43 protein-coding genes (1 of these 43 running past the window's edge) are annotated in these 57,671 nt (G+C 75.7%); 28 read left to right on the top strand and 15 right to left on the bottom strand.

Features of this window, described 5'->3' with window-relative positions; all coding sequences use genetic code 11:
• Positions 1 to 186: the start of an SDR family NAD(P)-dependent oxidoreductase gene (locus tag ABEA77_RS16265; RefSeq protein ID WP_345647365.1), read on the bottom strand. It extends 579 nt beyond the left edge of the window; 186 of the gene's 765 nt are visible here — the first part of the coding sequence; its start codon is at positions 184 to 186; the stop codon falls past the left edge of the window.
• A 63-nt stretch (positions 187 to 249) separates the two neighbouring features.
• Positions 250 to 951 (bottom strand): TetR/AcrR family transcriptional regulator, encoded by a 702-nt coding sequence (locus ABEA77_RS16260; RefSeq protein WP_345647362.1) that lies wholly within the window; start codon positions 949 to 951, stop codon positions 250 to 252.
• Between the two features lie 251 nt (positions 952 to 1,202).
• Here ABEA77_RS16260 and ABEA77_RS16255 point away from each other — a divergent pair, with 251 nt between their 5' ends.
• Complete coding sequence (locus tag ABEA77_RS16255) at positions 1,203 to 1,967, top strand: SDR family oxidoreductase (RefSeq protein WP_345647359.1); 765 nt, start codon at positions 1,203 to 1,205, stop codon at positions 1,965 to 1,967.
• Positions 1,968 to 1,974: 7 nt separating this feature from the next.
• On the opposite strand, the gene ABEA77_RS16250 is transcribed toward ABEA77_RS16255, so the two are convergent.
• The 3 genes from ABEA77_RS16250 to ABEA77_RS16240 all read right to left on the bottom strand — a co-directional run bounded on the left by ABEA77_RS16250 (position 1,975) and on the right by ABEA77_RS16240 (position 6,120).
• Complete coding sequence (locus ABEA77_RS16250; protein WP_345647356.1) at positions 1,975 to 3,279, bottom strand: MFS transporter; 1,305 nt, start codon at positions 3,277 to 3,279, stop codon at positions 1,975 to 1,977.
• Between the two features lie 703 nt (positions 3,280 to 3,982).
• Positions 3,983 to 5,053 carry a FecCD family ABC transporter permease gene (locus ABEA77_RS16245; protein ID WP_345647354.1) on the bottom strand — a complete coding sequence of 357 codons (1,071 nt, stop codon included), beginning with the start codon at positions 5,051 to 5,053 and terminating at the stop codon, positions 3,983 to 3,985.
• A complete protein-coding gene (locus ABEA77_RS16240) occupies positions 5,050 to 6,120 on the bottom strand; it encodes a FecCD family ABC transporter permease (protein ID WP_345647351.1) in 1,071 nt (356 codons plus the stop codon). Before ABEA77_RS16240 ends, ABEA77_RS16245 begins: the two co-directional genes overlap by 4 nt.
• A gap of 55 nt (positions 6,121 to 6,175) precedes the next feature.
• Between ABEA77_RS16240 and ABEA77_RS16235 the strand changes: the two genes are divergently transcribed.
• The gene (locus tag ABEA77_RS16235; RefSeq protein ID WP_345647348.1) at positions 6,176 to 7,237 is read left to right on the top strand and encodes an ABC transporter substrate-binding protein; all 1,062 of its coding nucleotides are present in this window, start codon (positions 6,176 to 6,178) and stop codon (positions 7,235 to 7,237) included.
• Between the two features lie 194 nt (positions 7,238 to 7,431).
• Complete coding sequence (locus tag ABEA77_RS16230) at positions 7,432 to 9,618, top strand: MMPL family transporter (protein WP_345647346.1); 2,187 nt, start codon at positions 7,432 to 7,434, stop codon at positions 9,616 to 9,618.
• Here the strand turns inward: ABEA77_RS16230 and ABEA77_RS16225 are convergent.
• A complete protein-coding gene (locus tag ABEA77_RS16225) occupies positions 9,595 to 10,188 on the bottom strand; it encodes a hypothetical protein (RefSeq protein ID WP_345647343.1) in 594 nt (197 codons plus the stop codon). The genes ABEA77_RS16230 and ABEA77_RS16225 overlap by 24 nt on opposite strands.
• Positions 10,189 to 10,627: 439 nt before the next feature.
• Here ABEA77_RS16225 and ABEA77_RS16220 point away from each other — a divergent pair, with 439 nt between their 5' ends.
• Positions 10,628 to 11,845 (top strand): WS/DGAT domain-containing protein, encoded by a 1,218-nt coding sequence (locus ABEA77_RS16220; protein ID WP_345647340.1) that lies wholly within the window; start codon positions 10,628 to 10,630, stop codon positions 11,843 to 11,845.
• Here ABEA77_RS16220 and ABEA77_RS16215 read toward each other — a convergent pair.
• The gene (locus ABEA77_RS16215) at positions 11,794 to 12,966 is read right to left on the bottom strand and encodes an SDR family oxidoreductase (protein WP_345647337.1); all 1,173 of its coding nucleotides are present in this window, start codon (positions 12,964 to 12,966) and stop codon (positions 11,794 to 11,796) included. The genes ABEA77_RS16220 and ABEA77_RS16215 overlap by 52 nt on opposite strands.
• Positions 12,967 to 13,311: 345 nt before the next feature.
• On the opposite strand from ABEA77_RS16215, the gene ABEA77_RS16210 reads away from it, so the two are divergent.
• A complete protein-coding gene (locus ABEA77_RS16210) occupies positions 13,312 to 21,063 on the top strand; it encodes an SDR family NAD(P)-dependent oxidoreductase (protein ID WP_345647334.1) in 7,752 nt (2,583 codons plus the stop codon).
• Positions 21,064 to 21,091: 28 nt separating this feature from the next.
• On the opposite strand, the gene ABEA77_RS16205 is transcribed toward ABEA77_RS16210, so the two are convergent.
• A complete protein-coding gene (locus ABEA77_RS16205) occupies positions 21,092 to 21,793 on the bottom strand; it encodes a TetR/AcrR family transcriptional regulator (RefSeq protein ID WP_345647332.1) in 702 nt (233 codons plus the stop codon).
• Between the two features lie 129 nt (positions 21,794 to 21,922).
• Between ABEA77_RS16205 and ABEA77_RS16200 the strand changes: the two genes are divergently transcribed.
• From ABEA77_RS16200 to ABEA77_RS16190, 3 genes are all read left to right on the top strand, one after another.
• Positions 21,923 to 23,131, top strand: a complete 1,209-nt coding sequence (locus ABEA77_RS16200) for an alpha/beta hydrolase family protein (protein ID WP_345647330.1) — start codon at positions 21,923 to 21,925, stop codon at positions 23,129 to 23,131.
• A gap of 114 nt (positions 23,132 to 23,245) precedes the next feature.
• Complete coding sequence (locus ABEA77_RS16195; RefSeq protein WP_345647328.1) at positions 23,246 to 25,174, top strand: Xaa-Pro dipeptidyl-peptidase; 1,929 nt, start codon at positions 23,246 to 23,248, stop codon at positions 25,172 to 25,174.
• A gap of 136 nt (positions 25,175 to 25,310) precedes the next feature.
• Positions 25,311 to 26,126, top strand: a complete 816-nt coding sequence (locus tag ABEA77_RS16190; protein WP_345647325.1) for an aminotransferase class IV — start codon at positions 25,311 to 25,313, stop codon at positions 26,124 to 26,126.
• 632 nt (positions 26,127 to 26,758) lie between these two features.
• Here ABEA77_RS16190 and ABEA77_RS16185 read toward each other — a convergent pair.
• A complete protein-coding gene (locus ABEA77_RS16185) occupies positions 26,759 to 28,162 on the bottom strand; it encodes an APC family permease (RefSeq protein ID WP_345647322.1) in 1,404 nt (467 codons plus the stop codon).
• A 410-nt stretch (positions 28,163 to 28,572) separates the two neighbouring features.
• On the opposite strand from ABEA77_RS16185, the gene ABEA77_RS16180 reads away from it, so the two are divergent.
• Positions 28,573 to 29,022 carry an OsmC family protein gene (locus tag ABEA77_RS16180; protein WP_345647319.1) on the top strand — a complete coding sequence of 150 codons (450 nt, stop codon included), beginning with the start codon at positions 28,573 to 28,575 and terminating at the stop codon, positions 29,020 to 29,022.
• Between the two features lie 260 nt (positions 29,023 to 29,282).
• On the opposite strand, the gene ABEA77_RS16175 is transcribed toward ABEA77_RS16180, so the two are convergent.
• Positions 29,283 to 30,725 (bottom strand): APC family permease, encoded by a 1,443-nt coding sequence (locus ABEA77_RS16175; protein ID WP_345647316.1) that lies wholly within the window; start codon positions 30,723 to 30,725, stop codon positions 29,283 to 29,285.
• Positions 30,726 to 30,933: 208 nt separating this feature from the next.
• On the bottom strand, positions 30,934 to 31,863 hold the full coding sequence (locus ABEA77_RS16170; RefSeq protein WP_345647313.1) for a LysR family transcriptional regulator: 930 nt from the start codon (positions 31,861 to 31,863) through the stop codon (positions 30,934 to 30,936).
• A gap of 133 nt (positions 31,864 to 31,996) precedes the next feature.
• Between ABEA77_RS16170 and ABEA77_RS16165 the strand changes: the two genes are divergently transcribed.
• The 13 genes from ABEA77_RS16165 (at position 31,997) to ABEA77_RS16105 (ending at position 47,011) form a co-directional block, all read left to right on the top strand.
• Positions 31,997 to 33,355 (top strand): YeiH family protein, encoded by a 1,359-nt coding sequence (locus ABEA77_RS16165; protein WP_345647311.1) that lies wholly within the window; start codon positions 31,997 to 31,999, stop codon positions 33,353 to 33,355.
• Between the two features lie 62 nt (positions 33,356 to 33,417).
• Positions 33,418 to 34,101: a GntR family transcriptional regulator gene (locus ABEA77_RS16160; RefSeq protein WP_345647309.1), complete on the top strand. Its 684-nt coding sequence runs from the start codon at positions 33,418 to 33,420 to the stop codon at positions 34,099 to 34,101.
• Positions 34,102 to 34,455: 354 nt separating this feature from the next.
• On the top strand, positions 34,456 to 35,682 hold the full coding sequence (locus ABEA77_RS16155; RefSeq protein ID WP_345647307.1) for a threonine synthase: 1,227 nt from the start codon (positions 34,456 to 34,458) through the stop codon (positions 35,680 to 35,682).
• A gap of 131 nt (positions 35,683 to 35,813) precedes the next feature.
• Positions 35,814 to 37,322: an ABC transporter substrate-binding protein gene (locus ABEA77_RS16150; RefSeq protein WP_345647305.1), complete on the top strand. Its 1,509-nt coding sequence runs from the start codon at positions 35,814 to 35,816 to the stop codon at positions 37,320 to 37,322.
• Entirely contained in the window at positions 37,319 to 38,278 is a 960-nt protein-coding gene (locus tag ABEA77_RS16145; RefSeq protein WP_345647303.1) for an ABC transporter permease, read from the top strand. The genes ABEA77_RS16150 and ABEA77_RS16145 overlap by 4 nt, the downstream gene beginning before the upstream one ends.
• Complete coding sequence (locus ABEA77_RS16140; RefSeq protein ID WP_345647301.1) at positions 38,275 to 39,387, top strand: ABC transporter permease; 1,113 nt, start codon at positions 38,275 to 38,277, stop codon at positions 39,385 to 39,387. Before ABEA77_RS16145 ends, ABEA77_RS16140 begins: the two co-directional genes overlap by 4 nt.
• A 2-nt stretch (positions 39,388 to 39,389) precedes the next feature.
• Positions 39,390 to 40,175 carry an SDR family NAD(P)-dependent oxidoreductase gene (locus tag ABEA77_RS16135; protein WP_345647299.1) on the top strand — a complete coding sequence of 262 codons (786 nt, stop codon included), beginning with the start codon at positions 39,390 to 39,392 and terminating at the stop codon, positions 40,173 to 40,175.
• On the top strand, positions 40,172 to 41,032 hold the full coding sequence (locus tag ABEA77_RS16130) for a polysaccharide deacetylase family protein (protein WP_345647297.1): 861 nt from the start codon (positions 40,172 to 40,174) through the stop codon (positions 41,030 to 41,032). Before ABEA77_RS16135 ends, ABEA77_RS16130 begins: the two co-directional genes overlap by 4 nt.
• Positions 41,020 to 42,183 (top strand): ABC transporter ATP-binding protein, encoded by a 1,164-nt coding sequence (locus tag ABEA77_RS16125; protein ID WP_425588284.1) that lies wholly within the window; start codon positions 41,020 to 41,022, stop codon positions 42,181 to 42,183. The genes ABEA77_RS16130 and ABEA77_RS16125 overlap by 13 nt, the downstream gene beginning before the upstream one ends.
• Positions 42,180 to 43,196 (top strand): ABC transporter ATP-binding protein, encoded by a 1,017-nt coding sequence (locus ABEA77_RS16120; protein WP_345647291.1) that lies wholly within the window; start codon positions 42,180 to 42,182, stop codon positions 43,194 to 43,196. The genes ABEA77_RS16125 and ABEA77_RS16120 overlap by 4 nt, the downstream gene beginning before the upstream one ends.
• The gene (locus ABEA77_RS16115; protein ID WP_345647288.1) at positions 43,193 to 44,416 is read left to right on the top strand and encodes a M20 family metallopeptidase; all 1,224 of its coding nucleotides are present in this window, start codon (positions 43,193 to 43,195) and stop codon (positions 44,414 to 44,416) included. Before ABEA77_RS16120 ends, ABEA77_RS16115 begins: the two co-directional genes overlap by 4 nt.
• Positions 44,413 to 46,371, top strand: coding sequence for a S9 family peptidase (locus tag ABEA77_RS16110; protein ID WP_345647285.1), 1,959 nt, complete (start codon positions 44,413 to 44,415; stop codon positions 46,369 to 46,371). Before ABEA77_RS16115 ends, ABEA77_RS16110 begins: the two co-directional genes overlap by 4 nt.
• Before the next feature lie 166 nt (positions 46,372 to 46,537).
• Complete coding sequence (locus ABEA77_RS16105; RefSeq protein WP_345647458.1) at positions 46,538 to 47,011, top strand: putative immunity protein; 474 nt, start codon at positions 46,538 to 46,540, stop codon at positions 47,009 to 47,011.
• A 284-nt stretch (positions 47,012 to 47,295) separates the two neighbouring features.
• Here the strand turns inward: ABEA77_RS16105 and ABEA77_RS16100 are convergent, their stop codons facing one another.
• Complete coding sequence (locus tag ABEA77_RS16100; RefSeq protein ID WP_345647282.1) at positions 47,296 to 48,963, bottom strand: MDR family MFS transporter; 1,668 nt, start codon at positions 48,961 to 48,963, stop codon at positions 47,296 to 47,298.
• The gene (locus ABEA77_RS16095) at positions 48,960 to 49,523 is read right to left on the bottom strand and encodes a MarR family winged helix-turn-helix transcriptional regulator (protein ID WP_345647279.1); all 564 of its coding nucleotides are present in this window, start codon (positions 49,521 to 49,523) and stop codon (positions 48,960 to 48,962) included. Before ABEA77_RS16095 ends, ABEA77_RS16100 begins: the two co-directional genes overlap by 4 nt.
• A 327-nt stretch (positions 49,524 to 49,850) precedes the next feature.
• Here ABEA77_RS16095 and ABEA77_RS16090 point away from each other — a divergent pair, with 327 nt between their 5' ends.
• A complete protein-coding gene (locus tag ABEA77_RS16090) occupies positions 49,851 to 50,411 on the top strand; it encodes a molybdopterin-dependent oxidoreductase (protein ID WP_345647276.1) in 561 nt (186 codons plus the stop codon).
• On the opposite strand, the gene ABEA77_RS16085 is transcribed toward ABEA77_RS16090, so the two are convergent.
• Positions 50,394 to 50,813, bottom strand: a complete 420-nt coding sequence (locus ABEA77_RS16085; protein ID WP_345647273.1) for a TOBE domain-containing protein — start codon at positions 50,811 to 50,813, stop codon at positions 50,394 to 50,396. The two genes, ABEA77_RS16090 and ABEA77_RS16085, sit on opposite strands and share 18 nt — an antisense overlap.
• A 309-nt stretch (positions 50,814 to 51,122) precedes the next feature.
• Here ABEA77_RS16085 and ABEA77_RS16080 point away from each other — a divergent pair, with 309 nt between their 5' ends.
• Positions 51,123 to 52,055 (top strand): polysaccharide deacetylase family protein, encoded by a 933-nt coding sequence (locus ABEA77_RS16080; RefSeq protein WP_345647270.1) that lies wholly within the window; start codon positions 51,123 to 51,125, stop codon positions 52,053 to 52,055.
• 181 nt (positions 52,056 to 52,236) lie between these two features.
• Positions 52,237 to 52,797 (top strand): RNA polymerase sigma factor, encoded by a 561-nt coding sequence (locus tag ABEA77_RS16075; RefSeq protein ID WP_345647267.1) that lies wholly within the window; start codon positions 52,237 to 52,239, stop codon positions 52,795 to 52,797.
• Positions 52,798 to 52,896: 99 nt separating this feature from the next.
• On the opposite strand, the gene ABEA77_RS16070 is transcribed toward ABEA77_RS16075, so the two are convergent.
• Positions 52,897 to 53,700 carry a VOC family protein gene (locus ABEA77_RS16070; protein ID WP_345647264.1) on the bottom strand — a complete coding sequence of 268 codons (804 nt, stop codon included), beginning with the start codon at positions 53,698 to 53,700 and terminating at the stop codon, positions 52,897 to 52,899.
• Positions 53,701 to 54,034: 334 nt separating this feature from the next.
• Here ABEA77_RS16070 and ABEA77_RS16065 point away from each other — a divergent pair, with 334 nt between their 5' ends.
• From ABEA77_RS16065 to ABEA77_RS16055, 3 genes are all read left to right on the top strand, one after another.
• Entirely contained in the window at positions 54,035 to 55,282 is a 1,248-nt protein-coding gene (locus ABEA77_RS16065; protein WP_345647261.1) for an ROK family protein, read from the top strand.
• A gap of 181 nt (positions 55,283 to 55,463) precedes the next feature.
• Positions 55,464 to 56,000 carry a flavin reductase family protein gene (locus ABEA77_RS16060; RefSeq protein ID WP_345647258.1) on the top strand — a complete coding sequence of 179 codons (537 nt, stop codon included), beginning with the start codon at positions 55,464 to 55,466 and terminating at the stop codon, positions 55,998 to 56,000.
• Positions 56,001 to 56,269: 269 nt separating this feature from the next.
• Positions 56,270 to 57,304 (top strand): ABC transporter substrate-binding protein, encoded by a 1,035-nt coding sequence (locus ABEA77_RS16055; protein ID WP_345647255.1) that lies wholly within the window; start codon positions 56,270 to 56,272, stop codon positions 57,302 to 57,304.
• The last annotated feature ends 367 nt before the right edge of the window (positions 57,305 to 57,671 follow it).

Below are 57,671 nucleotides of genomic sequence, written 5' to 3'. Positions count from 1 at the left end.
GACGATCGCGCTCGCCGTGCCGCCCTCGGCCTCGACGGCGCGTGCCACCTCGGCGAGGCGGTCACCCCTGCGGGCGACGAGGGCCACCGAGGCCCCCTCGCGGGCCAGCCGCCGCGCGGTGGCGGCGCCGATGCCGCTGCTCGCGCCGGTGACCAGCGCGACGGTTCCGTCCAGTGCCTCGCTCATGGCTGCGCCCTTCTTCTCGATCGAGGTCGCCCCGCCCGATTAGCGGAGCCGACTCCGATTACGTTACCACGAATCGGAGCCCACTCCGTTTTCCGTTGTCCCGGCGGTCCCGGCGGTCCCGGCGGCCGTGCCGGGCGCGCCCGCCGTGCCTCCTGTACCCGCCATGTCGGGCGCGTCGGGTGCCCCGGGTGCCTGCGAGGCCGCCGCGGCGGCGGGGGTCAGGCCGTCGAGCAGCAGGGCGATCAGCCGGGACGCGAGGTCGCGCCGGTCCTCGTGGCCGCTGATGAGGGTGATGCCGCCGAGCGCCATCAGGACGTCGTGGGGGACGGCGTCCCGGCGCAGCCGACCGGCCGCGGCCCCGGCGTCGATGAGCGCCGTGACCGCCTCGCCCAGGGCCGCGCGGCTCTGCAGGCGCAGCCCCTCGCGGGCCGCGAGGATCGACGGCAGGGCGTCCGCCATGCCCCGCTTGGTGAGCATGTAGTCCACGAACGCCTCCATCCACAGGCGCAGCGCGGCCATCGGCCCGTGCTCCGCGAGCAGCCGCGGCGCCGACGCGCAGAGCCGGGCCGTCTCGCTGCGGTACGTGGCCTCGATGAGGTCGTCCCGGGTCGGGAACCTGCGGTACAGGGTCCCGATGCCCACCCCCGCCTCCGCGGCGATCGCCTTCAGTGACGTGTCGGCGCCGTCCTGGGCGAACGCGCGCGCGGCCACCTCCAGCAGTCGCTCGTGGTTCGCCTGCGCGTCGGCGCGAAGTGGGCGGGGCATCCTGTTCCTCCTGGTGCGCGGGGCCTGGGGCGCGGAACGGTCGCCGGGTTAACCGGACTCTGCTCCACTTCTTGCAGTGTAGGGAGCGGGCCGCGCGCCCGCCTCCCGCGTGTCCGGACCCGCTCCCGCACGCGGCCCCGCCGGCCGGGGGTTTGCGCCCCGCGCCCCGGTGGCAGCCGGTCCTGGCGGCAGGAGCGTCCCGGTCGGCGGGCGCGCGCCGCCCGACCCGTAGCGAAAGAGGGGACCCGAGCGTGCTGAAGGACACCACGGCCGTCGTCACGGGCGCGTCGAGCGGCATCGGCGCCGCCGTCGCGGAGGCGCTCGCCGCCGAGGGCGCGTCGGTCGCCCTGCTGGCCAGGCGCCGTGACCGGCTCAACGGCCTCGCCGAGGCGATCAACGCGCGCGACGGCGGTCGCGCCGAGGTGTACGAGGCCGACGTCACCGACCCGGACGCGGTGCGCGCCGCGGTCGACGCGGCGGCCGGGCGCGGCGGCGACAGCAACGGCATCGACATTCTCGTCAACAACGCGGGCAGCGGAACCTGGGGGCCCGCGCTCGGCGCCGAACTGGACGACTGGCACGCCACGGTCGACGTCAACGTCGGCGGCGTACTGAACGCCACCCACGCGGCGCTGCCCCACCTGGCGCGTGCCGCGGACGCCGCGCCGCGCGGCGTCGCCGACCTGGTGACGGTCAGCTCCCTCGCCGGCCGCCGGGTGCCGGGGCCCGACAGCAACGTGTACGCGGCCACCAAGCACGCCGTCGGCGCCTTCTCCGAGGCGCTGCGGCAGGAACTCGCCGAGCGGCACGTCCGGGTGGGCGTGGTGGAGCCCGGCATCGTCGTCACGGAGCTGACCACGGCCGGCCGCCCCCACGCCCCGGACGCGACCCGCCCCACCGGCTACGGCCTGCTGCAGCCCGAGGACGTCGCCGCCGCGGTCGTCTTCATGGTGACGAGGCCCCGCCATGTCGCCCTCAACGAGATGCTCGTGCGGCCCACGGAGCAGACGTGCTGACCCGGCGTCACTCCGCCCCGGCCGCCGTGCCGCGCGCGCCCGCCGGGGGAGTGGCGGGCGCGGGGCCCGGCGGGGTGCCGGCGCGGGTCTCCGGCACGTAGCGGATCAGCAGGAACGCCACCACCGCCGCCGAGGCCGCGGTGAAGAGGAACGACGAGGTGTAGCCGGCCTGGGCGGCCAGCAGGGCGAAGAGAACCGGGCTCAGCGTCTGGCCGCCCTGCCCGGTGAAGCGCCACAGGCCGAGGAACATCCCGCGGCCCTCAGCGGGCGCCACGTCCGCGCCGACCGTCTGGATGGACCCGCCGGTCAGCGCCTGCGCCGCCACCCCGGCCAGGAAGAGGACCACGTACCAGAGCAGCGACAGGTGGAAGAAGGCGGACGCGGCGAGCGCGCCCATGGCGAGTGCGACCCCGGTGAAGCCGGGGACCATGGTGCGCTTGCGGCCGTAGCGGTCCATCAGCCAGCCGCTGACGAAGCCGATGGGCAGGGTGATGGCGGCGGCCGCCGTCGACAGGTAGCCGATCTGGGCAGGTCCGAGACGGTAGGCGAACGCCGCGTACAGGTGGAGCAGGTCGGCCTGCACGGGCCCGCGGGTGAGCCCCGCGAACAGGGCGACCCCGAAGTACACGAGCCGGGGCAGCACGATCCGGCGCAGCGCCGCGAGCCGCCCGCCCTCGCGCCGCCCGCCGGACTGCCGTGCCGCCGGGGTCCGTTCGCGGCGCGGGGTGTCCTCGGCGAAGAGGTACGCCGGGACGAGGGCGGCGAGCGCCAGCACGCCGTAGACGACGAACGGGGCGCGCGGACCGCCGCCGCTCGCGAGGAAGCCGCCGACCAGGGGGCCCGCCAGCTTGCCCGAGTTGTTCATCCCGAACAGCCAGCTGACCTCGCGGCCGCGGCGGTTGGCCGCCGCGCCGTGCGAGATGGCGGCAAGGCGGGCCATCAGCCACATCTGCGCGGCCACGCCGTCGAAGAACCGCAGCGCGAGCAGGACGGGGAACGAGTGGGTGAACACCACGGCGAACGCCATCAGCGCGGTGAGCACGGGACCGCCGAGCAGGACGGCCCGCCGCCCGAAGCGGTCGATGAGCCAGCCGGAGGGCACGGTGCCCGCGAGGTTGCCGAGGACGAAGGCGGTGACCACGCCGCTCGCGGAACCGAAGCCGACATGAAAGGACTTGGCGAGCGTCGGCACCGCGGGCACCGCGATGCCCGTGCCGAGCGAGAGCACGAACGCGGGCAGATAGGTGGAGAACACCGCCTCGCGGGAGAGGGGGCCGCCGCCCCGGGCCGGAGCCGTCTCGGACCGTGGCATGCCATCCCCTCCCCGGCGCCGGTGCCTTCGGGACCCCTCTTGCGACTCCTCCGCAAGAGCGACCGCCTCGCGGACAATAGTCATACCATTGGGCCGCTCGCAAGGGTGCGGTGGGGACGCGTTCCCCGAGGTCGGAGTGGCACCGCGACCGGCTCAGCGCGCCGGGAGCGGCCGGGCATGTACGGCTGGCCGGGGGCTCGCCGGGAGCGGCCGGGCGTGTACGGCTGGCCGGCTGCGCGCCGATCGGGCCCTTCCCGGAGCGGCCGGGCGCGGGGGCGCGCGCCTCCGGCCCCACCCGCCTGCGGCGCGCGGCAGGGGGCCCGGGAGGCGGTGAGCCTGTGCCCGAGCGGCGCCCTTTCGCTGGTGGAGGACCGGTTCGGCGGCGGCCGTCAGCCGCGGAACCGCGCCGGACGTCCCGGGCTCGGAACCACGCCCGCCGGCCTGGCCTCCGGCCGCGACGGGCGACACGGAGCCCGGGCCACCGGTGACGCACCCGCCCACGCCGGCCACCGCAAGGGCCGTAACCGCCACGGCGGGCGGCCGTTCGCCCCCGACCGCGAGGCGTGCCGGCAGCGCGACACCGTGGAGCGCTGCATCGAGAAGACCAAGCAGTGCCGCGCCCGCTCACCCGCTGCGACCAGACCGCCCCCGCCACCTCGCCGCCGCCTTCGTCCGGTCCGCGCGACGCGCCGAAAGGGACCGCCTAGCGTTCGCGGGAGAGCAGCCAGAGCAGGTACAGGCCGCCGAGCGCGCCGGTGACCAGGCCCACCGGGATCTGGAACGGCGCGAGCACGCGCTGCGCCAGGAAGTCGGCCGCGACCAGCAGTACGGCGCCGGTCAGCATGGCCGTGCCGATCGGCGCGCCGGGGGAGCGGGTGAGGCGGCGGGCGAGCTGGGGCGCGGCCAGCGCGAGGAACCCGATCGGGCCCGCCACCGCGACGGCCGTGCCCGCGAGCGCCACGCCGAGCAGCAGGGCGAGTGCGCGCACCCGTCCCACCGGCACCCCGAGGGCGCTCGCCGTGTCCTCGCCCATCTCCAGCAGTCGCAGCGGGCGGCCCACGCCCAGCGTCAGCGCGGCCAGCGGCGGCAGGCAGACGGTGAGCGGCAGCACCTGCGGCCAGGACACGGCGTTGAGGCTGCCGAACGTCCACGCCTTCGCCGCCTCGGCCGACTCCAGGTCGGCCCGGGTGATCAGTAAGTCGTTGACGGACGACAGCATCGCGCCGACCGCGATCCCCGCGAGGACCAGCCGGTTGCCGAAGACGCCCCGGGACGCGGTGATCCCGTACACCGCGGCGGCCGTGGCGAAGCCGCCGAGCACGGAGCCCGTGCCGACACCGACGCCCGTGCCGCCGCCGCCCGCGAGCAGCACGACCAGGGCGCCGCTGGTCGATCCCGTGGTGAAGCCGATGACGTCCGGGCTGCCGAGCGGGTTGCGCGACAGGCTCTGGAACAGCGACCCGGAGAGGCCGAGCGCCGCGCCGACGAGCAACGCCGCGCAGACGCGCGGCAGCCGCTGGTCGACGACGATGAAGTGGTCGGTGCCCGAACCGCCGCCCGCGAGCACGCCGAGGGCCCGGGACGCGCTGATCGCGTACGTACCGGTGAGGACGGAGGCGGCGCCGAGGGCGAGGCAGCAGGCGAGCAGCACCGCGCCGACGGCCACCGCGCGGCCCGAGTACCGCAGGGCGCGCCCCGCGGGCAGCCGCAGGACCCGGCCGGGCATGCCGGCCGCGGGGCGCGCCGCGTCCGCGACCCGTGCGCCGCCGCTCATCCGCGCACCCCCGCGTGCCGTACGACGAGCCACAGCAGCGCGGGCGCCCCGGCGAACGCGGTGACGATGCCGACTTCCAGTTCGCCGGGACGGGCCACCACCCGGCCCACGACATCGCTCACCAGCAGCAGCGCCGCGCCGCCCGGCACGGAGTACGCGAGCAGGCGGCGCAGGTCGGGGCCGAGGAGCAGCCGCAGCACATGCGGCACGACGAGGCCCACGAAGGCGATGGGGCCCGCGGCGGCGGTCGACGCCCCGCACAGCAGCATGATCGACGCGAACCCCGCGGCCCGCACCCATGGCACCCTGAGGCCGAGCGCGGCGCCGGTCTCCTCGCCGAGCGCGAGCGCGTTGAGCGAGGGCCCGAGCGCCAGGGCGATCAGCGCGCCGGCGGCGGCGAACGGCACCACCGCCGTGAGCACCTGGGTGCCCCGGTCCTGGAGCGCCCCCACCACCCAGAAGCGGTACGAGTCGAAGGTGTCCGTGTCGAACATGGTGAGGATGCCGGTGCAGGCCCCCAGGCTCGCGGAGAGCGCGGTGCCCGCGAGCACAAGCCGGGTGTGCTGACCGCGCGCGCTCGCCCGCGCGGTCAGGGAGTAGACGGCGAGCGCCGCGAGCACGGCGCCCGCGAAGGCGAACCAGATGTAGCCGGACACGTCGGTGACATGGAACGCGGCGATCGCCACCACCACGGCGAACGACGCACCGGAGTTGACGCCCACCACCCCTGGCTCGGCCAGCGGGTTGCGGGTGATCGCCTGCATCACCACCCCGGCGAGTGCCAGCGCGGCGCCCACCACGACCGCCAACGCGGTCCTGGGCACCCGCAGTTGCCAGACGATGATCGCGTCGGGGCTGCCGTCGTCGTGCCACACCACCTGCCACACCCGGGCGAGGGGGACGGTCTGCGCGCCGACCGCGAGGCTCGTCAGGACCAGCACCGCCACGAGGGCGCAGCACACCGCGACGGCGGTGAGGCGGCGGGCCGGTGAGGGCCGGCCCGCCGGGCGGCGCTCCGCCGTGGCGGCCGGCAGTGTCGCGACGGCCGGCCCTGGAGTGTGATTCATCGCATGTCTGTCATATCTACGCATCGGAACTTAGCGAAGCCTAAGCTAACCCGCTGTGAAGCGCTACCGTAACAACCTGCTCACCCGCCTCCTCAGCACCACCGCCGTGGCCGGTCTTGTCCTCGTCGGCGGCTGCTCGGCGAGCACGGACGCCGCGTCCCCCGCGGCCGTTTCCGGCACCGGCGGCCCCGCGAGCCCGCCGGCCACGACCGTCCACACGGCGCCCCGCACGGTGCCCGCCGGGATGGGCAGCGACACCCCGGACGGGGCATTCCCGCGCACGGTCCGCCACTTCGAGGGCTCGACCACCGTGCCCGAGGCGCCGAAGCGGGTGGTGGCCATCTCCACGGGACAGGCCGACGCCCTGCTGACGCTCGGCGTCGTCCCCGTGGGCTCGACCCGTGGCGACGGGGCGGACCTCGTACCGCAGTACCTCAAGGACGACTTCCCGCAGGACGCCGCACGGGTGGCGAAGACGGCCGACCTCGGCTCGCGGCTCGCGCCCAGCATCGAGGCGGTCGCCAACGCCAAGCCCGACCTGATCCTGATGAACACCGCGGGCAAGAACGCCAAGGCGCTCTACACCTCCCTCAGCGCCATCGCGCCCACCGTCGCCACCGAGGGCACGGGCCTGTACTGGAAGCAGGACTTCCTGCTGGTCGCCGCCGCCCTCGGCAAGACCGGGCAGGCCCAGAAGTTCCTCGACACCTACCACGCCGACGCCGCCAAGCTCGGCACGTCCCTGAACAAGCCGGTCACCGTCTCCTTCCTGCGGCAGAACGGCGACCGGCTGCGCGTCTTCGGCGTGCCGTCCTTCACCGGCAGCGTCGCCGAGGACGCGGGGCTCGGCAGGCCGAAGACCCAGCAGTTCGCGAAGACCTCCCAGGACATCAGTGAGGAACAGCTCAGCCGCGCGGACGCCGACTGGATCTTCTACGGGGTCCAGGGCGGCACCGCCAAGGCGTCCGCCCTCACCAAGGCGCCGCTGTGGCCCACGCTCTCCGCGGTGGCCGCCAAGCGCGCCGTCCCCGTCGACGACGACGTCTTCTACCTCAACACGGGCCCGACGGCGGCCCGCGACGTCCTCGCCACCCTCAAGCAGCACCTCCAGCCGTAACCCGGCAGGCACACCGCCCTCCCTTCCCTTCCCGGCCCGCGCCGGGTGCCGCGCCGCGTCAACACGCCGCCGTGGCGCCCGGCCCTGCCCGTACGCCGTGCTGACGCACCGGTGACGTAGCGGCCCGGCCTTCGTTGGGCGTTCCGCGGTCCGCCCCGCCACGGGGCCGGGCGCACGGAGCGGAGGAGAGCGGCGTGTTCCACCGGCTTGGACGTTTCGACGCGGCGCGCAGGGGCTGGGTGCTCGCGGGCGCGCTCGCCGTACTCCTCGTCTCCTGCTGGGCCTGCGCGGGCCTGCCCGCGCGGCTCAGCTACGGCGGCTTCATGGCGCCGGCGGCCGAGGCGAGCCACGCGGCCGACGCGATCAGGACCGAGGTGGGGGAGGGCGGCGCCGATGTGCTCGCCACCTTCCGCAGCCCCCGGCTGACCGCCGCCGACCCGCGCTTCCGCGCCGCGGTCGAGGGCGCCCTGCGCCACGCGCCGGCCGGCACCGTCCAGCGGGCCACCACCGCCTGGGCCACCTCGGACCCGCTGCTCGTCTCCCTCGACCAGCACGCCACCGTCGTGCCGGTCCTGCTGCGCGGCGACGGCGAGACCGGCCGCACCCGCAACTACCTCGCCCTGCGCGACGCGTTGCACCCGCGCGGCCTGACGGTCTCCTGGACCGGGCCGAGCGCCGTCATCTCGGAGATCGTCCAGCGCTCCCAGCGTGACCTGGTGCGCACCGAGGTGCTCGCCCTGCCGCTGATGATCCTGCTGATGGTCTTCGTCTTCCGCGGGGTCGTCGCCGCGCTGCTGCCCGTGGTGGCCGGCGTCCTGGCGACCGGCGCGGCCCTCGCGGCACTGCGCGCGGTCGCCGGCTTCGTCGAAGTGCCCCATGTGACGGTGAACCTGGTCGTCGCCATCGGGCTCGCCGCGGGCGTCGACGCGGGGCTGCTCATCGTCAGCAGGTTCCGCGAGGAGCTGCGCGCCGGGCGCGCCCCCGCGGAGGCGGTCGCCGTCACCGTCGACACGGCCGGGCGCACGGTCGCGCTCTCCGGCGTCGTCATGACCTTCATCGCCGTGGGCCTCGCCTTCTTCCCGCTGGGCTTCGTGCGCGCCCTCGGCATCGGCGCCGCGGTCGGGCTGCTGGTGGGCGCCCTGGTCACGGTGACCGTGCTGCCCGCCCTGCTCTCGCTGCTCGGCACCCGGGTCGACGCGCTCTCCCCGGCGTGGCTGCGGCGCAGGAACACCGGCCGCGACGGGGTCCTCTGGGGGCGGGTGGCGCGCACCGTCATGGAGCGGCCCGTCGCCTACGTCCTCGCGGTCTCCGCGCTGCTGCTCGCGCTCGCCGTGCCGTTCCTGCACACCGTCATCGGCTTCCCCGACCAGCGGATGCTGCCCCCGGGCGCGCCCGCGCGGGTCGCGGCCGACGACATGCGGCGCGACTTCGCCGTCTCCGGGCTCGGCACCCTCCAGGCCATCGCCACCTTCGACCGCCCCGTCGACGCGGGAACCGGCCGCGCCGACCTGCTGGCGTGGACCCGCGAGCTGTCCGAACTGCCCGGCGCCCGCGGCGTCATGGTCGCCGGCACCGAGGGCACGAGGGCCGTCGTCTACGTCGGGCAGAGCGAGGGCGTGGAGAGCGACTCGGCCAAGCGGCTCGTACGGTCGGTGCGCGCGCTGCCCGTACCCGGCGGGCGGGGCGTCCTCGTCGGCGGCGCGTCCGCCCTCGCCGTGGACACCATGGACACCTTCTTCCGGCTGCTGCCCGGGGTGCTCGCGTTCATGGTCGCCACCACCCTGCTGCTGCTGACGGTGGCGCTGCGCTCGCTGGTGCTCCCGCTGAAGGCCCTCGCCATGAACGCGCTGTCCGTCTGCGCCTCCTTCGGCGCCCTGACCTGGATCTTCCAGGACGGCCATGCGAGCCGCCTGCTGGGCGCCGAGCCCACCGGCTACGTGGACGCGCTCGCGCCCGTCGTGATGCTGTTCCTGCTCATCGCGGTGTCCATGGACTACGAGCTGTTCCTGCTGCTGCGCATCCGCGAGCAGTACCGGCTGCTCGGGGACGACCGGGAGTCGGTGGCCGTGGGGCTTGAGCGCTCGGGCCGGGTCGTCACCGCCGCGGCGGCCGCCGTGCTGCTCGTCACCGCCTGCTTCGCCACCAGCGGCGTCGTGATGGTGAAGGAGATCTGCGTCGGGGTCTTCCTCGCGGTACTGATCGACGCGGTCCTCGTACGGGCCGTGCTCGTGCCCGCCGTGATGCGGCTGCTCGGCGCGGCCAACTGGTGGTGGCCGGGGTCCTGGCGCGGCCGGCGCCCGAAGGGGGAGCCGGGAGCCGCGCCCGCGGTGCGGCTCCCGGCACCCGCCGACGGGACGTCAGCCGAACGTCAGCCGCGCTGAGCCGTTGCCCGTGCCGCCCGCCAGCCGGCCGGCGGTCCAGCAGTCCTTGCCGATGCCCGGGTCGTCCACGGTGATCTGCACGCCCACGGAGCCCGCGAACAGGCCCTTGGTGATCTGCACGTCCTCCGCCGCGAACGCCACGTTGCCGTCGGCGTCGTCGGTGAAGCGGAGCCTGCCCGTCGCGGTGCTCGTGCCGACCTGCTCGCCGGTGGGGCCGATCCACTGCGCGGTGCCCGTGCCCGTGCCGAGGGCGCTGGCGCAGGTGCCGTCCGCGGTCCCCTCCAGGGTGACGTCGACGCGGGAGACCACGGCGGAGCCCGTGCAGTCGCCGGTGACGGTGGCCCGGTAGTCCGCCGTGCCGCTCTGGTCGCGCTGGAGGACCCGCGCGGGGTCGGCGGGCTCCACGGTGGCCTTGCCCTTGCAGGTGAGCGGCACCGGCACCACGGGCGCCTCCGCCGCGGCCCGCGCGGGCGGCTGCTGGCCGAGCAGGGCCACCGCCGCGGCCGAGGCCGCGAGCAGCCCCAGGGCCGTGGTGTGGACGAGGGCGCGGGTGCGCCCGTTCGCTGGCATCACGTTCTTCTCCCAGTTCAGGCCGCGCGGCGCGCGGGCCGGGTCCGACGATGCCCTCAGATGATGGGGGGCCGCTGCGCCCCGGCGGGCCGCCGGAACGGCAGGTTCACCCGCTCGGTCACGCAGGTGCACCCGTTGTCGTGAAGACCCGTCAGAACCGCTGACCGGCACCCGGGCCGCGCGCCCCGGCCCCCGCCGGACACCCCGCGCTCGTACGGCCCCGTCCCGCCTCCCGGGGGCCCGTCCCCGGACCCGCCGGACCCGCCCGGCCCCGGCTGCGCGCCCCCGTCGCTCCCGCGACCCGGCTGCGTGCCGCCCGTCGCTCCCGCGACCCGGCGCCGCCGTTCCCGTAACCCCGCCCCCGCGGCGCGCGTTGACCCGGCGGCCGGCGCGGGGGCCTTGCCGGCGGATGCGGGACGGGGAGACGGGAAGAGACGACATGGCAGGCACGCAGCGGTTTCCCGACGCCGCGCTCGACGCCTACGGGGCCGCGCACCCGGGCACAGGCCTGGGCATCGGCGCGGTGCTCGAACTCACCGGGCCCCCGCCGTCCCGCGCCGAGGTGGCCGCCTCGCTCCGGCCCGTGGCCGCGCTGCTCGGCACCGGCGACCCCCTGGGGTGCGTCGAGGAGCCCGCCGAGGCGGCGGGGCGCGGGCTGCTGGACGTCGCGGGCGACCTGGTGGGCCGGGCGCTCGGGCCACGCCGCTGGTCCTGCGCCCAGGTCACGGGGCTGCCGGGCGGCACCTTCGCGCTGGTGTGGCGCGCCGACCACCGGCTGCTCGACGGTGCGGGCGTCGCGGGCGCGCTCGCCGCCTGGGCGGGCGTCCCCGCGCGGGCCACCGCCGCCGCGCCCCGCGCAGGGGCGCGCACCGGCTGGCGCGTGCTGCCCGCCGATCCGCTGCGGGCCGCCTGGCTGTGTGCCAGGCCGCTGCTCGGGCGCCGCCTGCCGGGGGCGCTGCCCGCCGCCACCGCCCTGTCGTACGCCTGCGCCGCCGTGCCGCTCGACACGCTGCGGGACGCGGGCCGCGCGCACGGCGCGAGCGTCAACGACGTGTACCTCGCCGCGCTCGCCGGGGCGCTGCGCGCCCGCCCCCTGCCCGGCGCGACGGGCCGCGCGGTACGCGCCCTCGTCCCGGTGAACGTGCGGGGCGCCACCGACGCCGCCGTACTGCACAACCGGCACATCCCGCTCAGGCTCGACCTGCCCGTCACCGAGCCCGACCCGGCCCGCCGCCTCGCCCTGGTCGCCGCGCGGACCCGCGGCGGCGTCCGCGCGCTCGGCCACCCCCTCGTGGGCGCCGTCTACCGCGCGCTGCCCGCCGCGGTCGGCGGCCTCCTCGTCGAGCGGTACTTCGGCGAGGGCCGCGCCGACCTGCTCGCGAGCAACGTGCGCGGTCCCGCCGACCCGCTGCGCGTCGCGGGCCGCCGCGTCCTGCGGGTGCTGCCGCTCAACTTCCTGCCCGCTGCCCACCGGTTCTCCGCCGTGCTCGCCACCGCGCAGGGCACGGCGGGCGTCGGCTTCACCGTCGCAGGGCCGCGCGCCGAGGCCGAGGCGCTCGCCGCCGCCTGGACGGCCGAGGCGCGGCTGCTCGCCGCCGCGGCCGATCAGGCCACGACGGGCGGCTCAAGCGCCCCGCCCATGGCCCCCGCCAGATAGGCCGCGTCGACGGGCACGGGCTCAGGCAGGCCGGGCGCGTCGTGCAGCAGGTGCGTCCTGTCGTACGTCCTGCGCTGCGCGGTGAACACCAGCAGCGACGCCAGGTGGTGGGCGAACAGCGCCTCGTACGGGTCCGGGTCGCGCACCTCGTCCACCAGCTCGACGGTGAGCCCCGGATACAGCAGCCCCAGCACCTCGGCCGCCACCGCGAGCGGCGTGTTCCGCGGATGCGTCAGATGCACCGTGCGCACCCCGGGGCCCCGGCCAGGACCGGCCGCGGCCGCGAGGACCGCGGCCCGCGCCGCGTAGTCCACGGGCACGAGGTTGAGCGCGCCCCCGCCCGTCGCACGCACCCGCACCCGCAGCCCGCTGCCGTGGGCGCTGCCGCCGTCGAGCAGCGCCGCGAGCGCCGGGTCCTCGGCGGCCCTGCGCCGCAGCGCCTCGTGGATCAGCAGCGCCAGCACGGCCAGGGGCTGGCGCCGGCGCCCCGCGCCGCGCACCTGCCGGTCGGACACCAGCAGCGAGGGCCGCAGAACCACGGCCCGCCCGCCGGTGCGCGCGCTCCAGGCGTGCACCGCGCGCTCCGCCGTGTACTTGCTCTCCTCGTACGGCGTCAGGAACCCGTGCCGGTCGGTGAGGTCGTTCTCGCGCACATGGCCCTCGGCGCGGCCGCCCGCGACATAGGCCGTGCTCAGGTGCACGAACCGGGCGCCCGGCGCCAGCGCCGCCAGGTCGAGGACGCGCCGCGTGCCGAGGACGTTCGCCCGGAACAGCGGCACCGGGTCGTCGTGCAGCGCGAGGTGCGCCGCGCAGTGCCACACGGCGGTGCACCCCTCGGCGAGCGCGGCGCGCCGCGCGCCGTCGAGACCCAGGCCCGGGGCGGTCAGGTCGGCCGGCACGTACCGCAGTCGCTCCCGCGGCGTGGCCGTCCCCGCCTCCTCGTCGAGTCCGTCGAGCAGCGCCTCCACACGGGCCCGCAGCGCGGGCTCCGCGCCCCGGCCCAGCACGGTCAGGGGGCTGTCGTCCTCCGGTCCTGACCCGGCGAGTTCAGGCCCGGTGAGCAACTCGCGCAGGACGCGGCTGCCGAGGAAGCCGGTCGCGCCGGTGAACAGTACGGCCATGGCGGACTCCTGGGATCGCGGGGCGGGGGAGCGCCCCGGCAGGGGGGCCGCGTGCCGGGGCGCGAGCCGAGGACACCACACCCCGGCCCCGCGCCGAGCCCCCGCGCCGCCCGTCCGAGCCCCGGCCGCTGGCCGCCGCACGGACCGGGCCCGCCGGATCGACCCGTACGGGTGAAGGCGGACGCCGGGCGCCCGGTCACCGCGAAGGGTGCACTTCGCCGGCGTACCGCCAACCGGGTGTACGGCGACCAGGGCCGGCGGACCGCCGCGTGGCAGTGTGCGTCGCTGCCGAGGCGTGGGGCGGGCAGGGCCTGCCCCGGCGGGCGACACGAGAGGGGTCCCGGTATGCGTCAGGACGAGGCCGAGCCGGTCGCGGTGGTGGGGGCCGCCTGCCGGCTCCCCGGCGGCATCCGGACCCTCGACGGGCTCTGGGACGCCCTGCTGCGCGGCGCCGACCTGGTCGGCGAGGTGCCCGAAGACCGCTACGACGCACGGCTGTTCACCGACCCGGCCATGCCGCGCCGCGGCAAGTCGTACACCGCGGCCGGCGGGTTCCTCGACGACGTGGCGGGCTTCGACGCGGCCTACTTCGGCATCTCCCCGAAGGAAGCCGCCCACATGGACCCGCAGCACCGGCTGCTGCTGGAGATGACCGCGGAGGCGCTGGACGACGCGGCCGTCGACCCGGCGGACCTCGCAGGGTCCGACACCGCGGTCTTCGTCGGGATCTCCGACGCCTCCTACGGCGCCCTCCAGATGTCCTCGCTGCGCACCGTCGGCCCGTACACGATGTCGGGCGCCGCCTCCTCGATCGCCGCGAACCGGCTCTCCCACGCCTTCGACCTGCGCGGCCCCAGCATGGCCATCGACACGGCCTGCTCCTCGTCGCTCGTCGCCCTCGACCGGGCCTGCCGCACCCTCGCGGACGGCACCGCCCGCACGGCCGTGTGCGGCGGCGTCAACGTGCTGCTGAGCCCCTTCCACTACGTGGGCTTCTCGCAGGCGTCGATGCTCTCGCGGCGCGGCAGGTGCGCGTCGTTCTCCGCGCACGCCGACGGCTTCGTACGGGCCGAGGGCGGTGGCGTGGTGCTGCTGAAGCGGCTGCGCGACGCCCTCGCCGACGGCGATCGGGTGCACGGCCTGATCGCCGCGACCGGCTCCAACAGCGACGGCAGGACCATGGGCCTCGCCCTGCCGAACCCCGAGGCGCAGGAGCGGCTGCTGCGCGAGGTCTACCACCGTGCCGGGATCGGCCCCGACGAACTGGTCTACTTCGAGGCGCACGGCACCGGCACTCCGGTGGGCGACCCGGTCGAGGCGCTCGCCATCGGCCGCGCCCTCGGCGTGCGCCGCATCGGCGACGCCCTGCCCATGGGCTCGGTGAAGACCAACCTGGGCCATCTGGAGCCCGCTTCCGGCATGGCGGGACTCTTCAAGGCGCTGCTGGTGCTCAGACACCGGATGGTGCCGCCCGCCCCGCACGACGACCCGCCGCACCCCGACATCGACTTCGAGGGGCTCGGGCTGCGGCTGGTCGGGCGCGCCGCGCCCGTGGAGCCCGCGGAGCCGGGCGCGCGCGCCGTCGTCGGCGTCAACTCCTTCGGGTTCGGCGGCGCCAACGCCCACGCCGTCGTCGCCGAGGCACCGCCCGCGCCCGCCAGGCCCGCGCCGCCGCGCGGCCCGGTGCCGCTGCTCGTGTCGGCGCGTACCGCGACGGCGCTGTCCGCCGCGGTACGCGCCACCGCGGCCCGGCTCGAACGCGCGGAACCCGGCGAGCTCTACGACCTCGCGCACACCTCCTTCCTGCGCCGCGGCCGCCATGAGCACCGCGCCGTCGTCTGGGCCACGACGCCCGCCGCGACGGCACGCGGGCTGCGGGAACTCGCGGGGGAACCCGGCGCCCCTGACGCGACCGGCCCCGGCGGTGCGGCCGGCCGTGCGGCCCCGGCCCCCGGCGCCATCGCCCCCGCCGCGCACAGTGGCAGGACCGCCTTCGTCTTCGCGGGCAACGGCTCGCAGTGGGCCGGCATGGGCGCCGGACTCCTCGCCACCGACCGGGAGTTCGGCCGCGCCGTCGAGGAGGCGGACGCCGCGCTCGCGCCCGCGCTCGGCTGGTCGGTCGCCGAGGTGCTCGCCTCGCCGCCCGGCGACTGGGGGCTCGGCGCGACCGAGGTCGCCCAGCCGCTGCTGTTCGCCGTGCAGACGGGCATCGCCGCGTCGCTGCGCGCCCGGGGCGTCGCCCCCGCCATGGTCCTCGGACACAGCGTCGGCGAGGCGGCCGCCGCGTACGCGTGCGGCGCGCTCACCCTGGCGGACGCCGCCCGCGTCGTCGCCGCGCGCAGCCTCGCCCAGGCGGCCACAGCCGGCACCGGCGCGATGGCCGCGGCGGGCCTGAGCGCCGAGCAGGCCGCCGACGAACTGGCGCCGTACGGCGGCCTGGTGGAGGTCGCGGGCGTCAACAGCGCGCAGGACGTCACGCTCGCGGGTGACGCGGACGCCCTCGCGGAACTCGGCGAACGGCTCGCCGCGCGCGGCGTGTTCTTCCGCGACCTGGGCCTCGACCACGCCTTCCACAGCAGCCGCATGGACCCCGTCGAGGAACCGCTGCGCGCCGCGCTCAAGGGGCTCGCGCCCGGCCCCGTCCAGGTGCCGTTCTACTCCACCGTCACCGGCGCGCGGGCCCGCGGCACCGACCTGGACGCCGCGTACTGGTGGCACAACGTCCGCCGCCCCGTGCGCTTCGCCGACGCGGTGCGGCGCGCCCTGCACGACGGCGCGGGCGTGCTGCTCGAAATCGGCCCGCACCCGGTGCTGCGCGGCTACCTCAGGCGCGCCACGGCGGGCCGCGCCGCCCGCACCGCCGTCCTGTCCACCCTCAGGCGCGGCGCCGACGACTCCGGCGTACTCGCGGCCGCCGCGGCCGGAGCCCTCGCCGCCGGGGCCGCCGCGGAACCCGCCGCCCTCTTCCCCGTCCCCGGCCGCGTAGCCGACCTGCCCGCCTACCCGTGGCAGCGCGAGCGCCACTGGTGCGGCACCCCCGCCTCGTGGGCCAACTCCAGCGGCGACGGCGTCCCCGCGCACCCGCTGCTCGGCGAGCGGATGCCCACCACCGTGCCGAGCTGGGAGGGCGCAGTCGAGCCCGTCCTCGTACCGTGGCTCGCCGACCACCGGCTCGGCGGCTCCGTCGTGATGCCCGCGACGGGCTACGCGGAGGCGCTGCTCGCCGCGGGCCGCGCCGTCCACGGCGGCCCCGTCGAGCTGGCGCACCTCGACGTCAGCGCCAGCCTCGTCGTGCCCTGGGCCGACGCCACCGCCGTGCGGCTGCGCACCAGCCTCGACCCCGACACGACCCTCGCCACCCTCGCGAGCACCGACGAACACGGCCCCGAGCCCCGCGCCCACGCCAGGGCACGGGTCCGCCCGCTGCTGCACCCCCGGCCCGCCCCGCTCGACCCCGGCGCGCTGCGCGCCCGCTGCGCCACCCGGGTCGGCGGCGACGAGCACTACGCCACCTGCGCGGGCGTCGGCCTCGTCTACGGCCCCGCCTTCCGCCTCCTCGACGAGATCCGCCTCGGCGAGGGCACCGCCGTCGCCGCGTACCGCCACGGCGCCCCCGGCGCCCCGTACACCGTCCATCCCGCGCTGCTCGACGGCGCGCTCCAGGCGGGCGTCGCCCTCCTGTACGACCGGCTGCGGGAGCGCGGCGCGTACCTGCCCGCGTCGATCGGCTCCGTACGGGTGTGGTCCACCCCCTCGCCCACCGGCATCGTGTGGGTGGAGGAACGCGACTCGACGGAGAGCGAGGTCTGCTGGGACGTCACCCTCGCCGACCCCGAAGGCACCGTCACCGCGCGCCTCACCGAGTGCAGGCTGCGGCTGTTCCCCATGGCCCGCGCCACGCCCGTCACCCGCCACCACACCGTGGTGCGCGCCGCGCCCCGCGCGGCCCTGCCCTGCGCGCCCTCCCCGCTGCCCGACCCGGCCGCCGCGGTCCTCGCCGCCGCGCCCCGGCTCGACGCCGTACGCGCCGACTGGCGCCACGCCCGCTACCCGGACGCCGCCCCCGCCTACGCCCGGCTCACGGCCCGCGCCACCGCCGCCGCGCTCGCGCGGCTGCTGCCCGACCCCGCCGCCGCCTTCACCGCCGACGACCTGCTCGCCCGCGGCGTGCGCGAGCGGCACAGGGCACTCCTCGCCCTCCTCGTACCGCTGCTGCTGCGCACCGGGGCGGCCGAGGAGGTGCCGGGCGGGCGGCTGCGCCTGACAGAACAGGGGCCCGACGACGGCGCCACGGTGCGCGACGCGCTCGCCCAGGTCCCGGGCGACATCGGCAGGATCGCGCTGACGGTCCACCTCACCCGCCACCTGGAGGCCGTGCTGACGGGCCGCGAGGAGGCGCTCGACCTGCTCACCGCCGAGCCCGCCGCCCACCTCCTTGAGCAGTACTACGACACCGCGCCGCTCTCCCGCTTCCACAACCGCCTCGCCCAGGCCCTGCTGCGCGAACTCCTCGCGCACTGGCCCGCCGACCGGGCGCTGCGCGTCCTGGAGGTCGGCGCGGGCACCGGCGGCACCGCCGCCGCCCTGCTGCCGCTGCTGCCCGCCGACCGCACCCGCTACCACTACACGGACGTCTCCCCGGCGTTCCTGACCCGGGCGCGCGGCAGGTTCGGCGCGTACGACTTCGTCGAGTACGGCACCTTCGACCTGGACCGCGACCCCGGCGAACAGGGCCTGACCGCCCAGGGGTACGACCTCGTCGTCGCGGCCAACGCGCTGCACGCCGCGCGCGACCTGGAAGCGGCCCTGCGCCGCGTCGCGTCGCTGCTCGCGCCCGGCGGCCACCTCCTCGGTTTCGAATGCCACGACGCGGAGGTGCTGCTGCCCGTCTTCGGCGCCCTCGCCAGCTTCCACCGCAGGACCGACACCGCGCTGCGCCCCGACTCGCCGCTGCTGCCGCGCGCGCAGTGGCCCGCGCTGCTTGAGCGGTGCGGCTTCGTCTCCTGCGCGCAGACGGGCGACACCGCGAGCCCCGCCCGCGAGCAGGCCTCCGTCTTCCTCGCCGCCACCGCGATCGGCCCGGCGCCCGCGTCCCCGCCGCCCGCGTCCGTGGTCCACGGGGACACGGCGGACGACCCGCCGCCGGCGTCCGCGCCCGCCGCCGCGTTCGTCGTACACAGCGCCGCGGCCGACGACGCGCTGCGCGCGGCGCTCGCCGACGCGCTCGCCGGGCACGGCGCCGCACTCGCCCGGCGCACGGACGCCGGGGACGACCCCGCCGCGTGGCGGCGCGCGCTGGACGCCGCGGGCCCGGGGGAGCGGGACGTCGTCCTCGTGCTCGGCGGGCCGCAACCCGCCCGGCCCGCTGACGGCGCCGAGGCCGTCGCCCACGCCACCCGCGCCGCCCAGGCGCTGCGGGCCGTCGCCGCGGCCCACCGGGACCTCGGCTCACCGAAGGACGTCACGCTCTGGCTCGTCACCGGGCCGCACGGCGCCGAGGCCACCCCGGGCCCGGTCACCCACCCCGCAGACGCCGCCGCGTGGGGCGTGGCGCGCTGCCTCGCCAACGAGCAGCCCGACCTGCGCTGCCGCCGCGTCAGCCTGCACCGGGGCGCCGACCCGGCGGCCGACGCCGAGCGCCTCGTACGCGAACTCCTCGACCGCGAGGGCGTACGCGACCCGGGCGGCGAGGACGAGATCGTGCTCACCGCGCACGACCGCTTCGTCCCCAGGGAGCGCGCCCTGCCGGCGGCCGTGCCGGCGGGGCGGCGGCCCGTGCCGCCAGGGCAGGGCACCCCGTCTGCCGCCGAGCCGGTGCGGGGCGCCGTGCCGCCGCGGGCGCTGCGCGTGCACAACCCAGGGCTCTCGTACACCCTCGCCTGGCGTGAGATCCCCGAACTCAAGCCCGGGCCGGGGCAGATCGCGGTCGACGTGCGGGCCGCCGCGCTCAACTACCGCGACATCATGCAGACCGTGGGCCTGCTGCCCACCGAGGCGCTGGCCGGCAGCCCGCGCGAGGAGAACCTCGGGCTCGAATGCGCGGGCGTCGTCACCGCCTGCGGCCCCGGCGTGGCGGGCTACGCGCTGGGCGACCGGGTCGTCGGGCTGCTCACCGGCGCCCTCGCCTCCCGCGTCGTCACCCCCGCTGACACCGTGTGGCCCATCCCCGACGGCGTCACCTTCGCCGAGGCGGCCAGCGTGCCCGTGGCCTTCTGCACCGTCCACCACAGCCTGCTCCACACCGGGCGGATGCGGGCGGGCGAGACCCTCCTCGTCCACGGCGCGGCCGGCGGGGTCGGGCTCGCCGCCCTCCAGTACGCGCGGGCCCACGGCGCCACCGTCATCGCCACGGCGGGCAGTGAGCCCAAGCGCGACCTGCTGCGCGCGCTCGGCGTGGAGCACGTGCTCGACTCGCGCTCCCTCGACTTCACCGTGCGGGTCATGGAGCTCACCGGCGGCCGGGGCGTCGACATCGTCCTCAACTCGCTGTCCGGCCAGGCACTCGCCCGCGGCCTCGAAGTCCTGCGGCCCGGCGGCCGGTTCATCGAGCTCGGCAAGCGGGACTTCTACGAGGACAGGACGCTGCCGCTGCGCCCCTTCGGGTCGCACCTCTCCTTCCACGGCGTCGACCTGACGACCGTGCTGCGCGACCCCGGACTGCTCGGGGAACTCCTCACCGACGTCGGCGCCACCCTCGGCGAGGGCGGCGCGTACCACCCGCTGCCGCACACCGTCTTCCCCGCGGCGCGGGTCGCCGACGCGTTCCTGCTGATGCGGCACTCCCGCCACCTCGGCAAGGTCGTCATCGCCTTCGACCCGCTGGACGAGCCCGGCACGTACGAGCCGCTGCCGCGCGCGCCGCGCCTCGACCCGGCGGCGACCTACCTGGTCACGGGCGGCACCAGCGGCTTCGGCGCGGCCACCGCGCGCGCCCTCGCCGCCCGCGGCGCCCGCCACCTCGCGCTGGTCGCCCGCGGCGGCGACCGGGGCCCCGAAGCGGCCGTCGTACGGGACGCGCTCACCGCCGCCGGCGCACGGGCCGCGGTGTACGCGGCCGACGCCGCCGACGCGGACCGGATGCGCGAGGTGCTCGCGGACATCGACGCGAGCGGGCACCCGCTGCGGGGCGTGGTGCACGCGGCGATGGTCCTCGACGACGCGCCGCTCGCCGACCTCACCGCTGAGCGGTTCGCGGCGGTCCTGCGGCCCAAGATCGCCGGGGCCCACGTCCTCGACGCGCTCACCCGGGGCCGCGCGCTCGACTTCTTCGTCTGCTACTCGTCCACGACCGCCATGGTCGGCAACCTCACCCAGGCCGCCTACACCGCGGGTAACCTCTACCTGGAGGGCCTTGCGAGGCAGCGCAGACAGTGCGGCGAACCCGCGCTCACCCTCGCCTGGGGCGCCATCGACCAGGTCGGCTACGCCGCGCGCAACGGCCTGCTCGAAGGGCTCGGCGGCCTCGGTATCGAGTCCCTGCCGCCGGAGACGGCCCTGCGCCACGGCGCCCTGCTGCTCGGCGCCGACCGGCCCGACACCACCGGCGTGGTCGGCGTCGCGCGCACCGACTGGTCCCGCGCCGCCACCCTGCTCCCGCTGCTGCGCGCGCCGCGCCTGCGCGACCTGGTCCCGCCCCAGGCCGGGGACGGCGAGGCGAGCCGCGAGGAACTCCTGCGCATGCTGGCCCGCATGGACGAGGAGTCCGCGCTCGCGTACCTCGTCGACCAGCTGACCCGGCTGCTCGCCGACACCCTCCACATGGAGCACGACGCCCTCGACCCGCACCGCAGGCTCGACTCGTACGGCATGGACTCCCTGATGGCGGCGCAGGTCCTGGTCTCCCTCAACCAGCGCTACGAACTCGACATCCCGCCCATGGAACTCCTGCGCAGCAACGGCACGATCGCCGAGTTCGCCCGCATCGTCCACCTCAGACTCGGCCTCGCCACGGCCCGGGAGCAGCCCGTCCCACCGGCACCCGACACTCCCGTGAGCCCCGCCACACCCGCCGCCATCACGGTCCCCGCTCCCACGCCCCCCGCCACCCCCGAGCCCCCCGCCCGCGAACGCCCCACCGCCCTCCCCGCTCCCCGCTGATCCGGATGCTCGCCGAGAGCCCCGGGGGTCAGGGCCCGAGAGTCCTGATGATCTTCGTGGCCAGGGCGCCGAGATAGGTGTCGTCCACCGGCATGTGGGTGACCGCGACGCGCCAGTAGAGGGGGCCGACCAGGAAGTCGAGGGCGGTCTCCGTGTCGGTGTCGGCGGGGATCTCGCCCCGGGCGGCGGCGCGTTGGAACATGAGGGCGGCCGCCTCGCGGCGCGGGCCGCGGATCGAGGCGATCAGGGCCTCGGCGAGTTCCGGGTCGCGGGTGGCCTCGGAGAGCAGGTCGGGGACGATGCGGGAGACGAGCGGATGCGCGAGGGCGTTCGCCGCGTCGGCCAGGAAGTGGAGCAGGTCGCCGCGGAGCGTGCCGGTGTCGGGGCTGGGGACGGATGTGGTCGCGGCCGCGGAGACGAGCGCGACGGTCATCGCGCGCTTCGAGGGCCAGCGGCGGTAGATGGCGGCCTTTCCCGCGGACGCGCGCCTCGCCACGGCCTCCAGTGAGAGCCGGCCGTAGCCGACGCCGGCGAGTTCCTCGAAGAAGGCCCGAGTGAGCGCCTCGGTGAGCTCGTCCTGGAGGTAGGGGCCGCCGGGAGCGCGCCTGCTCTGGGCATCGGTGCCGGCACCGGCGTCCGTGCCGGTGGCGTCTGCACCAGTACGAGTGCCGGTGCCGGCGCGCGTATCCGGGCGGGGGTCCGTGCCGGTGCCGGGGTCCGTGTGGGGCATGCCGGGCACCCTACAGGAGGCGAGACGGTTGCGTCTCGGGTAGCAGGGGGCTAGGGTCCGGAAGGCGAGACGGAACGGTTTCGTCTCGTGTCTGGGCGGCGACGCCCCGACGACCCGGGAGGCACAGCCATGCGTTTTCTCTTCGTCGACGAGTCGTTCTCCTTCGAGACCCTGCGCGCCGCGGGCTTCGCCCCGTACGGGGGTGCCGACCTGGGTGAGGTCCTGGCCACGGCGCGCGGCATCCGCGAGGGCGACGAGGAGGACTGGCACCGGGAGTGGAAGGCCACGGCCGAGCGCGTGCACCGGCTCGGTGAGCGGTCGCTTGCCGCGGGGCACCGCGTCAGCGGCCGAGAGGCCCTGCTGCGGGCCTCGAACTACTACCGCACCGCCGAGTTCTACCTCCGCGAGCACCCCGCCACCGACCCCGAGGCCGCCGAGCTCTCGCGCCTCTCGGCGGACACCTTCGCCCGCGCGCTCACCGCGTTCGACACCCCGGTGCGCCCGGTGGAGATCCCGTACGAGGACACGGTGCTCCCCGGCTACCTCTTCCTGGTGGACGGCTCCGGCGCGCCCCGCCCCACCGTCGTCTACACCAGCGGGTACGACTCGACGCTGGAGGAGTCGTACTTCGCGGTCGCGGCCGCGGCCCTGCGCCGGGGGTACAACGTGCTCGCGTACGACGGTCCGGGCCAGGGCGCGGTGCTGCGCCGGCAGGGCCTCGTCTTCCGGCCCGACTGGGAGGCCGTGGTGACGCCGGTGCTCGACGTGGCCGCGGCCCTGCCGGAGGTCGACGCGGACCGGATCGCGCTGTTCGGCTACAGCCTCGGCGGCTATCTGGTGGCGCGGGCCGCCGCGTTCGACGACCGGGTCGCCGCGCTCATCCTGGACGACGGCGTGTACGACTTCCACGCCGCGTTCGCCGGGATGATCCCGCCCGTCGTCGCCGGGTGGGTGGACGAGGGCAGGGACGATGTCGCCGTGCCCGTGCTCGCCATGGCCGCGGCGGGCAGCACCCAGACCCGCTGGGGCCTGCGCAACGGCACCTGGGCCATGGGCGCCTCGTCGTACGCCGACCTCGTCCGCGTCTCGCGCCGCTACACCCTGGAGGGGATCGCCGACCGGATCACCGCCCCGACACTGGTGATGGGTGCCCAGAACGACCAGTTCTTCAAGGGGCAGCCCGAGCGCGTCGCCACGGCACTGGCCAACGCGCCCGTCGAACTGGCCTTGCTCACCGACGAGTTGGGTGCGGGTGAGCACTGCCACATGGGGGCCCTCACCCTCGCCCACCAGACGATGTTCGACTGGCTCGACACCGCACTGGCCGCCGCGGCCTGAGCGCCCCGCGGCCCGGGGGCAGGGGTGCGCCCTCCCCGCGGCTGGCGCGAATGTGCCTTGTGGGGACAGGGGTGTTCGCGGGAGAGTGCGCGCGCCAACTCCAGGAGGTAGTGCGTGCGGAACTCATCCCGGCGAAGAGGCCTCACGGCCCTCGCCCTCACGGCCGCGCTCGCCGCGGCGGGCATGCCCGCCGCCCATGCGGCGCAGAAACCTTCCATCAGGGTCACCGCGGACGGGACGCAGCCCGTCTTCTCGTACCAGGACGCCATCCGCGAGTACGTGAACGTCCAGTCGAGCGCCGACTCGGACGGCGACGGCAAGAAGGACCTGATCCGGGTGGACATCGTCCGCCCCCGGGAGAGCGGTCCCGGCTTCAAGGTCCCCGTGATCATGGACGAGAGCCCGTACTACGACAACCTCGGCCGGGGCAACGAGTCCGAGCACAAGACCTACGACGCCCAGGGCGACCCGGCGACGTTCCCCCTCTACTACGACAACTACTTCGTGCCCCGCGGTTACGCGGTCCTCGAAGTCGACATGGACGGCACCACCAAGTCGGAGGGCTGCCCGACCTCCGGCGGCGCCTCCGACGTGCTCGGCGGCAAGGCGGTCGTGGACTGGCTGAACGGCCGGGCCAAGGCGTTCGACGCCCAGGGGCACCAGGTCGACGCCGACTGGACCACGGGCCGTACGGGCATGATCGGCAAGTCGTACGACGGCACGCTCGCAGGCGCGGTCGCCGCGACCGGCGTCAAGGGCCTGGAGACGATCGTGCCGATCTCCGCCATCAGCTCCTGGTACGACTACAGCCGCATGAACGGCACCCTCTTCTCGCCCGGCGAGGAGGACGGCCTCGCCGCCACGGTCGACACCGATCCGCCCGCCAAGTGCGCCGCTGTGCGGCAGCAGTTGGCCGCGGGCCAGGACGACGCGACGGGCGACTACAACGACTTCTGGAAGGAGCGCGACTACCGCGCGGGCACCGTCGCCGACGTGCGCAAGGTGCACGCCGCCGTCTTCGCCTCCCAGGGGCTCAACGACCTGAACGTCAAGCCCAACCAGTTCTCCACCTGGTGGTCGGCGCTGGCGAAGCAGGGCGTGCCCCGCAAGGCGTGGCTCTCGCAGTACGGGCACGTCGACCCGTTCGACTACCGGCGCGACGCCTGGGTGGACACCCTGCACCAGTGGTTCGACCACTGGCTGTGGCAGGTGCCCAACGACATCATGAAGCAGCCCCGCGTCGACCTGGAGACCGGCCCCGACCAGTGGACCACCCAGTCCGACTGGCCCGCGCCCGCCGCCGAGCCCGTCACGCTGAGGCCGGGCGGTGACGGCTCCCTCGGCCTGACGGCGTCCTCGGGCACCGCCACGTACACCGACACCAGGACGTCCGAGTCCGCGGCGGTCGCCGACGCGGCCACGGCCCAGCCCTACCGCCTCGCCTACGCCACGGCGCCGCTCACCCGCGACGTGCGCGTCTCCGGCACCCCGCGCGCCGACCTGCGGGTGAAGCTCGACAAGCCGACCGCGAACCTCGGCGCGCTCCTGGTGGACTACGGCACCGACACCCGGGTGAACTACCTCGGCGCAGGCGAGGGCGTGAAGACCCTGACCACCGAGGACTGCCACGGCGAGAGCACGCCGGTGGACGACGCCTGCTACCTGAAGGTCGCCACCGACACCGCCACCTCGGACGTGAACGTCGTCGCCCGCGGCTACGTCGACGCCCAGAACCGCGACTCGCTGAGCCACCCGAGCGCGCTGACCCCCGGCACGTACTACCCGGTCCGCTGGGACACGCTCCCCACGGACTACCGCTTCAAGGCCGGGCACCGGCTCGCCGTCGTACTGATCGGCACGGACGGCGACGTCCAGGGCGACCGCGCCACCGGCGCCTCCGTCACCGTCGACCTCGCGTCGAGCGGCATCACCCTCCCGGTCGTGGGCGGCGCCAAGGCCCTCGCCCCGCTCTCCACGACCCCTCGCCCCTGGCACGCCCCCACCCACGTCCGACTCCCCAAACCCCACCACTCCTTCCGCTGACGCCCCTGCACATCCCGGCACCACCCCCCGCACCGGCGGCACCACCGGCGCGGGGGGCCGGTGGTGCCGCTCGGCGTTCAGGGTGGTCGACCGGCGGCCGGACGGGCCGGCACGGACAGGGGGAGAGGTCGTTCTCATGGACCGGGTGTGCGTCAACGGTGCCGAAGCAGACCGTGCGGACCTGCGGCTGCTCGCGCGGTCCACCTATGCGCACTTCTCCTCGATGCAGGCCAGGGGCCGAGCGGTCCGAGGCCTGGATCTGCACCTGGAACGGCTCGACGACGGCACACGGGAGCTGTTCGGCACGGGCCTCGACGCCGACCGGGTCGTCTCCTGCCTGCGGCACGCGCTCCGTGCCTCGCCCGACGCGGTGACGGTCCGGGTGACCGTGTTCAGCCGTCAGCAGGACGCCGCGCTGCGCGGTGAGGAGGTGGAGCCGGACATCGCCGTGGCGACGAGTGCTCCCCTCGCGGCGCAGGTCTCGCCCGTCCGGCTGCGGACCGTCGCGTATGAACGGGACCTTCCCCACGTCAAGCACGCCGGGACGTTCGGCCTGAGCCTCCACCACCGCCGCGCGGTGCTGGCGGGGTACGACGACGCGCTGTTCACTGACCGCAACGGCCTGATCAGCGAGGCCTCGATCTCGAACATCGGGTTCTTCGACGGTGAGCGGGTCGTCTGGCCCGAGGCCGCCGTACTGCCGGGGGTCACGATGCGGTTGCTGCAACGCGGACTGGCGGCCGAGGGCGTGCCGTCCGTGCGCCGTCCGATCCGCCTGCGGGACCTCGCCGCCCACCCGTCGGGCCCCCGGGTCCCCGCGGCCTTCCTCACGAACTCCATCTCCCCGGCCGTCCCGGTCGCGGCCATCGACGGGACGGCGCTCGCCCTCGACCCCGGCGCGACCGACCTCTTCGTGCGCTGCTACGAGGCGAACCCCTGGCAGACCGTCTGAGCACTGCGAGGACGCGCGTGTCCACGACGGTGAGTCCGCGATCAGGAGGCGGTGGCCGTGGTCCACGCTGTCCTGGTCGAGGAGGCCGGCGTGGCGGCGGTGCCAGGCACCGGAGGCCAGGTCCGCGCGCAGCCGTGCCATGGCCGGCTCCGCCACCGCCGGCGGAGGGAGCGCGAAGGCCGAACCGGCCCGCCGCAGGACCGGGTCGAGGAAGACCCGGGCCGGCGCCGGTAGGCGATCTGGAAGCCGTCGGTGACGTCGGGCGGGATCGGGACATGCGGGACCGTGTGGTCGCCCAGGGCCTCGGCCGCCTCGTCGAGCGGGGTGGAGCGGGCGTGCTCCACGGCCCCGGATCCCGGGCGGGTCCTCGTCGGGCAGCCACAGCTCGCGCGGGTGGGTGGGATCCCCCGTGCAGACGGACTGCCCGCGGGCCACCCGGCGAGCCCCGGCGCGGATCGATCAGCGCGGCGAGCCGCGGGTCGCGCACGCGTACCCGCCGGTAGCCGGCACCGATGCGGTCATGGGGCACCGGCGCGGCTCCGGGGGCGGGGGACTTTGTACCGCCGATCCCAGCAGGACCGCCGTGCACTGTCCAGGGCGCACGAAGGAGGCGGAAGCCGGGGCCGCGTCCGTCAGAGCAGGTGGGCGCCCGAGGGCTCCTCGGGGGGCGTGGCGGGGGCGCCGGGGTCGCCGCGGTGGCCCGTGGCGTAGCGGGCGATCGCGACGACGACGCCGATCGCCAGCCAGACCGCCGCGACCACCAGCGCCAGGTGACTCGCCGTGACCAGCAACGCGATGATGATCGCCACGCCGAGGACGGGGACCACGACCGCGGCGGTCCGCAGGCCGGGCGACGCGGCGCGGGTCTCCCCGCGCACCACGAACTGGCCGACCACCGACGCGTGCAGCAGCAGGAACGCGCTGAGCGCGCCGACCGTCACCATCGAGGACAGCGTGTCGAGGCCGTCGTCCTTGTTCGCCGCCCAGATGGACAGGACCAGCGTCGCCGCGGCCGACAGCAGGATCGCGGTGAGCGGGGTGCGCGTGCGCGTGTTGATGCGGGCGAGCCAGGCAGGCAAATGTCCCTGGCGCGCCATCCCGTACAGCAGACGGCTCGCCGCGGCCTGCGCGACCAGCGCGGAGAAGACGGGGCCGACGGCCTTGGTCGCGCTGACCGTCGTGCCGAGCCAGCCGCCGATCGCGTCGCGGATGATCGAGTAGAAGGCGGTGCCCTGCTCGTCGGGGTGCGCGGCCAGGCGCTCGGGGGTGATGTCGCCGATCAGGTCGGCGAGGTACGTCTGCGCGACGAACAGCAGCCCCGCGAGCGCCAGGCAGAACAGCACGGCCCTGCCGACCTCACGGGAGCTGCCGGTGTTCTCCTCGGCGAAGCTGGCGATCGCGTCGAAGCCGAGGAACGAGAGCACGGCCACCGACACCGCCCCGAGGACGCCGCCGATCGCCAGGTCCGAGGTGCTGGTCAGCGGCGTGAGCCAGCCGCGGCTCGGGCCGTCGTGCACGAGGACGACGATCGCGCCGACGATGAAGATCCCGAGCACCACGACCTCGATGAGCAGCATGATCATGCCGACCCGGGCGGCGATGCCGACGCCCGCGAGGTTGAGTCCGGTGAAGACGACGATGGCGGCGCCGGTCGCCAGCCAGGTGGGGATGCCCGACACCAGCGAGTGCGAGGCGATGCCGGTGAAGAGGGCGGCCACGGCCGGGATGAACAGGTAGTCGAGGCTGGCCATCCAGCCCGCGAAGAAGCCGGGCCAGCGGCCGAGGCCCGCCGTCGCGTACGCGGAGACCGAGCCCGCGCGCGGCACGACCGCCGACATCCGCGCGTACGACCAGGCGGTGAAGCCCATGGCGACGGTGGCGACGACGAAGACGAGGCCGGTGGCCCCGCCGCTCTTGGCGTCGAGCACGCCGAAGACGCCCATGGGCGCGGTCGGGCCGATGAACAGCAGGCCGTAGACGATCAGGTCCCTGACCGACAGGGTCCTGCGGAGGGGTACGGGGGCCTCGGGTGGCATGCGTGTGCTCCAGGTCGGGGACGTACGAAGGCCGCGCAGCGGGCCCGTCATGAGCATGCCGCATACGCGCACTTCGGTTCAGCGCCAACACCCGCCCGCCCCGCGTTCATTCCGGACCGTGACCCGGAAGAGGGGAGAAGCGGTGATATACCGCAAGGGGGGCAAAGCGAGCGGTGACGGGAAGCACGGTACCGGGGCGCGGGGCAGCAGGTCGAGGCGCGTCCGCGCCGTGAGGAGTCGCGCTGTGAGGAGTCGCGCTGTGAGGAGTCGCCCCGCTCCCGCCGGCGCGCCGCGGCGGTGGCGCAGGGCCGGGAGGGAGCGGGCGGGATACGGGGAACAAAGGGGCCGCCCCCGGGGTTGGCGCCACTGTTTCCAGGCGGGTGTACGGCGGAAGGGCGCGGGACGGGACCATGGCTGAGCTGGAGATCGAGCGGACGGGCACGCACGAGTTCACGGCGCGCAACACCCGCGGCGCCCAGGTGCGGATCGGCCGGGTCGGCGGCGAGGGCTCCTTCACGCCGGGCGAGCTGCTCCAGGTCGCGGCAGCGGGCTGCGCCGCGGTCACCGTGGAGGAACTGGTGGTGCGCCGCTCGGGCGAGAACGCCAGGTTCGTCGCGACGGCGGGCAACGACCGGCGCCCCGGCAGCCACGAGTACGACGCGCTGCACGTGGCGCTCGACGTCGACCTCTCGTCGCTGGACGAGGCGGCGCGCGAGCGGGTCGCGGCGGCGATCCGTGCGGCCGTGGCGCGCGAGTGCACGGTCAGCAGGACCATCGAGAAGGGCACCCCGGTCACCCTGGACATCGCGACGGGCGGCGGACAGGCCGCGACCGGCGCGGTCGGGGCCGCAGCGGAGTGACCCCCGGGGCACGTGCCCCGGGTGCTCCCGGCCGCCCTGCCGCCACTTTCACCCGCTGCTGCCGCCACCGGCTGCTGGCGGGGTCGCCACTCCGCCGGGCCGCTCCGCCGGTCCGCCGCGCCGTCGCTCACGCCCGCCGTCGTCGCTACCGGCTGCCGCCGGCCTGCCGCCGCCCGCCGTTGCCGCCACCGGTGGCCACCACCCGCCCGGCCGCGGCGGGCGGCGGCGACCGCCCCTGCCGGTGGCGCCCGCCGCTGCCGCTACCCGCCGCCGTCCCTGACGGCAGGCGCAGCCCCCGGCCGGCCGTCAAGCCGTCCCGGCAGCCGGCCCCGGCACAGCGCGTACGCCACCAGCGCGGCGGCAGCGACTCCCAGCGCGATCGCCAGGTCCCGCGGCTGCTGCCGGGTGAGCGCCACCACGACGCCCCCGATCGCGAGCAGCGGCGGCAGCGGCCACAGCGGCATGCGGAACGCGCGCGGCAGGGACCGGTCGCGCACCCGGCTCACCAGCGCGGAGACGGCCACCAGCAGATAGACGGTGACGATCACCACGCCGGTGAAGGTGATCAGCTCCTCCAGCGAACTGACCACGCACAGCAGACCGTTGCCCACGAACAGGAAGGCGATGGCGGCCACCGGCACCCGGGTGCCCGGCGAGACCCGGCCGAAGAACCGGCTGACGGGGCCCGGCAGCATCCCGTCGCGCGCGGCGGCGTACGCGACCCGCGCGTAGCCCAGGTTGGCCGCGAGACCCGTGTCGAACATCGCGACCACCACCCCCGAGAGCAGGACCGTGGCGCCGGTCGGGCCCATCACCTGGTGGGCGATGAGCGAGAGCGGCGAGGCGTCCGCCGCGGTCGCCCCCAGATCGCGCACGGCGTACGTCGCCGCGATCACCGCCGCCACCTCCACGGCCACCGCGACCAGCGCAGCCACCACCACGGCGCGCGGCAGCGCCCGCCGCGTGCCGCGTGCCTCCTCCGCGAAGTACAGCGGCCAGTCGTAGCCGTTGAACGCGAACAGCGCGGGCACGACGGCGGCCAGCATGCCCGCCGCCCCGACGCCCGTCACCAGGCCGCCGTGCCCGGCCACCGCGGGCGCGGTGAACGGCGCGTTCGCGGCCGACGCGTGCGCGAAGGCGAAGCCGGTGAACACCAGCACCACCGCGAGCTCCAGCACCAGCATCGCGCCCGCCACCCAGCTCGCCGGCGCGATCTTCCCCGACGAGAGCGCCGTGACCAGCGCCATCATGCCGAGCGCCACCCAGCCGACCGGCAGGCCGCCGGGCACCAGCGAGGACAGGTACGTCGAGGACGAGACCAGGATCGACGCCGTCGACACCAGGCCCAGCAGCAGGAAAAGCACCACCGTCACACCGCCGAACACTGGCCCGAGCGCCCGCCGCACGATGGTGTACGCGCCGCCCGCCGACGGGAACACCGACCCCGTCTCCGCGTAACACAGCGCCATGGCGAGGGCGATGACCCCGCCGATGACGAAGGCCCACACCACACCGGTGCCCGCAGAGCCCAGCCCTGAGCCGTACACGAGGAAGACCGACGTGGTGGGGGAGATGGCGGAGAGCGCGATCGCGAGGACGTTCCAGGGCCGCAGCGCCGCCGCTCGCAGCGCAGGGGGCGCGCCGCCCCCGGGCGGCGCGCCGGCCTTGCCGTTCCCGTTCTGGTCCGCCGTGCCGAGCGCCATGTGGGGGGCCTCCTCCGATCGGGCGCCCGAGAGGGGAGGGGCGGGCGCCGCTGCGGGTCGAGGCGGCGACCGTACCGCAGGCGGGCGCGGGCGGCGGGTGGCCGCACCGTGCTCGCGGGACCGGCGGGTGGCCGCACCGTGCTCGCGGGACCGGCGGCTGGCCGCACCGCGGCTGGGGATCGGGCGACGGCCGCACCGCCGCTGCGGGTCAGCGGGTGCGCGACGCCAGCGCGATCAGGTCGCGCACCGGCCCGCGCGGCGGCTGCGCGCCGCCCGTCCACACCGCACGCAGGTCGCGTACGAGGCGCACCCCGGTGACCGGGACGGCCCGCAGCCGCCCCAGGGTCAGGTCGTCGGCGACGGCGAGGGACGACAGCGCGCCAGGACCCGCACCCGCCGCGATGGCGGACTTCACCGAGGCGGTGCCGGTGAGTTCGAGCACCGGCTCCGCGGGCGCCGCCCCGGGCACGGCCTCGGCGAGCGCGGCGGCCAGCGCCTCGCGGGTGCCAGAGCCCGCCTCGCGGGTGACGAGCGGCGTCGCCGCCAGCTCCGCCGCCGCCACCGGCGACCTGCGGCGCGCCCAGGGGTGGCCGGGGTCGACCACGAGCAGCAGCTCGTCGCGGGCGACCGTGCGGGAGCGCAGGCCCAGCGGCGCGCGCGGGCCCTCCACGAAGCCGACGTCCGCCGTGCCGCGCTCCACCGACTCGGCGACGGCGACGCTGTTGGTGGCCTCCAACTCGACGTTGGTCGCCGCGACGCCGGTCAGCCGCTGCTGGTCACGCAGCGCCACCAGCCAGCGCGGCAGCAGATGCGCGGCGACCGTGAGGCTCGCCGCGACCTTGAGGTGGGTCGCGCGGTCCGAGCGCAACGCGGTGATCCCCGCGTCCAGTTCCGCCGCCGCGTCGAGCACCCTGGCCGCCCACTGCTCGACGAGCCGCCCGTCCGCCGTCAGATGGGAGCCGCGCGGGCCGCGGCTGAGCAGCGCGAAGCCGATCCGGCCCTCAAGGGCCCGCACGCGCTGTGACAACGCCTGCTGGGAGACGCCGAGTTCAGCCGCGGCGAGGCGGAGGCTCCCGGCCTTGGCCACGGCGGTGAGCATCTGGAGGTCGGCGAGGTCGGGCACGTGATGGCTGAGCATGGGGCCGGTCTCTCCGCCGTGTTCTGGCTCTCTTGGGACGTGCTGCGCGCAGCACGTGTGACAAGCATTTCTTGTTGCTGCCACAAGCAATTGCAGACTACTCCGCCGGTCGGACGCCGCGCACGGTGGAGGGGTGAAGACTCCCTCGTCCCCTGCCCGCCACCGTCCGTATCCGGCGTGGGGGCCTGGCATCGCGGCCGCCGCCTGCGCCACGGCCGTCGCGTACGCCGTGGCGCACTGGGTCCCGGCGCTCAACCCGTCGATCGTCGCGGTGATCCTCGGTGCGCTCGTCACCAACCTGCGGTTGCACGCGCCCGCCCTGCACCCGGGCACCAGGCTCGCGGGGAAGCGGCTGCTGCGGATCGCCGTGGTGCTGCTCGGCCTCCAACTCTCGCTGCCCGAGCTGGCGCGGCTCGGCGGCCGGGGCCTCGCCGTGGTCGCGGTCACGGTCGCCGCGACCTTCGTCGGGACGCGGCTGCTGGCCAGGGCGCTCGGGGTGCCGCCCGCGCGCGGGCTGCTCGTCGCCACCGGCTTCTCCATCTGCGGCGCGTCCGCCGTGGCCGCGATGGAGCCGGTCGCGGGCGGCGACGAGGACGACACCGCTGTCGCCGTCGCGCTCGTCACGCTCTGCGGGACCCTGGCGATCGTCGTCCTGCCCGCTCTGCGCGGTCCGCTCGGCCTCGACGTCGCCGACTTCGGCTCCTGGGCCGGCGCCAGCGTCCACGACGTCGGCCAGACCGTGGCCACCGCCCAGCGGGTGCCGGGTGCCCTCACCACAGCCGTCGTGGTGAAGCTGACCCGGGTGGTGCTGCTCGCGCCGCTGGTCGCCTCGGTCGGCCTCGCGGGCCGCCGCCGCCGGGCGCCCTCCCCCGCGCGGGCCGGAGCCATGGCCGCCCCCGCGCGCCCGGCCGCCGCCCGTACGGTCGTGGCGCGCCCGGCCGCCGCCCGTACGGCCACTGCCCACCCGGTCCGCACGGGCCGGCCCCCCACACCGGAGGACACCCCCGCCCCCACGGCCCCAGGCGCCACACCTGCCCCCACAGCCCCCAGCACCACCTCCGCACTCTTGGCCCCCGGGGACACGCCCGTACCCATGCCCCCCGAGGCCACGCCCGGACCACCGGCCGACGCGCCCGCCCGCCCGGCGGAGGGCGCCGCGGCCCCCCACACGGGGCCGGACGACGCATCCGTCCCGGCAGCACCGGCGGCAGCCCCCGAGGAGCGCAGGCTGCCGCCCCCGGTGCCCCTCTTCGTCGCGGGGTTCCTCGCGGCGATCGTGCTCACCAGCACCGGGCTGCTGCCCGCGCGGCTGCTCGCCGACGCGAAGACCCTCCAGTCCGTGCTGCTGGTCGCGGCGCTCTTCGGCCTCGGCACCGGCATCCATGTCCCCAACCTGGTCCGCACGGGCGGCCGCAGCCTCGCCCTCGGCCTGACGTCCTGGGTCCTGGTGGCCGCCGTCGCCTACGCCGGCGTACGGGTCGCGGCGCTCTGAGCGGGCGCGGTGCGCAGGGACGCGCTGGTCACGGGGGAGGGCGGATGCCATCATCACGTCCTATGGCGATCGAGCGGCAGACGTACAAGGGGCGGGCGTACCAGGAGATCCGCCAGATGCTCGTGGACGGCGAACTTCCCCCGGGTGCCAAGGTCGTGGTGCGGGTGCTGTCCGAGCGGCTCGCCCTGTCGCCCACGCCCATCAAGTCGGCGCTCGCCGGCCTGGAGCGCGACGGGTTCCTCGTCGCCGTGCCGCACCGCGGCTACTTCGTGCCCGAGGTCGCCGTCGAGGACATGAGGGAGATCTACGAGCTGCGCGAGGCGCTCGACGGCATCGCCGCGCGCAACGCCGCGGGCGCGCCGGACGCCGCCGAGTTCGTCAGCGGCACCCTGCGCCCCCTCTACGAGGAGCAGCGGCGGCTGCTCGACGAGCGCGGCGGCGAGGGGTACAGCGCCGTCGACGTGGCCTTCCACCGGGCGATCTGGCACGCCTCGGGCAACGCGCGCCTCGCGCAGTTCCTCGACAACCTCGGCGGCCAGCTCAGGTTCGCCTCCGGCTCGTCCTCCCGGCTGCCCGGACGCATCCCCGAGGCGCTGGACGAGCACGAGGCGATCATGGCCGCCGTCGCCGCGGGCGACTCCGACCTCGCGGAACGCCTCTCCCGCGCCCATGTCCGCCGCGCCGCGGAGGCATTCGGCGGCGTGGTGACCCGCGACTCCCCCCTCCCGTACCGCCCGGCCCACTGACCCCCGGCCCGTACGCGGCAGCCGGGCGGGCATCCGGTTGCCGATCGTCGCCACGACGGGGGCTCCTCCCACCCGGCCGACCGCCCGGGGACGAGGCCCGTGCGCTGTACGCCCGCCACGGCCACCGCGAGATCCCGGCGTACCGCACGGGTCCGTACACCGAGGTCTGCTACGCGAAGGACCTCGGCCGCGCCGGCTGACCGGGGCCCGCTCCCTGGCGCGCGCGCCTCCCGGTGTGAACGCGCTGTTAAGTCTTGCCCGGAGGGTGACACGGGCTGAGACAGGCCCTTGACGGGCGGCAAAACTTGGATTCAAAATCCAAATCACTCCTACCCCGCCCGTCCGAGGAGACCCATGGTGTACTCCGCCCTCAGCCATCTCGACTGCTCCAAGACCGGCAAGCGCTACGACGCCGACCTGGTCCAGGGGGTCAGTGAAGCGGGCGTGCCGCTGCTCGCGCGCTACGACCTTGATCAGGTCGCCGCGACCGTCACCCCTGCCGACATCGCCGCGCGCCCCGCGAACCTCTGGCGCTACCACGAGGTTCTGCCCGTGCGGGACGAGGCCCATGTCGTCACGCTCGGCGAGGGCATGACCCCCTTGCTGCCGCTCCCGTCGTACGGCGCCGCGATCGGCGTCCCCGGCCTGCTGATGAAGGACGAGGGCCTGATCCCCACCGGCACCTTCAAGGCGCGCGGCGCGGCCGTCGGGGTCTCCCGCGCCAAGGAACTCGGGGTGGCGGGCGTCGCGATGCCGACCAACGGCAACGCGGGTGCCGCCTGGGCGGTGTACGCGGCGCGCGCCGCGATGACGAGCCTGATCGCGATGCCCGTCGACGCCCCGTCGATCACCCGCGCCGAGTGCGTGGTCTCCGGCGCCGAGCTGTACCTCGTGGACGGCCTCATCGGCGACGCGGGCAAGCTCGTGGCCGCCGCGGTCGCCGAACGCAGCGGCTACCAGGAGGTCTCCACGCTGAAGGAGCCCTACCGCCTCGAAGGCAAGAAGACCATGGGCTACGAGATCGCCGAGCAGCTCGGCTGGCAGGCGCCCGACGTGATCCTCTACCCGGCGGGCGGCGGCGTCGGCCTCATCGGCATCTACAAGGCCCTCCTCGAAATGCGCGAACTGGGCTGGCTCAAGGGCGACCTGCCCCGGCTCGTCGCCGTCCAGGCCGAGGGCTGCGCGCCCATCGTCGAGGCGTACGCGCAGGGCAAGGACGAGAGCGCGCCCTTCCCGGACGCGCACACCGTCGCCTTCGGCATCACCGTGCCCAAGGCGCTCGGCGACTTCCTCGTCCTGGAGGCCGTCCGCAAGACCGAGGGCACCGCGATCGCCGTGAGCGACGCGGACCTCCTCGCCGAGCAGGCCGAACTCGCCCGGAAGGAAGGCGCGTTCATCTGCCCCGAGGGTGCGGCCTGCATGGCGGCTGCCAAGCAGCTGCGCGCCTCGGGCTGGCTGCGCGAGGGCGACCGCACGGTCGTGCTCAACACCGGCGCCGGCATCAAGTACCCGGAGACCGTCACGGTCGACGTCCCGACGCTCGCCGTCGACTCCCGTATCCCCTCCCCGTCGGCCGGCTGACCGCCTCACGGCGGCGGCCCACCGGCACATCCCGGCAGGAGACGGACATGCGTCCTCCTCGGATTCCCCGGATTTTCCGGACTCCCCGAACAGGCACCGTACTTCGGGGCCTCCGGGCCCGCCGGGCAGCAGTGTGCGGAGGCGTCGCGGCGCTGCTCGCCGCGACCCTCACCGCCTGCGCCCTGCCCACCACGACCGGCGGTTCCGCCCCCGGGTCCGCCCGCCTCACGGCGGACCTGGCGAGCTACCCGGCGAGCCTCGACCCCGGGCTCCAGTACGACACCGACTCGTACTCCGTGTACCGCAACATCTTCGACCAGCTGCTGCACCGCGACCCCAAGACCAACAAGCCCGTCCCGTGGCTGGCCACCCGCTGGCGCCAGACGGACGCCACCACCTGGCAGTTCACCCTCCGCGACGACGTCAGGTTCACCGACGGCAGCCGGCTCACCGCCGCCGACGCCGCCTTCAGCATCGAGCGCATCCTCGACCCGAAGCTCGGCAGCCAGCAGAACGCCAACTTCTCCGCGATCTCCTCCGCGACCGGCCACGGCGACACCCTCACCATCCAGACCGCCTACCCGTCGCCGACCCTGCTGACCTACCTCACCACGCTCTCCGTCGTGCCAGAGGCGTACGTCAAGAAGGTCGGCAACGCGCAGTTCAACCTCCGCCCGATGGGCTCGGGGCCCTACGCCTTCGTCTCCGCGATCCCCGGCTCGCAGGTCGTGCTGCGCCGCAACGACCACTGGTGGGGGCACGAACCGCCCATCCGCCAGGTCACGTTCCGCGCGGTGCCGTCCGCCGCCAGCCGTGTCGCCGACCTCACCTCCGGCAAGGCCGACATCGCCGACTCGATGACACCGGACACGGCCATCCAGATGCGCGGCGCCAGCAACCTCGACGTGCTGTCGGCGCCCACCGAACGCGTCAGCTACCTCGCCTTCAACACCCTGAGGGGCGGGCCCACCGACGACCCCAGGGTGCGCCGGGCCATCAGCCTGGCCATCGACTACAAGTCCCTCATCAGCGCGCTGGAACAGGGCTACGCCAAGCAGGTCAACAGCGTCCTGACCCCGCTCGCCGTCGGTTACCCGAAGGCCCTCGCCCCCTACACGTACGACCCGGCGAAAGCCCGCGCGCTCGTCAAGCAGGCGGGCGCCGCGGGCAAGACCGTGGTGATGGCCACGTCCCCCACGTACGACCCGCAGATCGTGCAGGTCATCCAGGCCAACATCCAGGACACCGGGCTCAGGGTCGCCATCGACAACACCGACCAGGCCACCTACCTGAAGAAGGTGCAGGGCCCCACGCACGACTGGGGCTCCATCCGCTTCGGCCAGTGGTCCTGCTCCTGCCTCGACGCCGACGGGGTCGCCTACCCGCTGTTCCACACCGGGACGGTGTGGAGCTCGTACCACAACACCGCCTTCGACACCCTCGTCGACCAGGCACGGCGGACCCTCGACCCGGCGGCCCGCGACCGGCTCTACGCCCGCGCCTACGGCATCCTCGACAAGGACCTGCCCGGCATCGGCCTCTTCCAGATCTACTCCATCTACGGCGCCAACAAGCGGCTCCTGTGGCATCCCGACGCCCAACAGAGCTTCTACGTCGCCGACATGAGGTTCGCATCATGAACCTGGGCACACTCACCACCTTCGCCGGCCACATCGGCAGCCGGCTCGGCCAGGCCCTGATCGCCCTGTGGGGCGTCACCACCGCCGTCTTCTTCGCCCTCCGCTTGTCGGGCGATCCGGCGCAGCTGCTCGCCCCGCAGGGCGCGACGCAGGCCGACATCGCCAGGCTGCGGGGGCAGTTGGGGCTCGACGTCTCCGTGTGGCACCAGTACGTCACCTTCCTCGACGGGCTGCTCCACGGCGACCTCGGCTACTCCTACGTCCAGCACGAACCCGCCCTCACCCTCATCACCCAGCGCATCCCCTACACCGTCGACCTGGCGCTCGCCGCGCTGGCGCTCTCCGTGGTCTTCGGCGTCGGCGCCGGGATGGCGATGGCCCTCGGCAGGGGCCGCTGGCCCGAACGCGTCCTGATGCCCGTCGTCCTCGTCGGGCAGGCCATGCCCGCCTTCTGGACCGGCATCCTGCTGATCCTGCTGTTCTCCGTCACCTTCCGCATCCTGCCGTCCACCGGCTACGGCGGCCTCACCTCGCTGATCCTGCCCGCCGTCACCCTCGCCTCGCTGTCCGCCGCGACCGTCGCGCGCATCACCCGCGGCGCCGTGCTCGAACAGCTCGGCAGGGACTACGTGCGCACCGCGCGCTCCAAGGGCGCGTCCACCACCCGGCTCGTCGTGCGCCACCTCGCCCGCAACGTGTCCGTGCCGATCCTGACCGTCCTCGCCCTGGAGGTCGCGAACCTGCTCGGCGGCTCCGTCGTCACCGAGCTGATCTTCGCCTGGCCGGGCCTCGGACAGCTCACCGTGCAGTCGGTCGACGGCCGCGACTTCCCGCTCGTCCAGGCCATCGTGATCCTCGCGGCGCTCGTGTACATCCTGGTCAACCTCGTCACCGACCTCGCGTACGCGTTCATCGACCCGCGCGTCACCGCACTCGGAAAGGGGGCCGGCGCATGAGCGGCGCGACGGCGACACCCGGGGCGGCACCGGTCGCGCCCCTCCCGGCGGCGGAGCCCCGCGTGCGCCGCACGCGGCGGCGCGGCCTCCTCCCCGCGACCGTGGTGGTCCTCTACGTCCTGGTGGCGCTCTGCGCGCCGCTGATCTCCCCGTACGACCCCGACCACGCGGACCTGGTGGCCCGGCTCAGCGAGCCGTTCACCGCCGCGCACGGCCACTACCACCTGCTGGGGACCGACGCGCTCGGCCGTGACGTGCTCAGCCGCGTGCTGTACGGCTCCCGTGTCTCCATCGCGGTCGCCGCCGCCACCGTCCTGGTCTCCGGAGCCTTCGGGGTGCTCCTCGGGGTGCTCGCGGGCTGGTACCGGGGCTGGGTCGGCGTGGTCGTGATGCGGATCGCGGACATCGCGCTGTCTGTGCCGTTCTTCCTGCTGGCCATCCTGGTGGTGGCCGTGCTCGGCCCGAGCCTCGTCAACGTGGTGGTGTGCCTCGCCCTGGTGCGCTGGCCCCGCTACACCCGCATCGCGTACGCCAGTGTGCTGGAGACCCGCGAACGCGGCTTCGTGCGCGGCGCGGTCGCCGTCGGCGCGCCGGGGCGGTGGATCGTCACCCGGCACGTGCTGCCGGAGGTGCTGCCGCTCGCCGTGGTCGTCGCGACCCTCGAACTCGGCCTGATGGTGGTCTTCGAGGCGTCCCTCTCCTTCATCGGCCTCGGCGTGCGCCCGCCCACCGCCTCGTGGGGCTCCATGCTCTCCGACGGCCAGCAGTACGTGGCCACCGCCTGGTGGCTCGTCACCTTCCCCGGACTCGCCCTCTTCGGGCTCGTGCTCGCCGTCAACCTGCTCGGCGACACCGTCCGCGACCGGCTCGACCCGACCCGGCGGGTGCCGCGGCGTGCCTTCCGCAGGGGCGGACCCGGGCGCCGCGGCCGGGCGCCGGGGTGGCTGCGTACGGCCGCCCGCACCGCGTCCGGGCCCGCGGGGCACGACCCCGGTGCCCCCGGCTCCGCCCGGCACGGCGCCGGCGCCGGCGGGCCCGTGGGGCACGACTCAACCGCGGGGCACGGCTCAGGCGCCGCCGCGCCGCCCGACACCGCACAGGAGGCATGACCGTGCCAGAGAACGCATTCGCCGGTACCCGGGTGGTGGTGACGGGCGCCGCCGGGATCTTCGGCACCTGGATCGCGGAGGCGTTCGCCGCCGCGGGCGCCGACCTGCTGCTCACCGACGCCCGCGAGGAGCCGCTCGCCGAGCTCGCGGGGCGCCTCGGTGCCCGGCACCTCGCGGCCGACCTCGCGGATCCCGAAGGGCTCGCCGCGCTCGGCGACGCCGTCGCGGGCACCTGGGAGGCGCCGGACGTCCTCGTCAACAACGCGGGCCTGTACCCGCGCACCCCGCTCGCCGCCACCGAACCCGCCGCCGTGCGGCGGATACTCGACGTCAATGTCGTCGCCCTGTTCGAACTCTCCCGGCGGGCCGTCGACGCGATGGTCGCCGCCGGGGTGCCGGGCCGCATCGTCAACATCTCCTCGGGCGCCGCCGTACGGCCGGGCGCCGGCGGCTCCGTCTACGCGGCGAGCAAGGCGGCCGTCGAGACGCTGACCCGGTCCCTGGCCCTCGAAGTGGCCAGGCACGGCATCCGGGTCAACGCCGTGCAGCCCGGGTTCGCACCGGGCAGCGAGGTCAGCGCCCTCACCGAGGACCATGTACGCGCCATGCGCGACAGGATCCCGCTCGGCCGTACCTCGGGCCCGCACGACGCCCCCGCCGCCGTGCTCTGGCTGGCGTCCGACGACGCGTCGTTCGTCACCGGCGCCACGCTCGCCGTGGACGGCGGGCGCACCGCGGGCGACTACACCCCGCGGCCCCCTGCGGCCCCGGCGCGGGAGGCCCGATGAGCGCCGGCTACCCCTGGCCCGGCGGACACCGCGCGGGCCTGTGCGTCACCTTCGACTTCGACGGCGAGTCCCCGTTGCTGTGGCGGCGCAGGGACGACCCGCCGGGCGACGCCGCGGAACTGGAGCAGCGGCGCTACGGCCCGCGCCGCGGCGTCCACCACATCCTCGACACCCTCGACCGCACCGGCGTGCGCGCCACCTTCTACGTCCCCGGCTGGATCGCGCACACCTACCGGCGGGCCGTCGCCGAGGTCCACGCGGCCGGCCACGAACTGGCCCTGCACGGCTGGTGCCACGAGCCGCCCGCCGACCTCGCCCCCGACGAACTGCGCGCCACCCTGACCCGCGCGAGCGACCTGCTCGCCGAGATCAGCGGCGTACGGCCGGCCGGCTACCGCTCGCCCAGCTTCCGCATGTCGCCCGAGGGGTTCGAGGTGCTCGCGGAACTCGGCCTCTCCTACGACAGCTCCCTGATGGGCGACGACCGGCCGTACCGCATCGGCGACCTCGTGGAGATCCCCGTGGACTGGGCCACCGACGACGCCGTCTACTACCGCTACACCGGCGGCGGCGAGAGCCACCCGCCCTACGGCGCCCCCTCCCTCTACGACGCCTGGCACGCCGAGCTCGCCGGTGCCCGCGAGGCGGGCACCCTGGTCGACCTGACCATGCACCCCTGGCAGTCGGGCCGCCCGGCCCGCGCCCTGCGGCTGCGCCAACTGCTCGATGACGCGAAGGACTTCGGCGACCTCTGGATCGGCACCGCGGGCGAGCTCGCGGCCCACCACCGGGACACCGCCACGGACGCGCCCGGCACCCTCGACCTGCCCACCCGCACCCTGGGATGGCCGCTGTGACGACAACAGGCACCGCCGCCCCCGCGGCACCCGCGACCGACACCGTGCTCGACGTGCGCGACCTGCGCGTCTCCTTCGGCCCCGGGCTCGACGCCGTGGACGGGCTGACCCTGAGCGCGCGCCGCGGCGAGACCGTCGCCGTGGTCGGCGAGTCCGGCTGCGGCAAGACCCTCAGCGCCCTCGCCCTCACCGGGCTGCTGCCCGAGGGCGCCACCGCCACCGGGTCCGCCGTACTCGACGGACACCAGCTCGTCGGCCGCGGCGAGCGCCAGTGGCGGCGGCTGCGCGGCTCCAAGGTCAGCATGATCTTCCAGGACGCCGCCACCGCGCTGAACCCGCTGATGTCCGTGGGTGCCCAGATCGAGGAGGTCATGGCGATCCACGGCACCCATGGCAGGGCCGCGCGCCGCGCCCGCGCCGTGGAACTGCTCGCCTCGGTCGGCGTGCCCGACCCGGCGGCCCGTGCCCGCAGCCACCCGCACCAGCTCTCCGGCGGCATGCGGCAGCGCGTGATGATCGCGATCGCGCTCGCCGGGTCGCCCGACCTCGTCGTGGCCGACGAGCCCACCACCGCGCTCGACGTCACCGTGCAGGCCCAGGTCCTCGCGCTGCTGCGGGAGTCGACGCGGGACGCCGCGGTCCTCTTCATCACCCACGACATGGGCGTGGTCGCCGAGATCGCGGACCGCGTCGTGGTGATGTACGCGGGCAGCGTGGTGGAGGCCGGGCCGCTCGACGAGGTGCTCGAACGCCCGCACCACCCCTACACCGGGGCGCTCCTCGCGTCCGTGCCCGACCCCGACACCCCGCGCGTCGGCGATCTGCCGACCATCCCCGGCCGGGTGCCGCCGCTCGGCGAGCGCGGCACGGGCTGCCCCTTCCGCGACCGCTGCCCCAAGGCAGAGGGCCGCTGCGCCGAACGGCCCCCGCTCACCGAGGCCACACCCGGCGGCTCCGCGGTGGCCTGCTGGTTCCCCGACCACCCGGCCCCGAAGCCCGCCCCCGCCGAGGCCGCCGGCCCCGGAGCCGTACGTCCCGGTGCCGTACGCCCAGGAGGCGCGGGCCCCGGCGCCGTACGACCCGACGGCTCGGCCCCCGGCACCGGCCGCCCCGACGCACCGACCACCCCGCACCAGGAGGACACGCCATGACGGTCCCCACCCCGGCCGCCGCCCCGAAGGGCCCGCTGGTCCGCGCCGAGGGCCTCACCAAGCGCTACAGCGTCCGCACCCGCGCGGGGCGGCGCACCCTGACCGCGGTCGACCGGGTCGACCTGGCCGTCGGCGCCGGCCGCATCGTCGCCGTGGTCGGCGAGTCCGGCTGCGGCAAGTCCACGACGGGGCGCCTGCTGCTCGCCCTGGAACGCCCGAGCGACGGCACCGTCACCGTGGCGGGCCGGGACGTGAACCGGCTGCCGAAGAAGGAACTGCGCGCGCTGCGCCGCGACATGCAGCCCGTCTTCCAGGACCCCTACGACTCGCTCAACGGCCGCATGAGCGTCGCGAGCATCCTCGCCGAGCCCGCCAGGGTGCACGGCGTGGGCCAGGGCGGTCCCGGCGGCGCCCGCCCGGTCGGTGAACTCCTCGACCTGGTCGGGCTCGGCGCCGCCTACGCCGAGCGCTACCCGCACGAGCTGTCCGGCGGGCAGCGCCAGCGCGTCGCGATCGCCCGCGCGCTCGCCCTCGACCCCAGGTTCGTGGTGTGCGACGAGGCGGTCTCCGCGCTCGACGTGTCCGTACAGGCCCAGGTGGTCAACCTGCTCAGCTCCCTCCAGCGGGAACTGGGCCTCGCCTACCTGTTCATCAGCCACGACCTCGCCCTCGTGCGCTACCTCGCCCACGAGACGGCCGTCATGTACCTGGGCCGCGTCGTCGAACAGGGGCCCACCGCCGAGCTGTTCGCCGACCCGCGCCACCCGTACACGCAGCTGCTGCTCGCCGCCGTGCCCCGCCCGCGCGCCCGGCGTGGCGGCGAGCGGCGCGCCGTGGCCGCGGCGGGCGACCTGCCGAGCCCCCTCGACCGGCCCGCCGGCTGCGTGTTCTCCACCCGCTGCCCGCTCGCCACCGACCGCTGCCGCAGCGAGGAACCCGCCCTGCGCCAGGTCGGTACCGCGGGCCGCGCCGCCGCCTGCCACTACGCGGAGACCGCGGAGGCCGCGGCATGAGCGCCACGGGTACGGGCACCACGCCCGCCGCGCCGCTCGCGCTCGCCGCCCGCGCGCACACCGAGGACCTGCGCGGCGAACTCCTCGCGCTCAGCCACGCGGTGCACGCCGAGCCCGAGCTGCGCTTCGAGGAGCACGTGGCCGCCGCCCGGCTGCGCGCCCTGCTCGACGCCCACGGCTTCGCCGTCGACGCGGGCACCGCGGGGCTGCCCACCGCCTTCCGCGCCACCCGCGAGCAGGGCGGCGGCGGCCCGACGCTGGCCGTCTTCTGCGAGTACGACGCGCTGCCCGGACTCGGCCACGGCTGCGGCCACAACGTCATCGCGGCGGCCGGCGCGGGCGCCGCGCTCGCCACGGCCCGCCTCCTCTCGGAGCGCCACGTCCCGGGCCGCATCGTGGTGTTGGGCAGCCCGGGGGAGGAGGGCGGCGGCGGCAAGGTGCGGCTCGTCGAGGCCGGCGCACTCGACGGCGTGGACGCGGCCGTCATGGTGCACGCCGCAGGATACGACGCCGTCTCCCGCACCAACCTCGGCAGGCTCTCCCTCGAAGCGGTCTTCACCGGCCGCGCCTCGCACGCCTCCGCCGCCCCCGAGGGCGGCAGGAACGCGCTGGACGCCGCCACCCTGCTGCTGGTCGCGATCGGGCTGCTGCGCCAGCAGACCACCCCGGACACCCGCATCCACGCGAAGATCGCCGAGGGCGGCCAGTCGATCAACATCATCCCCGAGCGCACCCGCGTCGAACTCTTCGCCCGCTGCCTGGACAGCGGCTACCTGCGCGGCCGGCTGCTCGACGCCGTGCGGGACTGCGTGCGCGGCGCCGCGATCGCCACCGGCACCTCGTACACCTTCGAGGAGGTCGCGCCCGCCTACGACCCGGTGCTCGCCAATCCGGTGCTCGCGGCCCTCGCCGCCGACGCGTTCGCCGCCCTCGGGCGGCCCGTGCCGCCGGGCACCGGCTGGGCGGGCGCGGCCGGCTCCACCGACATGGGCAACGTCAGCCAACGCGTCCCCGCCCTGCACCCGTACGTCTGCGCCGTGCCCGGGGCCGCCCTGCACACCAGGGACTTCGCGGCCGGCGCCGCGGGCCCCGACGCGGACGCCGCGGTCCTCGACGGCGCCGCGATGCTCGCGGGCGTCCTCGGGGCACTGTTCACCGAGCCTGGTCGACTCGCCCAGGCCAAGGCCGCGTTCGCGGCAGCCGACGGAGGGGACCGGTGACCGGGGCCGTACCGGGGGACCTGACGGCGCTCGCCCTGCCCGGCGCACCCGACCTCGCGCCCTCCGGCACCTGGGGGGTCGCGGCCGTGCAGCGCGTCGACGCCTCGTACGCCCGCTACACCAGCGCCCTGTGGCGCTTCGAGACCGCGGAAGGGACCGCCCCGCCGCGGCGGCTCACTCCCCAGGGCCCCTGGTCGGACACGGCGCCCGCCGTCGCGCCCGACGGCACCCGCGTCGTCTTCCGCAGCGACCGCGAAGGGCCGCGGCGCCTCTGGCTCGTCGGCGCGGACGGCGGCGAGCCCACCCCGCTCGACGGCGCCCCCGATGGCAGCCCCGCCGAGTACGTCTGGCTCGACGCGGAGCGGCTGCTGGTCCGTTGCAGCAGCCGGGCCGAACCCGCCGGCGCGCCCGTGGTGGTGGACTGGCTGCGCTACAAGAGCGACGGCGAGCCCGGCCCCGTCGAACCCGTCGACACGCTGTGGGTCCTGCGCCTCGACCGTACGGGCACCCGCTGCGCCGCGCGGCTCCTGCGCGACGGCGGCACCGCGCTCAGGCTGAGCCACCCGGCGCCCGACGACAGCGGCGGCGTGTTCTACGCGGCGCACCCGCGCCACAGCGACGCGCTCCACCCCGGCTGGGAGGTGCGCAGGCTCGACGTGGACAGCGGCGAGGACACCCTCGTCCGGCGCTTCCCCGCGCCGGTGCGCGCGCTCGCCGTGACCGCGTCGGGCCGCCCGGTCGCGCTGGCAAGCGCCGCCGCGGGGCACAGCGTGGAGCCGCCGCGCGTGCGGTGGGCCGACGACGGCACCCCGGCCTTCCCCGGGCAGGACCTGGAGTGCGAGCGCGTCCTGCTCGCCGACTCCCGCGCGCTCGGCGCGCCGAGGCTGCTCGCGACGGCGGGCGAGCGCGTGTTGTTCGCCGCGACCGTCGCGGGCGAGGTCGCGCTGTACGCGGGCGTGCCGGGCGGGGCTGCGGCCCGTATCAGTCCGCGAGGACGCTCCGTCGCGGACTTCGCCGCCGCGCAGGACGGCACCCTCGCGCTCTGCCTGGAGTCGGCAGCCGAGCCGGTCGAGCTGTACGCGGGGGAGCGGCGCGTCTCGTCCTTCAACACCGCCTGGGCGCGGGACGCCTGTCCGGTGGCGCCCGAGGAGGTCACCGCGGCCTCCGCGGACGGGCTGACCGTACGGGGCCTGCTGTACCGCTCACCCGTCGGTCGCGGCGACACGCTGCTGCGGGTGCACGGCGGCCCGCACATGGTGTACGGCAACGCCTTCGACCTGGAGACCCAGAGCCTCGTCGCCGCGGGCTTCCACGTGCTGCTGCCCGAGGTGCGCGGCGGCGCGGGCCGCGGCACGGCCTTCCGCGCGCTGAGCGTGGACGGCTGGGGCCGCGGCGACCTCGACGACGTGCTGGCCCTCGCCGACCTGGCCGTCGCCACCGGGCTCGCTCCCGCCGACCGGCTCTACCTCGCCGGCGGCAGCTACGGCGGCTACCTCACCAACTGGGCGCTGACCAGGACCGGCCGCTTCCGCGCCGCCGTCTCCGAGCGCTCCGTGGCCAACCTGGTGTCCAAGTACGGCACGTCCGACAACGGATTCACCGTCAACCGCCACGAGTTCGGCGGCACCGACCTGTACGACGCGGCCGGCGCAGCCCGCCTGTGGGAACGCTCGCCGCTCGCGCACGCGGCCGACGTCACCACGCCGCTGCTGCTGATCCACGGCGAGGCCGACCAGCGCTGCCCCGTCGAGCAGTCCGAGCAGTTCTACGCGGCCCTCCGCCGCCGCGGCCACGAGACCGTCCTCGTCCGCTACCCCGGCGCCTCCCACTCCTTCGCCACCTCGGGCCGCCCCGACCACCGCCTCCACCGCCTGCGCCTCGTCCTCGACTGGCTCCACACCCACGCCGGGCGCGCCGGCGCGCCGGGGGACGGGGCGCCTCCGTCTCCCGCGTAGCGCCCCGGACCGCCGGTCCGGGGCGGTCGCGGCGAGCCGGCGGGAGACGCGCCCCCGCGGGGGCCCGTCTCCCGTGCCGGGGTGACGGGCCGGCGCGCGCCCCGCTCCTGCCCCGCGCGCGACGATCGCCTTCGGGACGGGCGTGAGCGGTGACTCCGAGCTGTCCATGGACGAGTCGCGTGTCGTCGCGCGCCGTGTCGCCGAGACGGCCCAGGGGGTTCTCCCGGTGTGCGAGGACGCCCACCCGGACGACGCCCGGCCGCGGGCCGCCGACGACGCGGCAGGGGAGTTCGTCGGCGGCGCGCCCAGGACCGGGCTCCGGCGTATCACGTCTGCGGACGCCCACCGGGCGGCGAGGGGGGGGCCGCCACGGAGTCCGCGCGTCTCGCCGCGCACGCGGCCGGCGATGCCGCGGCCGCCGCCTCTCCGCACCCGATCGCGAAGGCCCACCAGGTGGGCCACATCCTCCGCGCAGCCGCGCACACGGCCCGCATCACGGAGATCGCCGCGGGCGGGGACCCCGAGGCAGGGAGGCGGGCGGTCGAGGAGGTCCGCGCGCGAGCCACACCGGCACTGGTCGACGTCCTTGTGCGGTACCCCCGCGCGCCCAGCGGCAAGAGCCGCGCCGCGGGGATCATGACCGCTCTGGACCCTCCCTCCGCCGGCCCCCACGAGCGGGGGCCGGGCAAGCGTGGACCACGCGAGCGGGGACCGACCGCCCTGGCTTCTGGCCGCTGCGGACCGGGCGGCTGCCGGGGAGACGGCCCGAACACGGCAGGGGCCCGCAGTGCAGGACCACCCCACGGCTCCGCGCCGCGGCCTCGCGCAGCCGCACGGGGCCCCGTGTCACCGCCCCGCGAAACGCGTACCGGCCGGGCCCCGTCGGTGTGGGCTCGGCCGGTCGTGGTGCGGGGGCGGGAGGGGTCAGGCCGTGGGGGCCGGCTTGCTCTCCTCCTCCTTGGAGAACGCGCCCGCCGTGGTGCGCAGCGGCACCTCCTTGATCATCAGCGACAGGACGAACGCGATGACCAGCACGACCGCGCCGACCAGGAAGGCCACCGAGATCGAGTCGGTGAAGCCGACCTTGAAGGGGTGGGCGAGCGCGGGGTCGAGCTTCGCGAGGAACGAGGTGTCGTTCAACGCGCTCGTGTCGGCGTGCGTCAGCTGCTTGAGCTGCTCCGGGTGGGCCTGGGCCGCCTTCTGGAAGGCGGGCGAGGACTGCGCCGACGTGAACGCGTGGCTGATCTTGCCGACCACCAGCGAGTACACGATGGAGAGGAACACCGCGACACCCACGGTGCCGCCCATCTGCCGGAAGAACGTGGTCGACGAGGTCGCCACGCCGATGTCGCGCGGCGGCACGGCGTTCTGCATCGCCAGCACGATCGTCTGCATGTTCAGGCCGAGGCCCGCGCCGACGACGAACATCGCGAAGTCGATGTAGAGCAGCCCGCTGTCGGCCGTCATGCGCCACAGCATCAGCATGCCGGCGACCAGCAGCACGCACCCGATGACCGGGAAGATCTTGTACTTGCCGGTGCGCGAGGTGACCTGGCCGGAGACGAGCGAGAGCAGCATGATGCCGAGCACGAGCGGCAGCGTCAGCAGACCGGCCTTGGTGGGCGAGTTGCCCTTCACCAGCTGGAGGTAGAGCGGCAGCAGCGTGATGCCGCCGAACATGCCGATACCGATGATGAACGACTGCGCGGTGCCGACGGCGAAGACGCCGTTCTTGAACAGCCGCATGGGCAGCAGCGCGTCGTCCCCCGCACGGCGCTCCGCCAGCAGGAACAGCACGATGCCCACGGCGCCGACGATGTACCCGGCGAGCGAGCGCCCTGAGCCCCAGCCCCACTCGCGGCCCTGCTCGGCGACGACCAGCAGCGGCACGAGGGCGATCACCAGCGAGACCGCGCCCTGGTAGTCGATGCGGTGGTCGCGGCGCGTGTGGTCGAGGTGCAGCACCTTCGCGACGACGACGAGCGCGGCGACGCCGATCGGGACGTTGATCAGGAAGATCCAGCGCCAGCCGTCGATGCCCGCGACCGTGCCCGCGCCGGCGAGCGCGCCGCCGATGACCGGGCCCAGCACGCTGGACGTGCCGAAGACGGCCATGAAGTAGCCCTGGTACTTGGCGCGCTCACGCGGCGGGATGATGTCGCCGATGATCGCGAGGGCCAGCGAGAACAGGCCGCCCGCGCCGATGCCCTGGAAGGCGCGGAACGCGGCGAGCATGTACATCGACGTGGACAGCGTGCACAGCGCCGAGCCGACGACGAACACGGATATCGCGAACATGAAGAACGGCTTGCGCCCGTACTGGTCGGACAGCTTGCCGTACAGCGGCGTCGCGATCGTCGAGGTGATGAGGAACGCCGTGGTCACCCACGCCTGCGCGGTCAGGCCGTGCAGGCTCTCGCCGATCTTGTAGATCGCCGTGGAGACGACGGTCTGGTCGAGCGCGGCCAGGAACATGCCCAGCAGCAGGCCGGACAGGATCACCATGATCTGCCGGTGCGTGTAGCCGGTCGGTCTCGGCTCCTCGGGGCTCCCCGGGCCGACGTTGGCCGACGCGGCGTCGGTGGACGTCATTGAGTGGTTTCCTTTCGGGTCGCCGGACGGGCAGGTGCCCAGTCGGAGTCGGCGAGCGAGGTCTTGTAGGTCTGGAAGTCGTCGGCGAAGCGGTCGAGGAGCGTCGCGAGGCGGGCGCGCTCGGCGTCGTCCCAGGAGTGCAGCATCTGCTCGTAGTGCCGGTTCCTGCGCTGCTTGCGCTCGTCGACCGCCTCCCGCGCCTTGGCGGTCGCCGTGAGCAGGCTGGCGCGGCCGTCGACCGCGTCCGCGTGGCGTTCGAGGAATCCGTCCCGTACGAGCTGGGCGACGTGCCTGCTGACCGTGGAGGGGTCGGACTGGACCAGCTCGGCCAGTTCCTTCACGCGCAGAGGACCTTGCGCGACCACGGCCCCCATCAGCAGGAACGTGGACCAGTCGACGTCGTTGCGCGCCTTGTCGAGCATGGTCTGACGAGCCTTGAGGAACAGGTGCATCAGCCGCTCCATGCCCTCGGCCAGCCGGGCCGTCGGGTCGGCGCGCGTGCTGTCGTCCGGCGTCGCGAACGCCGGCTCCTGGCCTTGCTGCGGGGGCACGCCGCTCATGCCCTGCCCTCTCTGTGGCTGCGTCATGCAAGTGCATGCGTCATACAAGTGATTGCCTTGCACAACTATATCGCGTTGCTGGCGTTCATATGACCGCAGGGAGGGGTGTGGGGGAGCCGTGGCGGCGCCCGCGGCGGCGCGGCCCGCGCCGGCGCGCGGGCTGCGGCTGCGGCCGGATCCCTTGACCGTCGCCACAGATGGGGGCCCGGCACGGGAGTACGGCCCGCTCCTGAGGTTCCACGGGCCCCCGGGCCGGGCATCACGGCGGATACACCGGCCGGGGCGCCCGTCCCGCCGCGCACGAGCGCACCTCCCGAGGGGAGACTCATGAGCCGATCCCGTACCGCCGCCCGCGCACGATCCCGTACCGCTGCCTTCACCCTCGACGGGGAGGTGGCGTCCCCCGCCCGGCTGACCGTGGGCGATCTGCGCACCCGATGGCGCCAGCGCCGCGCCGACGTCGTCTTCCACTGCCTGAAGGCCGGGCCGCAGCCGCACTCCTTCAGCGGCCCGCTGCTGCGGGACGTCGTCGCGGACGCGGGCCCCGTCTTCGGCGGGCCGGGCCGCAAGGCCCGCGCGGGCTTCGTCCTCGCGGTCGACGGAGGCGACGGCCACGGCACCGTGCTGTCCTGGGCCGAGATCGACGCCGACTTCGGCAACGTGCCCGTGCTGCTCGCCACCGACATGGACGGCCGCGGCCTCGAAGCCGAGGGCGCCCAGCTCGTGGTCCCCTCCGACCACTGCGGCGCGCGGTACGTCAGCGCCGTCACGGCCGTACGGCTGACCGGGTGGCCGCGGGTGGCCGCCCTGATGGCGCGGGAGCTGCCCGCTGCCGCGGCGCCGCGCACCGGGCGGCGGGCCGCGGCCGTCTCAGGCGACGGCGAGTGAGACCTCGGTCGACTTGATCAGCGCCACCACCTCGCTGCCCTCGGCGAGCGCGAGGTCGGCGACCGCGTCCCGGGTGACCGCGGAGGCCAGCTCCGCGCCCGCGACGGCCACCCGCACGTCGGCCATGGCGCCCCCGGCCGTCACACCGGTGACCGTGCCGGGCAGCCGGTTGCGGATCGACACCGCGCCGACCTGCCCGGTGGCCAGGGCCACCTCGGTCGACTTGACCAGCGCGCGCACGGCGGTGCCCGCCTCGATGCCGAGGTCGCGCACCGCCTCCGCGGTGATCGCGGCCGTCAGGTCCTGGCCGCCGTCGAGCCGTACCCGCACGACGGCCATCGCCTCGCCCGCCTCCACCGAGGCGACCCTGCCGGGCAGTTGGTTGCGGATGCTCAGACTCATGGGGCGCCTCACCGGTCGGGAGCGGGGAACGGTCGGCCACGGTCGTCGCGGACGGTCGTCACGCCCCCGATTCTCGCCACCCGCCCCGGCCCCCGCACCCCGGGAGCCACCGCCGCACTCCCACCACGGCCCCGCGGCGCCCGCGTGCCAGAATGCGTCGGGCCCCGGACTGCCGGACTGCCGGACTGCCGGACTGCCGGACTGCCGGACTGCCGGGCAGGCGGACAGCCGGACAGCCGGACAGCCGGACAGCCGGGCAGGCGGACCGGCACAGCCTGGCAGGTGGGCGCGGCGGTGGAAGGGGCGGCGATGAGCGGCACGGACGGTACGGGCGGCGCGGCGGGCACCGGCGGCGGGCAGGAGCCCTGGCAGTGGGACGAGCCGACCTGGCGCGGCCATGTCGGCGCCGTGCGGGCGGGCCGTCCGCTGCGCCCGGCCCGCTGGCCCGGCGGCGCCCGCGCCGCCGTCGCCCTCTCCTTCGACTCGGACCACGAGACGATCCCGCTCAGGAACGACGAGACCCACCCGGGCAAGCTCTCCCAGGGCGAGTACGGCGCGCGCGCCGGCGTGCCGCGCGTCCTGCGGCTGCTGCGCGACAGGTCCGTGCCCGCGACGTTCTTCATGCCCGCCGTCTCCGCGCTCCTCCACCCCGACGAGGTACGCGCCTACGTCGACGGCGGCCACGAGGTGGCGCTGCACGGCTGGATCCACGAGCGCAACACCCAGCTGACCGCGGCCGACGAGCGCGAGCTCGCCCTCCGCGCCGCCGACACCCTGGAGTCGCTCGCGGGCCGGCGCCCCGTCGGCATCAGGACGCCGTCCTGGGACTTCTCCGACCACACCCTCGCGATCTCCCGCGAACTCGGCCTCGCCTACGACTCCTCGCTGATGGCCGACGACGAGCCCTACGAGATCCTCGACCACGGCGAGCCGACCGGCATGGTGGAGATCCCCGTCGAGTGGATCCGCGACGACGCCCCGTACTTCACGATGGACCGCTTCACCTCCTCCCGGCCCTACACCCCGCCCCGCGGTGTCCTCTCGCTGTGGCGCGACGAGTTCGACCTGGCCGTCGAGGAGGGCGGCCTGTTCCAGCTGACGATGCACCCGCACGTCATCGGCCACCGCTCCCGCTTCCTGATCCTGCGCGAGCTGCTCGACCACATCGGCGCCCACGACGTCTGGTACGCCACCCACGAGGAACTCGCCGCGTACGTGTCCCGGGAGTGTCCGGCGGGGTAACGCCTCGGCGGACGGCCCCCGTTCGGGTAGTCGTTCGGCTACTCTCGGCAAGGCGGCCGGGGACTCCCCGCGCACGCCCCGCACCCCGCGGGACGAGCGGGGCGCCGGGGCGGTCGGAGCCTGGCGGCGGGCTGCCCGCGGGGGAGCGGCACCGGCGCCACCGGGAGACGGGACGACACCCGTGCGACCTGACACACCGCCACCGGACTTACCCGCCGGGCGGCGGCCCCTCAGCCTGTGCGCCTTCCGCGCCCACCACCACCTCCTCTGGCTGCGGTACGCCCACACCCAGACCGGCAGCGCGCGGGCCGCGGAGACGATCGTCGCCGCGACCTGTGCCCGGCTCGCCGCCGACTGGCCGCGGCTGCGGGAGCGGCCCGCCGTGGCCCGCCTCGCCTGGGCCCTGCTGGAGCGCGAGACGGCCCGCTGGCTCGCCCGGCACGGCAGGCGGCCGGTGCGCGCGGGCACCGCCGCCTTCCACGAGGCCGTACGCGGGCTGCTGCTGCACGAGATGCGCGGCGCGTTCTGCGTACTGGAGGGCGAGAGCGGGCTGTACGCGGCCATCGCCGCCCTGCCGGAGCGGCAGTACGACGTGGTGGTGCTGCGCTACGTGCTGCGGGCGCCCGACGAGGACGTCGCCGCGTACCTCGGCATCGAGCCGGCCACCGTACGCTCCCATGTGCGGCACGCGCGGCGCAGCCTCGCCCGCATGCTGCACCTGGACGGGGCGGCCGTGCCGTGAGACCGGTGGGCGGCGCGCCCCGCTCCGGCCCTCGGCGCCTCCCGGCGCGCGTCTGGCCCGTGGCCCCGCGCCGGCCCGTGGCCACCCGCCCTGGCCGGCTCAGCCGCCCGCCACCGTGAACACGCCCCCGTCCGGGTCCCGCAGGGTGGCCACGAGGCCCGCGCCCCGCACGGTGTCCTGGGCGGGCGGCGCCACCACCGCGCCGCCCGCCGCCGCCGCGGCCCCGGCCGCCGCCGCCACGTCCGTCACCCGGAAGTGCACCTCCCAGCGCGGGCGCACCTGCGGGTCGGGCGGCGATTCGAGCGCGCCGCCGTACAGCTCCGCCACGGCCCCGCCGCGGTCCGCGACCCGCACGCGGTCCTGCTCGTAGCGCACGTCGAGGCCCGCCTCCGGGACGGCGCCCCAGCCGAGCACCTCCCCGTAGAAGATCGCCGCCGCGAACGCGTCACGCGTGCGCAGCCGCAGCGTGGCGGGCGCCGGGCCGTGCCCCACCGACCAGCCCTCCATCGTCATCCCCGCCCAGAAGCCGAAGGTGGCGCCCTGCGGGTCGGCGGCGAGCGCCGCCCGGCCCACCGGCATCGTCAGCGGACCGACCGCGACGGTCGCGCCGCGCTCCCTGACGCGCGCCGCGGTGGCGTCCGCGTCGCCCACGGCGAAGTACGGAATCCACGCGACCCCCGCCTGGAGGCTGCTCGCCACCGCGCCGATCCCCGCGGCGGGCGCGCCGCCGGCGCCGACCGCGACGGCGAACTCCTCGCCGAGCGGGGTCGCGCGAAAGCGCCAGCCGAGCACCGCGCCGTAGAACTCCTCGGCGGCGGCGAGATCGTGGGTCATCAGACTCACCCAGCAGGGCGCCCCCGCGAGGGCGCCCGACGGTACCGGGGTGTGGGGTGACCGCTCCATGATTCCGTTCCTCAAGACCTTCCTCCGGGGGAGTCGCCGGAGCACCGGCGGCCTGCGGGTGCTCAGCCTTCTCCTTCCCCGCCCCGCGTGCCCCACGGCTCGCCGGTACCGCCCCGCGAGATCACATGTCCATGATGCGGGCGGGTCTTGAACGCGCCCCGCAGGTCCCGTTACGTTGCGTGGCATGCAGCGGACGACGCACCTGACGACGCGAGGTCATGTCGACCTGAAGCGCGTGTGCTCCGCCGCGTGTCACCAGGTCTGAGGAAGCGTACGGCTCCCGCCGCCCGCCGGGCGGGGGAGCGCGCCAGCCCCCAGGACCTGGAAGGCCCCTGTGAAGAGAACCGACCTCTCTCACGTCTCCGACCCCGCGCCGCGCGCCGCGCGCCCCTCAGGACCGGGCGCCGTGCTGCGCGCGGTCCTCGACCACGGCCCGGTCGCGCGGTCCACCGTCGCGCGGCTCACCGGCCTCTCGCCCGCGTCCGTCACCGGCCACAGTGCCCGGCTGATCGGCGCGGGCCTGCTGCGCGAGGCCCCCGAGACCACCGGGCCGCGCGGGCTCGGCCGCCCGCACGTGCCGGTGGAGATCGGGGACCGTGGCCCGCTCACCGCGGGCGCGCACATCGGCGTCGAGCGCACCACGCTCTCGCTGATGGACCTGCGCGGGCGCGTGGTGGCCGCGCAGCCGCTGCCGCACGCGCCCGGCGCGGCCCGGGACCCCGTGCGGACGCTCGACCGGCTCTGCGCCACCCTGCCGGCCTTCCTCGACCGGCACACCGCGGGCCGCCCGGTCGCCGCGCTCGGCGTGGCCACCGGGCACCGGGTCGACCCCGCCTCGGGCACGGTGGTCGACCACCCGCTGCTCGGCTGGCGTGACGTGCCCGTACGCAAGCGGCTCGGCGCGGCGACCGGCCTGCCGGTGCGCGTCGACAGCCACGCCAGGGCGCTGGCCCGCGCCGAGCAGCTGTTCGGCGCGCCGACCGTACGGCGCGCGGCACGGGCCAGCGCCGTCCTGCTGTTCGTCGGGGCCGTCGTGGACGCCGCCTTCACCACGGGAGGCGTCGTGCACGAGGGTCCGCGCGCGGGCGCCGGCGGGGTGGCGCACCTGCCGGTCGGCGGCGAGCGGGGCGAGGCGCCGGCGCCGTGTGCCTGCGGAGCCCTCGGCTGCCTGACGGCCGAGGTCTCCGAGCGGGCCACGCTGGCGCGGGCGGCCGCCACCGGGCTGCCCGCGCCGTCCTTCCGCGCGCTGCTCGACGCGGCGCTCGCGGGCGAGCCGCGGGCGCGCCGGATCTTCGAGCGGCGTGCCGTGCTCGCGGGCCGGGCGGCAGCGCTGCTGCTCGACATGTTCGACCCCGCGGTGCTCGTCGTGGTCGAGCCGGGGGCGGGCCGGCTGCCCCACTGCCTCGCCGCGCTGCGCTCCTCCGCCGCCCGCCACTCCCGCTCGCTCGGCCGCGTCGACACCGAGAGCACCGTCGTGCCGAGCAGTTTCACCGGCGAGGTGCTCGCCACCGCGGGCGGCGCGGTGGCCCTGCACGCGCTCTACTCCGATCCGCTCGGCCAATTCCCGCTGCCCCGGACTTAATTCAAAGAGTTGCATTGTTGACCGGCCGCCAAAAGGCCCCGGATGATGAGTACACGGCAATTACGGGCGCGAACGCACGGGCCGCGCCCGGGAATTCGGCATTGCCGTGAGTTCCGCCCTCACCTTTCGCCATTCCGCTTTTCCGCGCGCCCCCTCCGCCCCTTCCTCCCGAGGGAGAACCATGTCCTCCACCGTTTCCGGGACGACCCCGGAGCGTTTCAAACAGGCATTCAGGAACCACCCCGCGGGGGTGGTCGTGGTGAGTGTCGACGCGGGCCGCGGGCCCACCGGATTCACCGCAACCTCGCTCACCTCCCTGTCGCTCGAACCTCCCCTGGTCTCCTTCGCCATCGGTACCGGCACCTCTGCGTGGCCGCACGTGGAGCGGGCGGCGAGCCTCGTCGTGAACTTCCTCGCCGCCGGCCAGGAGGACGTGGCGATCCGCTTCGCGACCAGCGGCATCGACCGGTTCGCCGCGCCCACCCGGTGGTTCCGCCATCCGGCGGGCGACCCGGTGCTCGACGGCACCGCGGGCTGGCTGCGGGCCGACGTCGAGCGCACCGTCCTCGCGGGCGACCACCGCATCGTCGTCGCCCGCGTCGCGGAGGCACGGCTGGACGAGAGGGGCGTGCCCCTGGTCTTCCACGCGGGCCGGTACCACACGCTGCCGAACGGCCCGGCCCTTTCCCACGTCCGGAAGAACGGGACGACTGCATGACGACGCCGCCGAAGCCGAAGCCGAAGCGGAATCCGCCGACGCCGCCGCGTCCGGAGCCGATCACGCCGATCACGCCGCCGGCCTCGAAAGCCCCGAAAGCCCCGAAATTCCCGACAGCGCCGACAGCGCCGACAGCGCCGAAAATACCGACTGTGCCGACTGTGCCGACGGCGCTTTCGGCCCTTTCCGCGCACCCCCGGGAACCGGCGCCCCGGACGCATGCCGGGCGGCCGGAAAACCCGGTCGCGCGCGCCCGGGAGCGCGCCGTCGTGCACCGCCGCTCCTTCCTCGGCCTGCTCGGCGGCGCAGGCCTCGCCCTCACCGGCTGCGCGGGCGCGCGCACCTCCGCGGGCGCGGTCTCCCTGCCCAGGGCGCTCCCCTCGGGAGCGCCGCCCCCGGGCACCCGCCTCGCGATAGCCAGCCGTACGACCCAACTCCAGCTGGCCGCCTCGGGGATGGCGAAGGAGCTGACGTTCCACGTCTCCCAGTGGCCGAACCTCAGCGCGGGACCCGACATCATCCAGGGCTTCCGGGCGCACTCCGTCGACCTCGCCGTCAACGCCGGCATCCCGCCGCTCCAGGCGGCCGCGATCGGCGTCGCCAACCGCATCGTCGGCGTCGCGGTCAAGAACAGGCCGCAGTACGTGTTCGCCACCGCGCCCGGCTCCACCGTGCGCGGCCTGGAGGACTTCGCGGGCCGCACCATCGCCTTCTCGCAGGGCCAGGCCCAGGGCGTCGTCGTACTGCGCGCCCTCAAGGAACAGGGGCTCTCGGCCGGGGACGTGACCCTCGTGCCGCTGCCGAGCACGCAGTTCCTCACCGCGCTCCAGTCCGGGCAGGTCGACATCGCGCCGCTCGGCGAGCCCACACTCACCAAGTACCTCACCCAGTACCGGGGCGACGGCGCCCGCGCCGTCACCACCGACGTGCTCGACCTGCTCACGGTCCTGTGGGCCCCGGCCGAGGTGCTCGCCGACCCGGCGAAGGCCGCCGCCGTGCGCGACGTCGTCCCGCTGTGGGCGCGCGGCCAGGTGTGGGCCTGGGAGCACGAACACGCGTGGATCAGCACGTACTACGTGCGGGACCAGGGCGTCACGGCGGCCGACGGCGCCCGCATCGTCGCCGCCCAGGGACGGCCGTACTTCCCGCGCGACTGGTCGCGGGCCATCGCCTGGGAGAAGGAGACGTCCGATCTGATGGCGGCGGGCGGCTTCATCCCGAAGACCGAGGCGGAGCCCCTCTTCGACCGCCGTTTCGAGCACCTGGCCGCGGCGGCCGTCCCCGCGGCGTACCGGAGGCCCTGACATGTCCGACACCCGCACCGAGGCCGCCGCGGCGGTCGTGCGCGCCCCCGGGCGCCCGGCGCGTACGGGCGCCGCCGCCCCCGCAGGGGAACCGGCGGACCGCGGCGGCCGGCCCACGGCCCGGCGCCTCGGCCCCGGCGGGGGGCTGCCGTTCGGCCGGCTCATCGGGCCCGCCCTGCTCGTGGCGGTGTGGTGGGGCGCGGCCGCGCTCGGCCTGCTCGACCCGCGCATCCTCTCCGGCCCCGCGGACGTGCTCGGCACCGCGCGCGACCTCGTCGCCCAGGGCCGCCTCCAGAGCAACATGCTCGTCTCTAAGTCGGATCGTAGCCATGTCGTTCTGTGAGCCAAGGAGTTGGGATCGCACGTT

The sequence above is a fragment of the Streptomyces tremellae genome, assembly GCF_039540215.1.
In the GTDB taxonomy this organism is placed as follows: Bacteria; Actinomycetota; Actinomycetes; order Streptomycetales; family Streptomycetaceae; genus Streptomyces; species Streptomyces tremellae.
Note: the sequence above shows the minus strand (reverse complement) of the source record. Positions and strands in the feature narration are given on the sequence as shown.

Excerpts from the sequence above, each read along its gene's own strand:
- ABEA77_RS16080 (WP_345647270.1), top strand. The coding sequence starts at position 51,123 with ATGAGCGGCACGGACGGTACGGGCGGCGCGGCGGGCACCGGCGGCGGG.
- ABEA77_RS16225 (WP_345647343.1), bottom strand. The coding sequence starts at position 10,188 with ATGCCAGCGAACGGGCGCACCCGCGCCCTCGTCCACACCACGGCCCTG.
- ABEA77_RS16245 (WP_345647354.1), bottom strand. The coding sequence starts at position 5,053 with ATGAGCGGCGGCGCACGGGTCGCGGACGCGGCGCGCCCCGCGGCCGGC.
- ABEA77_RS16180 (WP_345647319.1), top strand. The coding sequence starts at position 28,573 with ATGGCTGAGCTGGAGATCGAGCGGACGGGCACGCACGAGTTCACGGCG.
- ABEA77_RS16085 (WP_345647273.1), bottom strand. The coding sequence starts at position 50,813 with ATGAGTCTGAGCATCCGCAACCAACTGCCCGGCAGGGTCGCCTCGGTG.
- ABEA77_RS16215 (WP_345647337.1), bottom strand. The coding sequence starts at position 12,966 with ATGGCCGTACTGTTCACCGGCGCGACCGGCTTCCTCGGCAGCCGCGTC.
- ABEA77_RS16160 (WP_345647309.1), top strand. The coding sequence starts at position 33,418 with ATGGCGATCGAGCGGCAGACGTACAAGGGGCGGGCGTACCAGGAGATC.
- ABEA77_RS16070 (WP_345647264.1), bottom strand. The coding sequence starts at position 53,700 with ATGGAGCGGTCACCCCACACCCCGGTACCGTCGGGCGCCCTCGCGGGG.
- ABEA77_RS16120 (WP_345647291.1), top strand. The coding sequence starts at position 42,180 with ATGACGGTCCCCACCCCGGCCGCCGCCCCGAAGGGCCCGCTGGTCCGC.
- ABEA77_RS16090 (WP_345647276.1), top strand. The coding sequence starts at position 49,851 with ATGAGCCGATCCCGTACCGCCGCCCGCGCACGATCCCGTACCGCTGCC.
- ABEA77_RS16260 (WP_345647362.1), bottom strand. The coding sequence starts at position 951 with ATGCCCCGCCCACTTCGCGCCGACGCGCAGGCGAACCACGAGCGACTG.
- ABEA77_RS16185 (WP_345647322.1), bottom strand. The coding sequence starts at position 28,162 with ATGCCACCCGAGGCCCCCGTACCCCTCCGCAGGACCCTGTCGGTCAGG.
- ABEA77_RS16140 (WP_345647301.1), top strand. The coding sequence starts at position 38,275 with ATGAGCGGCGCGACGGCGACACCCGGGGCGGCACCGGTCGCGCCCCTC.
- ABEA77_RS16205 (WP_345647332.1), bottom strand. The coding sequence starts at position 21,793 with ATGCCCCACACGGACCCCGGCACCGGCACGGACCCCCGCCCGGATACG.
- ABEA77_RS16125 (WP_425588284.1), top strand. The coding sequence starts at position 41,020 with ATGGCCGCTGTGACGACAACAGGCACCGCCGCCCCCGCGGCACCCGCG.
- ABEA77_RS16115 (WP_345647288.1), top strand. The coding sequence starts at position 43,193 with ATGAGCGCCACGGGTACGGGCACCACGCCCGCCGCGCCGCTCGCGCTC.
- ABEA77_RS16130 (WP_345647297.1), top strand. The coding sequence starts at position 40,172 with ATGAGCGCCGGCTACCCCTGGCCCGGCGGACACCGCGCGGGCCTGTGC.
- ABEA77_RS16175 (WP_345647316.1), bottom strand. The coding sequence starts at position 30,725 with ATGGCGCTCGGCACGGCGGACCAGAACGGGAACGGCAAGGCCGGCGCG.
- ABEA77_RS16190 (WP_345647325.1), top strand. The coding sequence starts at position 25,311 with ATGGACCGGGTGTGCGTCAACGGTGCCGAAGCAGACCGTGCGGACCTG.
- ABEA77_RS16145 (WP_345647303.1), top strand. The coding sequence starts at position 37,319 with ATGAACCTGGGCACACTCACCACCTTCGCCGGCCACATCGGCAGCCGG.
- ABEA77_RS16220 (WP_345647340.1), top strand. The coding sequence starts at position 10,628 with ATGGCAGGCACGCAGCGGTTTCCCGACGCCGCGCTCGACGCCTACGGG.
- ABEA77_RS16105 (WP_345647458.1), top strand. The coding sequence starts at position 46,538 with ATGGACGAGTCGCGTGTCGTCGCGCGCCGTGTCGCCGAGACGGCCCAG.
- ABEA77_RS16170 (WP_345647313.1), bottom strand. The coding sequence starts at position 31,863 with ATGCTCAGCCATCACGTGCCCGACCTCGCCGACCTCCAGATGCTCACC.
- ABEA77_RS16240 (WP_345647351.1), bottom strand. The coding sequence starts at position 6,120 with ATGAATCACACTCCAGGGCCGGCCGTCGCGACACTGCCGGCCGCCACG.
- ABEA77_RS16200 (WP_345647330.1), top strand. The coding sequence starts at position 21,923 with ATGCGTTTTCTCTTCGTCGACGAGTCGTTCTCCTTCGAGACCCTGCGC.
- ABEA77_RS16250 (WP_345647356.1), bottom strand. The coding sequence starts at position 3,279 with ATGCCACGGTCCGAGACGGCTCCGGCCCGGGGCGGCGGCCCCCTCTCC.
- ABEA77_RS16210 (WP_345647334.1), top strand. The coding sequence starts at position 13,312 with ATGCGTCAGGACGAGGCCGAGCCGGTCGCGGTGGTGGGGGCCGCCTGC.
- ABEA77_RS16095 (WP_345647279.1), bottom strand. The coding sequence starts at position 49,523 with ATGAGCGGCGTGCCCCCGCAGCAAGGCCAGGAGCCGGCGTTCGCGACG.
- ABEA77_RS16155 (WP_345647307.1), top strand. The coding sequence starts at position 34,456 with ATGGTGTACTCCGCCCTCAGCCATCTCGACTGCTCCAAGACCGGCAAG.
- ABEA77_RS16060 (WP_345647258.1), top strand. The coding sequence starts at position 55,464 with ATGTCCTCCACCGTTTCCGGGACGACCCCGGAGCGTTTCAAACAGGCA.
- ABEA77_RS16100 (WP_345647282.1), bottom strand. The coding sequence starts at position 48,963 with ATGACGTCCACCGACGCCGCGTCGGCCAACGTCGGCCCGGGGAGCCCC.